This is a genomic window from Pseudomonas sp. KH_046_1, from assembly GCF_057839025.1.
In genome coordinates, this window is the sequence record NZ_CM174481.1 from 4,637,187 (window position 1) to 4,694,857 (window position 57,671).

At 55.9% G+C, this 57,671-nt stretch carries 52 protein-coding genes (2 of these 52 cut by a window edge); 11 read left to right on the forward strand and 41 right to left on the reverse strand.

Features of this window, described 5'->3' with window-relative positions; translation table 11 throughout:
• From AC3IT9_RS21195 to AC3IT9_RS21205, 3 genes are all read right to left on the reverse strand, one after another.
• On the reverse strand, positions 1-29 hold the beginning of the coding sequence (locus AC3IT9_RS21195; RefSeq protein WP_008001428.1) for a hypothetical protein. It extends 280 nt beyond the left edge of the window; only the first 29 of its 309 coding nucleotides appear in the window; the start codon lies at positions 27-29; its stop codon lies beyond the left edge, outside the window.
• A gap of 247 nt (positions 30-276) precedes the next feature.
• Complete coding sequence (locus tag AC3IT9_RS21200; RefSeq protein WP_150726277.1) at positions 277-711, reverse strand: DoxX family protein; 435 nt, start codon at positions 709-711, stop codon at positions 277-279.
• A 103-nt stretch (positions 712-814) separates the two neighbouring features.
• A complete protein-coding gene (locus tag AC3IT9_RS21205; protein ID WP_489270946.1) occupies positions 815-2,236 on the reverse strand; it encodes an MltF family protein in 1,422 nt (473 codons plus the stop codon).
• Between the two features lie 237 nt (positions 2,237-2,473).
• On the opposite strand from AC3IT9_RS21205, the gene AC3IT9_RS21210 reads away from it, so the two are divergent.
• From AC3IT9_RS21210 to AC3IT9_RS21220, 3 genes are all read left to right on the forward strand, one after another.
• A complete protein-coding gene (locus tag AC3IT9_RS21210; RefSeq protein ID WP_151214628.1) occupies positions 2,474-3,283 on the forward strand; it encodes a TatD family hydrolase in 810 nt (269 codons plus the stop codon).
• A gap of 207 nt (positions 3,284-3,490) precedes the next feature.
• Positions 3,491-4,972, forward strand: coding sequence for a methyl-accepting chemotaxis protein (locus AC3IT9_RS21215; protein WP_489270947.1), 1,482 nt, complete (start codon positions 3,491-3,493; stop codon positions 4,970-4,972).
• 227 nt (positions 4,973-5,199) lie between these two features.
• Complete coding sequence (locus AC3IT9_RS21220) at positions 5,200-5,565, forward strand: Mpo1-like protein (protein WP_489270949.1); 366 nt, start codon at positions 5,200-5,202, stop codon at positions 5,563-5,565.
• Here AC3IT9_RS21220 and AC3IT9_RS21225 read toward each other — a convergent pair whose 3' ends face one another.
• From AC3IT9_RS21225 to AC3IT9_RS21235, 3 genes are all read right to left on the reverse strand, one after another.
• Positions 5,566-6,363 (reverse strand): acyl-CoA thioesterase, encoded by a 798-nt coding sequence (locus AC3IT9_RS21225; RefSeq protein ID WP_489270950.1) that lies wholly within the window; start codon positions 6,361-6,363, stop codon positions 5,566-5,568.
• 232 nt (positions 6,364-6,595) lie between these two features.
• Positions 6,596-7,354, reverse strand: coding sequence for a CHAD domain-containing protein (locus tag AC3IT9_RS21230; RefSeq protein WP_150726271.1), 759 nt, complete (start codon positions 7,352-7,354; stop codon positions 6,596-6,598).
• A 100-nt stretch (positions 7,355-7,454) separates the two neighbouring features.
• Positions 7,455-7,733 (reverse strand): hypothetical protein, encoded by a 279-nt coding sequence (locus AC3IT9_RS21235; protein WP_034150181.1) that lies wholly within the window; start codon positions 7,731-7,733, stop codon positions 7,455-7,457.
• Positions 7,734-7,954: 221 nt separating this feature from the next.
• On the opposite strand from AC3IT9_RS21235, the gene AC3IT9_RS21240 reads away from it, so the two are divergent.
• The gene (locus AC3IT9_RS21240) at positions 7,955-8,995 is read left to right on the forward strand and encodes a patatin-like phospholipase family protein (protein WP_489270952.1); all 1,041 of its coding nucleotides are present in this window, start codon (positions 7,955-7,957) and stop codon (positions 8,993-8,995) included.
• A 141-nt stretch (positions 8,996-9,136) separates the two neighbouring features.
• Here AC3IT9_RS21240 and AC3IT9_RS21245 read toward each other — a convergent pair whose 3' ends face one another.
• From AC3IT9_RS21245 to kdpF, 6 genes are all read right to left on the reverse strand, one after another.
• The gene (locus tag AC3IT9_RS21245; protein ID WP_489270953.1) at positions 9,137-9,835 is read right to left on the reverse strand and encodes a response regulator; all 699 of its coding nucleotides are present in this window, start codon (positions 9,833-9,835) and stop codon (positions 9,137-9,139) included.
• Positions 9,836-9,883: 48 nt separating this feature from the next.
• The gene (locus AC3IT9_RS21250; protein ID WP_489270954.1) at positions 9,884-12,535 is read right to left on the reverse strand and encodes a DUF4118 domain-containing protein; all 2,652 of its coding nucleotides are present in this window, start codon (positions 12,533-12,535) and stop codon (positions 9,884-9,886) included.
• A 131-nt stretch (positions 12,536-12,666) separates the two neighbouring features.
• Positions 12,667-13,212 (reverse strand): potassium-transporting ATPase subunit KdpC, encoded by a 546-nt coding sequence (kdpC, locus tag AC3IT9_RS21255; RefSeq protein ID WP_150726267.1) that lies wholly within the window; start codon positions 13,210-13,212, stop codon positions 12,667-12,669.
• Positions 13,213-13,347: 135 nt separating this feature from the next.
• Positions 13,348-15,405 carry a potassium-transporting ATPase subunit KdpB gene (gene kdpB / locus AC3IT9_RS21260; protein WP_489270956.1) on the reverse strand — a complete coding sequence of 686 codons (2,058 nt, stop codon included), beginning with the start codon at positions 15,403-15,405 and terminating at the stop codon, positions 13,348-13,350.
• A gap of 26 nt (positions 15,406-15,431) precedes the next feature.
• The gene (kdpA, locus tag AC3IT9_RS21265; protein WP_150726265.1) at positions 15,432-17,126 is read right to left on the reverse strand and encodes a potassium-transporting ATPase subunit KdpA; all 1,695 of its coding nucleotides are present in this window, start codon (positions 17,124-17,126) and stop codon (positions 15,432-15,434) included.
• A gap of 8 nt (positions 17,127-17,134) precedes the next feature.
• A complete protein-coding gene (kdpF, locus tag AC3IT9_RS21270) occupies positions 17,135-17,224 on the reverse strand; it encodes a K(+)-transporting ATPase subunit F (protein WP_007899818.1) in 90 nt (29 codons plus the stop codon).
• A 343-nt stretch (positions 17,225-17,567) separates the two neighbouring features.
• Between kdpF and rfbB the strand changes: the two genes are divergently transcribed.
• From rfbB to AC3IT9_RS21300, 6 genes are all read left to right on the forward strand, one after another.
• Positions 17,568-18,650, forward strand: coding sequence for a dTDP-glucose 4,6-dehydratase (rfbB, locus tag AC3IT9_RS21275; protein WP_150726264.1), 1,083 nt, complete (start codon positions 17,568-17,570; stop codon positions 18,648-18,650).
• Positions 18,647-19,522 (forward strand): glucose-1-phosphate thymidylyltransferase RfbA, encoded by an 876-nt coding sequence (gene rfbA, locus AC3IT9_RS21280; protein WP_150726263.1) that lies wholly within the window; start codon positions 18,647-18,649, stop codon positions 19,520-19,522. Before rfbB ends, rfbA begins: the two co-directional genes overlap by 4 nt.
• A gap of 46 nt (positions 19,523-19,568) precedes the next feature.
• Positions 19,569-20,438: a dTDP-4-dehydrorhamnose reductase gene (rfbD, locus tag AC3IT9_RS21285; protein ID WP_489270957.1), complete on the forward strand. Its 870-nt coding sequence runs from the start codon at positions 19,569-19,571 to the stop codon at positions 20,436-20,438.
• Between the two features lie 259 nt (positions 20,439-20,697).
• On the forward strand, positions 20,698-22,062 hold the full coding sequence (eat, locus tag AC3IT9_RS21290) for an ethanolamine permease (protein WP_489270958.1): 1,365 nt from the start codon (positions 20,698-20,700) through the stop codon (positions 22,060-22,062).
• 124 nt (positions 22,063-22,186) lie between these two features.
• Positions 22,187-22,354 (forward strand): DUF2897 family protein, encoded by a 168-nt coding sequence (locus AC3IT9_RS21295; RefSeq protein ID WP_079246726.1) that lies wholly within the window; start codon positions 22,187-22,189, stop codon positions 22,352-22,354.
• A gap of 166 nt (positions 22,355-22,520) precedes the next feature.
• On the forward strand, positions 22,521-23,078 hold the full coding sequence (locus AC3IT9_RS21300) for a TetR/AcrR family transcriptional regulator (protein WP_489270959.1): 558 nt from the start codon (positions 22,521-22,523) through the stop codon (positions 23,076-23,078).
• Here AC3IT9_RS21300 and fabF read toward each other — a convergent pair.
• The gene (gene fabF / locus AC3IT9_RS21305) at positions 23,075-24,349 is read right to left on the reverse strand and encodes a beta-ketoacyl-ACP synthase II (RefSeq protein ID WP_489270960.1); all 1,275 of its coding nucleotides are present in this window, start codon (positions 24,347-24,349) and stop codon (positions 23,075-23,077) included. The genes AC3IT9_RS21300 and fabF overlap by 4 nt on opposite strands.
• 30 nt (positions 24,350-24,379) lie before the next feature.
• Complete coding sequence (locus AC3IT9_RS21310; protein WP_150726258.1) at positions 24,380-25,174, reverse strand: SDR family NAD(P)-dependent oxidoreductase; 795 nt, start codon at positions 25,172-25,174, stop codon at positions 24,380-24,382.
• Between the two features lie 396 nt (positions 25,175-25,570).
• Between AC3IT9_RS21310 and AC3IT9_RS21315 the strand changes: the two genes are divergently transcribed.
• On the forward strand, positions 25,571-26,845 hold the full coding sequence (locus tag AC3IT9_RS21315; RefSeq protein WP_489270961.1) for a Wzz/FepE/Etk N-terminal domain-containing protein: 1,275 nt from the start codon (positions 25,571-25,573) through the stop codon (positions 26,843-26,845).
• A gap of 90 nt (positions 26,846-26,935) precedes the next feature.
• Here AC3IT9_RS21315 and AC3IT9_RS21320 read toward each other — a convergent pair whose 3' ends face one another.
• From AC3IT9_RS21320 to serC, 27 genes are all read right to left on the reverse strand, one after another.
• Positions 26,936-27,265 (reverse strand): ComEA family DNA-binding protein, encoded by a 330-nt coding sequence (locus AC3IT9_RS21320; protein WP_150726256.1) that lies wholly within the window; start codon positions 27,263-27,265, stop codon positions 26,936-26,938.
• A 112-nt stretch (positions 27,266-27,377) separates the two neighbouring features.
• Positions 27,378-29,372, reverse strand: coding sequence for a polysaccharide biosynthesis protein (locus AC3IT9_RS21325; RefSeq protein WP_489270962.1), 1,995 nt, complete (start codon positions 29,370-29,372; stop codon positions 27,378-27,380).
• A 90-nt stretch (positions 29,373-29,462) separates the two neighbouring features.
• Positions 29,463-30,494, reverse strand: a complete 1,032-nt coding sequence (locus AC3IT9_RS21330; protein ID WP_489270963.1) for an MraY family glycosyltransferase — start codon at positions 30,492-30,494, stop codon at positions 29,463-29,465.
• Positions 30,495-30,496: 2 nt separating this feature from the next.
• On the reverse strand, positions 30,497-31,456 hold the full coding sequence (locus AC3IT9_RS21335) for a UDP-glucose 4-epimerase family protein (RefSeq protein WP_489270964.1): 960 nt from the start codon (positions 31,454-31,456) through the stop codon (positions 30,497-30,499).
• On the reverse strand, positions 31,456-32,709 hold the full coding sequence (locus AC3IT9_RS21340; RefSeq protein ID WP_489270965.1) for a glycosyltransferase family 4 protein: 1,254 nt from the start codon (positions 32,707-32,709) through the stop codon (positions 31,456-31,458). Before AC3IT9_RS21340 ends, AC3IT9_RS21335 begins: the two co-directional genes overlap by 1 nt.
• 230 nt (positions 32,710-32,939) lie before the next feature.
• A complete protein-coding gene (locus AC3IT9_RS21345; RefSeq protein WP_150726255.1) occupies positions 32,940-34,934 on the reverse strand; it encodes a polysaccharide biosynthesis protein in 1,995 nt (664 codons plus the stop codon).
• Between the two features lie 314 nt (positions 34,935-35,248).
• Entirely contained in the window at positions 35,249-36,427 is a 1,179-nt protein-coding gene (locus AC3IT9_RS21350; protein WP_150726370.1) for a DegT/DnrJ/EryC1/StrS family aminotransferase, read from the reverse strand.
• Between the two features lie 86 nt (positions 36,428-36,513).
• Positions 36,514-37,140 (reverse strand): acetyltransferase, encoded by a 627-nt coding sequence (locus tag AC3IT9_RS21355; protein WP_489270966.1) that lies wholly within the window; start codon positions 37,138-37,140, stop codon positions 36,514-36,516.
• Positions 37,137-37,733 (reverse strand): sugar transferase, encoded by a 597-nt coding sequence (locus tag AC3IT9_RS21360; protein WP_150726253.1) that lies wholly within the window; start codon positions 37,731-37,733, stop codon positions 37,137-37,139. Before AC3IT9_RS21360 ends, AC3IT9_RS21355 begins: the two co-directional genes overlap by 4 nt.
• Before the next feature lie 47 nt (positions 37,734-37,780).
• Positions 37,781-39,001, reverse strand: coding sequence for a glycosyltransferase family 4 protein (locus AC3IT9_RS21365; RefSeq protein ID WP_489270967.1), 1,221 nt, complete (start codon positions 38,999-39,001; stop codon positions 37,781-37,783).
• Between the two features lie 5 nt (positions 39,002-39,006).
• The gene (gene wecB, locus AC3IT9_RS21370) at positions 39,007-40,137 is read right to left on the reverse strand and encodes a non-hydrolyzing UDP-N-acetylglucosamine 2-epimerase (protein WP_150726251.1); all 1,131 of its coding nucleotides are present in this window, start codon (positions 40,135-40,137) and stop codon (positions 39,007-39,009) included.
• A gap of 312 nt (positions 40,138-40,449) precedes the next feature.
• Positions 40,450-41,613, reverse strand: coding sequence for an EpsG family protein (locus tag AC3IT9_RS21375; protein WP_489270968.1), 1,164 nt, complete (start codon positions 41,611-41,613; stop codon positions 40,450-40,452).
• 239 nt (positions 41,614-41,852) lie between these two features.
• Positions 41,853-42,971 carry a UDP-2-acetamido-2,6-beta-L-arabino-hexul-4-ose reductase gene (gene wbjC, locus AC3IT9_RS21380; RefSeq protein WP_489270970.1) on the reverse strand — a complete coding sequence of 373 codons (1,119 nt, stop codon included), beginning with the start codon at positions 42,969-42,971 and terminating at the stop codon, positions 41,853-41,855.
• Positions 42,972-42,975: 4 nt separating this feature from the next.
• Positions 42,976-44,010: a polysaccharide biosynthesis protein gene (locus AC3IT9_RS21385; protein ID WP_150726248.1), complete on the reverse strand. Its 1,035-nt coding sequence runs from the start codon at positions 44,008-44,010 to the stop codon at positions 42,976-42,978.
• A gap of 7 nt (positions 44,011-44,017) precedes the next feature.
• Positions 44,018-44,422, reverse strand: a complete 405-nt coding sequence (locus AC3IT9_RS21390) for a hypothetical protein (RefSeq protein ID WP_489270972.1) — start codon at positions 44,420-44,422, stop codon at positions 44,018-44,020.
• A 24-nt stretch (positions 44,423-44,446) separates the two neighbouring features.
• Positions 44,447-45,652: a glycosyltransferase family 4 protein gene (locus tag AC3IT9_RS21395; protein WP_489270973.1), complete on the reverse strand. Its 1,206-nt coding sequence runs from the start codon at positions 45,650-45,652 to the stop codon at positions 44,447-44,449.
• A complete protein-coding gene (locus AC3IT9_RS21400) occupies positions 45,649-46,902 on the reverse strand; it encodes an O-antigen translocase (protein WP_489270974.1) in 1,254 nt (417 codons plus the stop codon). Before AC3IT9_RS21400 ends, AC3IT9_RS21395 begins: the two co-directional genes overlap by 4 nt.
• 923 nt (positions 46,903-47,825) lie before the next feature.
• Positions 47,826-48,860 carry an LPS O-antigen chain length determinant protein WzzB gene (locus AC3IT9_RS21405; RefSeq protein WP_489270975.1) on the reverse strand — a complete coding sequence of 345 codons (1,035 nt, stop codon included), beginning with the start codon at positions 48,858-48,860 and terminating at the stop codon, positions 47,826-47,828.
• A 79-nt stretch (positions 48,861-48,939) separates the two neighbouring features.
• Positions 48,940-49,164 carry a lipopolysaccharide assembly protein LapA domain-containing protein gene (locus tag AC3IT9_RS21410; protein ID WP_150726242.1) on the reverse strand — a complete coding sequence of 75 codons (225 nt, stop codon included), beginning with the start codon at positions 49,162-49,164 and terminating at the stop codon, positions 48,940-48,942.
• 23 nt (positions 49,165-49,187) lie between these two features.
• The gene (gene ihfB, locus AC3IT9_RS21415) at positions 49,188-49,490 is read right to left on the reverse strand and encodes an integration host factor subunit beta (protein WP_150726241.1); all 303 of its coding nucleotides are present in this window, start codon (positions 49,488-49,490) and stop codon (positions 49,188-49,190) included.
• Between the two features lie 149 nt (positions 49,491-49,639).
• Complete coding sequence (locus tag AC3IT9_RS21420; RefSeq protein ID WP_150726240.1) at positions 49,640-49,924, reverse strand: hypothetical protein; 285 nt, start codon at positions 49,922-49,924, stop codon at positions 49,640-49,642.
• Between the two features lie 210 nt (positions 49,925-50,134).
• Complete coding sequence (gene rpsA / locus AC3IT9_RS21425; protein WP_007973639.1) at positions 50,135-51,826, reverse strand: 30S ribosomal protein S1; 1,692 nt, start codon at positions 51,824-51,826, stop codon at positions 50,135-50,137.
• A 120-nt stretch (positions 51,827-51,946) separates the two neighbouring features.
• Entirely contained in the window at positions 51,947-52,636 is a 690-nt protein-coding gene (cmk, locus tag AC3IT9_RS21430; RefSeq protein ID WP_007973641.1) for a (d)CMP kinase, read from the reverse strand.
• A complete protein-coding gene (locus tag AC3IT9_RS21435; protein WP_489273534.1) occupies positions 52,633-54,840 on the reverse strand; it encodes a bifunctional prephenate dehydrogenase/3-phosphoshikimate 1-carboxyvinyltransferase in 2,208 nt (735 codons plus the stop codon). The genes cmk and AC3IT9_RS21435 overlap by 4 nt, the downstream gene beginning before the upstream one ends.
• 28 nt (positions 54,841-54,868) lie before the next feature.
• Positions 54,869-55,981: a histidinol-phosphate transaminase gene (hisC, locus tag AC3IT9_RS21440; protein ID WP_489270976.1), complete on the reverse strand. Its 1,113-nt coding sequence runs from the start codon at positions 55,979-55,981 to the stop codon at positions 54,869-54,871.
• Positions 55,982-55,994: 13 nt separating this feature from the next.
• Positions 55,995-57,089, reverse strand: coding sequence for a prephenate dehydratase (gene pheA / locus AC3IT9_RS21445; RefSeq protein WP_102700283.1), 1,095 nt, complete (start codon positions 57,087-57,089; stop codon positions 55,995-55,997).
• A protein-coding gene (serC, locus tag AC3IT9_RS21450; protein WP_150726237.1) for a 3-phosphoserine/phosphohydroxythreonine transaminase crosses the window boundary here: on the reverse strand, positions 57,089-57,671 show its 3' portion. The gene runs 503 nt beyond the window's last position; only the last 583 of its 1,086 coding nucleotides appear in the window; the start codon falls outside the window, past its right edge — the gene reads right to left on this strand; the stop codon is at positions 57,089-57,091. The genes pheA and serC overlap by 1 nt, the downstream gene beginning before the upstream one ends.

The window sequence follows — 57,671 nt, forward strand, 5'->3', positions numbered from 1 at the left end:
GGACGTACAACGGGGTTTAGTGCATTCATTGTGTCGTGTCTCTGCCTCAAAAGTCTGCATGGCAGGTGAGAGGCAACACCGAACCAGCGCTTTAGCGGTATTTCGAAGCCTGTTCTGGCTTCTATCGGCAACTGGATGAGTCACCTGGCGCCCCGCAAGTAGCTGTTTAAATCGGCGCATGAGCAACATCCTAGAGAAGCTGACTGGACAGTGTCAAGAATGACGCTCAACAAAAAAGGCCCGCACAATGCGGGCCTTTTCGTTGAGCCAGAGCGGTCAGCCGGCGATGACACGGTCCGCCGAGAGTTTGCCCGCACCTTCGATCAATACCGCGATACTGCCACCAAGCAAGGCCAGGGCGAATTCATAACCGTTGTTGGCCATGAACAGTCCGTTGCTGATGTGCACCGAGAAAATTGCGACCAGCGACAGGAAGATCAGGCCCAGTGCGGCCGGGCGAACCAGCAAGCCGATGATCAGGGCCAGGCCGGCGAAGAATTCGGTGCCGCCCGCCAGTGCCGCCATCAGGTAACCCGGCGTCAGTCCGAGGCTTTCCATGTACTGCGCGGTTCCAGCCAGACCATAGCCGCCGAATGCCCCGAAGAGTTTCTGCGAGCCGTGAGCGGCGAAAACAATGCCGACCACGATGCGCAGAACGGTCAGGCCGTAGCCAGCGCGGGTAGACAGTACCTTGTTGATCAGAGTGCTCATGCTGTTTCATTCCTTGTCAGTGTGTGTTGGTTGGTCGCCATATTAATCAGTAAATCGCATGGTAAAAGCGCAAAAAACCCACCATTACAATCAGATTAGTCGATCATTTGCGCGAGACAACCTTTTGTCCCTGGGGCTCCAACGACTCCCGCTCCCGGTCGAACGCCAAGTAGTACTTGTTCACGCTATTAACATAGCTGACCGGCCCCATACCCACTTGCTCCATGGCAATGCGTTCGACCTGGAAGAACCACTGGTTGGGATTCAAACCTCGCCGCCGGGCTTCGGCGCGCATGCCTTGCACCCGCTCCGGCCCGATGTTGTAGGCCGCCAGCACGAAGGCCATGCGTTCGCGCTCGTTGAGTTTCGGGCTGGCAAAGAATTTGCGCCGGATCATCGCCAGGTACTTGGCCCCGGCCTGAACATTGCCATCAAGGTCCTGAATATTGTTGACCCCCACCCGCTGCGCCGCAGAAGGGGTGATCTGCATCAGACCGGTCGGACCACCGCCACTGCGGGCGGCAGGTTGCAGGGCTGACTCCTTGAAGGCCAGCGCCGCCAGGTTCAGCCAGTCCATGCCTTGGGCATCGGCGTGTTTCTGCAGCACCGGGCGAAGTTTCTCCAGACGCTGCCGGTCCGCCTTGGCCAGTGGATAGTGCACTTGATAGAGACGACGATAGATCCGCAGGAACGCGGCATCCTGATCCGATGGTTTTTTGTAGACAGTGAGGAAGCGATCAATGCTGGCCCGCAGCATCGAGGCATCACGGCGCACGAACCAGAACTCTTCTCCCGGCTCGCTGATGAGTACCTGCTTGTCGAAACGCAACTTGGGCAGGATCTTGCCCCAGCGCTCGGCGATCGGCTGCTCGACGATGGTCAGGTGGAAGATCCCGCCCTGGACCATTTCCAGCACGTCCTCGACGGCAAGGCTCGGATCGACCCATTCGATTGTGACCGGTGGCAGTTTGTGCAAGGCGAGCTTTTGATTGATCTGGCTGACGGCATCTCCGGCGGCGCTGCCGGCAGGTAACGCCAGGGTCTTGCCGGAAAGCTGTTCAAGTTTGGTGTAGCGGCGTTCGCCCTTGATGCCCACCAGGACCAACGGGATGTTGCTGGCAATCGGCTCACTGGTGCTGACGGCAAAACCCGGTTGCAGATCGAGCAACTCGCCTGGCGCCACCAGATCGCCCTCGCCGCGCTGCAATGCGCCGAGCAGTTGATCCTTGGCCTTGGGGATGATCTTGAGGGTGATTTCCTGACCGTCACGGGCGTGGCCGTTGAGGTATTGCTCGAACGCTCTCAGGCGATGGTATTCGACCCCGATCGCCTGCCCCTGGACTTCGCCGGAACTGTTGCGGCTCTGGTTGACCAACACCCGCAGCACACGACTGCTGCGAATTTCGGCAAGGTCACGCACCTTGCTGACCGGTACGGCTTGCAGCGGCCCGGGCAGACGCGCGACCGCCGACATCGGCAATAGCAGCGAACAACACAGCAGTAGCAAAACCGAGGGACGAATCATCCACTCTCCGGAAAGAATATGAGGCCCGCTTCAATGACGAAAACCATCAAGCGCGGCGACAAAAACAGAGCGCCCAAGGCGCTGGCAAAGTGCGAAAGACTGGCACAATGATGGCAAAACTACCAACCCGGCCTGGTCCGCGGCTCAAGAGACAGCGTTAACCCGTTGTAGTTCTTGGTTTTTCTTATAAATCCACGGCTCTGATATGCTTTCCGGCCTTTGGGCCGAGGTAGCACCATGCAACTCATCGATATCGGCGTCAACCTGACCAACGCCAGTTTTGCCGACAAACACCAGGCCGTACTCGACCGCGCCTACGCTGCTGGTGTGTGCCAACTGGTGCTGACCGGCACCAGTGTCGAGGGCAGTGAACAGGCCCTTGAGCTGTGCCAGCAACTGGACGAAAGCGCCCAGCGCCTGTTCGCCACCGCCGGTATTCACCCTCACTGCGCCAGCGACTGGAACGCCGACAGCGCCCGCCGTTTGCGCAGCTTGCTCAACGAGCCGAATGTGGTGGCCGTGGGTGAATGCGGGCTGGACTTCAACCGTGATTTCTCGCCGCGCCCGCAGCAGGAAAAGGTCCTCGAAGAACATCTGGCCATGGCCGTCGAATTGCAGCTGCCGGTTTTTCTGCACGAACGCGACGCCAGCCAGCGTTTGCTGGAAATCCTGCGCGACTTCCGCGACCGACTACCGGCCGCCGTGGTGCACTGCTTCACCGGCGAACAGAAGGCACTGTTCAGCTACCTCGACCTGGACTTGCACATCGGCATTACCGGCTGGATCTGCGACGAGCGCCGGGGCACGCATTTGCATCCGCTGGTCAAGGAGATCAAGCGCGGACGCCTGATGCTCGAAAGCGATGCGCCGTACCTGCTGCCGCGCAGCCTGCGCCCCAAGCCGAAAAACGGGCGCAACGAGCCGGCGTACCTGACCGAAGTACTGCGCGAAGTGGCACTGCATCGCGGGGAAAGCCAGGAAGATCTGGCAGCGCACACCACCGCGTGCGCACGGGCGTTCTACGGCTTGCCATCAATCCCCCAGTAACCACAAATCCCCTGTGGGAGCGAGCCTGCTCGCGAAGGCGTCGTGTCTGCCAGCATCAAGTTGAATGACAGACCGCTATCGCGAGCAGGCTCGCTCCCACACTGGAATGCTGAGGGGCCGTTGATCTGCATCAAAAATCAGCCACCTGAGTAGCGGCACAATGATGGCACCTTGCCAAAACTGTTTCCGCTATCAGAGAAGACCTCCATGGGTGCCTGGCTTAGCAATATCTCGCTGAAATACAAATTCTGGGCGGTCAACGCCGTCGCTTTCGTCACCACCCTGTTGCTGGTGCTGTACGCAGTGCAGCTCGAACAGCAGGCCCGCAGTCACGCCGCCCAGGCTTCGGCCCAGGCCCAGGCGCGATTGCTCAAAGCCTGGCCCGCAGGGCAACCGCTGCCCCACGCCGACAACCTGCTGACGTTCAATCGCGGACAGACGCCGTCGATGAATGAACAACCCATTGCGCCACTCATCAATGCAAACGGCTGGGTCGAGATCAACGCGATGCCGCTGTTCGGTGACAATCCGTTGACGGGTGCCGAAGTGTTCTCGCGTGCCGATGGCCAGCAGGTCGCCGTGATTGCCCACGGCCCAAGCCTGAGCCAGGTGTTCAACGAGCGTTTAGCCAGCTACGCGTCGGCCGTGTTCATCCTGATGCTGGCAATGCTCGGTGCATCGCAGTTATTGATCCGCTTCCTGCTCAGCCAGCTCAACACCTTGAAAGACGTCATGTTGCACGTGGAGAAAACCGGCGATCTGTCGGCCCGCGTGCCGTTGGCTTGCAGCGACGAAGTCGGGCAAATGGCCAACGCCTTCAACGCCATGCAGGCCGGTTATCAACGGGTGGTCAACACCGTTGCCAGCACCGCCCGGCAGCTGGACGTCGGCGCCGCGCGGCTGGCGGCCAGCATGAATGAAGTGCGCCACGGCATGCTCGGTCAGCAAAGCGAAACCGATCAGGCCGCCACGGCGATCAATGAAATGACCGCCACGGTCTATCACATCGCCCAACACGCGGGTGCCACCCGTGACCTTTCGCAATCGGCCAATACCCTGGCCGGCAGCGGGCAGGAGGTCGTGACACGGGTGCAGCGGTCGATTGCCGGACTGTCCACCGGCGTCCAGCAGACCGCCGAGATGATTCAACGCCTGGCCAAGGACAGCCAGAAGATCAACGGCGTGGTCAACGTGATTCACAGCATCGCCGAGCAGACCAACCTGTTGGCGCTGAACGCCGCGATCGAAGCGGCCCGGGCCGGCGAGATGGGTCGCGGCTTCGCGGTGGTTGCCGATGAAGTACGCAGCCTCGCCAAACGCGTGCAGGCCTCCACGGATGAAATCACCCTCATGGTCTCGGCGTTGCAGGCCGGCACGCGGGACGCCGTGGATTTCATGCAAGAGAGCTCGTTCAAGGCCGATGATTGCGTACAACAGGCGCAAGAGGCCGGCGCGGCATTAGCCGAGATCACCGGCGCGGTGGCGCAAATGCGTGAGAGCAATACACAGATCGCGGTGGCGGCCGAGCAGCAGAGCCAGGTGGCGGAAGAGATGAACCGGGCGGTGGTGAGCATCCGTGACGTGACCGAGAACACGGTGCAGCAGACGGTGACATCGGCGACCACCAGCAATGAACTGGCGGCATTGGCCGGGGAGTTGAGCAAGGCTATCGGTCAACTGAAACTTTGAGGGCCCTTTCGCGAGCAGGCTCGCTCCCACAAGGGATCTATGTATGTCCAGAGTCTGATGGTCACCAAAGATCAATGTGGGAGCGAGCCTGCTCGCGATAGTCAGTACCGGCAACATCAATCCAGACCATGACACCTATCAAGCCAATAGCCAGCCTTGATTCGCCGCCAGCATTGACCGGGCCTATTCTTCCTACATGTGTTCAACATGGATCGAGGATCAGCATCATGGGCAAACGTCACCCCAACCTTCCCGCCTGGCAATGGCGAGCGTACCCGAACAATCACCAGCACCCGACCAATCTGGTGCTGCACCTGATCGCGGTGCCGCTGTTCATCGTGGCGTTTCTGCTGATTGTGACCGGGGTGTTCAGCCTGAGCCTGGCAAACATCGCCATCGGCGTGATCGGTGTGATTGCGGCGCTGGCCTTGCAACGCCACGGCCACAGCCTGGAGAACCAAGCCTCCGAACCCTTCAGCGATCGCAAGGATGCGGTATCGCGCCTGTTGGTCGAGCAGTTCCTGACGTTTCCGCGGTTCTTCCTCAGCGGCGGCTGGTGGCGCGCCTGGCGTGAGCGCCACCGCCGTCACTGATCAGGCAAACACGGTCACCGTCTGCCGGCTCATGGCGATCAACCGGCCATCCGCGCTCCACATTTTTGCGGCGGCATGCCCGTAGCCGTCGGCGGCGTATTCGGTTTCGACGAGGTACTTGCACCAGTCCAGGGTGCTCAGTTCCAGCAGCGGCTGCACGAATTCGATGGTCCAGGTCAGCGTGCTACCCATCGCCGGCTTCTTCAAGAACGGCATCAGGGCCGGCGGCCAGGCGTCCACCAGCGCCAGGATATGCGCCTCGCCGATAGCCTCTTCCTTTACGTCGCCGCGCAAGCGTACCCAGCCGCCCATATACCGGGATGTACTACCGCTGAACGGCAGCCCGCCGATACTCCAGCGCATCGCCAGATGGCGCATGAACTCGGGGATGACACCTTCGACGAAAGGTAATTCCTGGCACTCGTCCCAGTGCTTCATTTCCGGTGCCGGTTCAGCGGCCACCGCCACTTCCGAGGGGCGCGAGGCACCAAAGCTGCCCTGGATCAACGTCACAACCTGGCCCTTCTGCATCACCCGGCCCAGCACTTGGCTGACAGCCTTGCCTTCACGCAGTACGTCTACTTCAAAACTGACCGGTACCTCGGGCTCAACCGGGCCGACGAAGGTGATTGCCAACGAACGCACCGGACGATCCGCCGGAACCCGGGCACGCATGGCTTCGTACTGCAAAGCGACCACCAGGCCACCGAAACTGGCTCGCCCCTGGGCCCATGAGGCCGGAATAGACAGCTCCAGCGGCTGGCTGCGGACAGCGTCGAGCAGTTCGGAAAAACGCATGAAAACCTCAGGGATCGGAAAAAGATGAAGGGATCTTAACCATCTGGCGTGGTTGATACATCGCCCATTCCGGCCAAATTGACTGACAGATGAGCCCAACAAGGCTCGTGTCGAACACATAATCCTGTAGGAGCGAGCCTGCTCACGATAGCGCACGGACAGCCAACATCAATGTTGAATGTCACGGCCTCATCGCGAGCAGGCTCGCTCCTACAATGGATCTGGGGAGGTCTCAGGATTTGAAACAGGCCTTGCTGAGTTTTTCCAGCACCCGGTCCGCACGGCTTTCAGCCTCGGCCATGTTGGTTTGCCACTCTGCAACACAGGGTTGCAAATCCGCTTCCCGTTCAGCCATGGCCAGCCATTGCACGCAATCGTGCCAGTCACCCAGCGCGCCCTGGGCCGATTTCAATCGGGGCATGGCTGCTTTTGGCAAACGGTCCAGCTCGGGGTAAGCGTCGATGCCATAGCGCACGCGCTTGATCAGCAGGCGCAGCCGATGACGGTCGTGGGTCGGATCGTGCAGTGCCTCGTCGAGTTTTTTCCACTGCTTGCCCAGGCGTTTTTCGATGCGCTTGCGCAGGCCCTTGAGCAATCCCTGGCGCTGGGCGGCACGCAGAAAACGCGGAAACGCATCGAGGACGATCAACATTTGCGCGAGTTCGGGGCTGGCCGCCACGGCCGGATAGGCCTCGGCCATTTGCGCCATGCGCCACTGTGCGGCTTGGGGTTGATGGTGCTGGAGCAGGTACGCCGCCAGCACTTCGCGATCACGTAATGGCGTGGTCAGATCGCCCACCCGAGAAGCTGCCGCTTCCAGTTGTTCGACGCCAGGCAGCCCGCGCAAGGGTCGCAACAGGCTGCGTAACCGACGCATGGTTGTGCGCAGATCGTGTAACGCTTCAGGGTCAGTACGCTCTTTCAGGCGGGCCTGACAGGCCAGCAGACGAACTTCCAGGCCCAGAACCTGAGCCACCAACCGATCGATCATGGGGGTTTACTCCGTAAACAGCGCCAGGTTGCAAGCTCCAGGCTGCAAGCTCAATGGGTCTTGCAGATTGCAGCTTAGAGCTTGTAACCGCTTTTCGCTTTTAACGCCCCGCGCGCGACTCACGAATATAGAAACGAGCCTTCTCGGCTTTTTTGGTGCAGCCTTCGAACCCCTCGAATTGCTGCTGGGTCTTGGCCGCGGTCAACAGCGACAGGGCCTTGGAGTAGCTGACGGTCCCGGCGAAACCTTCGGCTTTGGCCAGATCCAGTTCATGCCATGCCGCATCCAGGTTACTACCGCAACTGTCGCGATAAGCGGTTTTGCCGGCACAACCGGCGAGCGCCAAGGCAATCAATGGCACGCAGATCCAGGCTTTCATCATTCACTCCTCAAGAATAGGTCAATAGTCATGCAGGTAAGACGGTGTGGCACCTGAAAAGTGCCGTTGGTCCGCTGTGCAAACTATAGCGCTGACGAGAATAACCATGTGCCGCCATGGAGTGTCGAAAATACGACGCTCTTGTCCCCCCGAACGACCATGGCGATTGAAGCATGGCCCTCGATGGGTGCATTGTTGAACCATTGAAACGAGGGCGATCCATGAAAAAGCGTGTCGCACTGGTATTGGGCTCGGGTGGAGCCCGGGGTTATGCACATATTGGGGTCATTGAAGAGATCGAACGGCGCGGCTATGACATTGCCTGTATCGCCGGTTGCTCCATGGGCGCGGTGGTGGGTGGGATCTACGCCGCCGGCAAACTCAATGATTACCGCGACTGGATCGAGAGCCTGGATTATCTCGACGTGTTGCGCCTGGTGGACGTCAGTTTTCGCCTGGGGGCGATTCGTGGCGAGAAAGTCTTCGGGCAGATCCGCAAGATCGTCGGCGAGGTCAACATCGAAGATTTGCGTATCCCCTACACCGCGGTTGCCACCGACCTGACCAACCAGCAGGAAATCTGGTTCCAGGAAGGTTGCCTGCATCAGGCCATGCGCGCCTCGGCAGCGATTCCCAGCCTGTTTACCCCGGTGATGCAGGGCAACCGCATGCTGGTCGATGGCGGCATTCTCAACCCGCTGCCGATCGTGCCGGTGGTGTCGAGCCATTGCGACTTGATCATCGCGGTCAACCTCAACTCCACCAACCAGCGCCACTATCAATTGCCGATCATCCAGCGTCCCGCCGCCTTCAAGACCCGCTTCGACAGCCTGATCAACTCCGTCGGCTCGAAGTTGCCGTTCCGGCGCAAACAGGCCGAGCAATTGTTGATTCTGGAACAGGAAGCCTTGAAGGCCGAAGGTGCGGAGCTCAACCCGTGGATCGAATCCGCCGAGCCAGAAGCGCAGCAACCCGCGGCCGCTCCGCAAGCCAGTGGCGCACCCCGCTCCGCCACCGGTTCGTTCATCATCGACAACGTCGGGCCGGCGTCCTTGCTGGATTTGATCAACCAGAGTTTCGAGGTGATGCAGACGTCGCTGGCGCAGTACAAGATTGCCGGGTATCCGCCGGACATCCTGATCAACGTGCCCAAACGCGTGTGTCGGTTTTTCGAGTTCTACAAGGCGCCGGAGTTGATCGCATTGGGACGGGAGATTGCGCGGGATACGCTGGATAGATACGAGAACGAGCGGGATTCCTGAAGTTCTCGAGTGAATTTGAGGACCTCTTCGCGGGCAAGCCCGCTCCCACAGGGTCTCGGGTGTTCATAAATAATGTGTTCACCATCGATCCACTGTGGGAGCGGGCTTGCCCGCGATGGGGTCAGATCAGGCAACGAAGATCTAAAGGCTGCCCTCACTCAACAACCGATACCCCACCCCAGCCTCAGTGACGATGAACCTGGGTTGGGTCGGGTCATCCGCGAGTTTCTGGCGCAAGTGCCCGACCACGATACGCAAGTAGTGAGTGTCTTCGGTGTGGGTCGGTCCCCAGATGTCCTTGAGCAATTGCTGCTGGGTGATCACCCGCCCCGGATGCCGCGCCAGTTGCGCCAGCACCGCGTATTCCTTGCGGGTCAGCGCGACTTCGACACCGTCGAGCAACACCCGGCGATACGCCAGGTCGACCATCAACGGACCGAAGCTCAGTGCTGCTTGTTGCATCTCGCCTGCGGGCGCCTGGCGCAATAACGCCCGAATCCGCGCGAGGAACTCCTGAATGCCGAACGGCTTGGTCACGTAGTCATTGGCGCCGCCATCCAGGGCTTCGACTTTCTGCCCTTCACTGGCGCGCACGGAGAGCACCAGCACCGGCACCGTCGACCACTCGCGAAAATCGCGCAATACCTGTTGGCCGTCCATGTCCGGCAAGCCGAGGTCGAGCACCAGCAAGTCCGGCTTGTTCAACGCGGCTTGCGCCAATCCTTCACTGCCGGTACCCGCCTCCAGCACTTTGTAGCCTTGGGAAGCGAGGCTGATGCGCAGGAATTTGCGGATCTGCGGTTCGTCGTCAATGACCAAAATGGTCGAGGTCTGGCTCATGAATTCACATCAACACAAAGAAGTGGCAAGAGAGTAGCGCAAGCGCGATCAGGCTTCACTTTCGTATCCCGGTTGAGCCTGTAGCGGCAGGTGCAACGTGATACAGGTGCCGCGCCCCTCGATGCCGTCGGCGACGCTGATGCGCCCGCCATGGGCACCGACCATGCCCTGACAAATCGCCAGCCCCAGCCCGGTGCCCTGCCCGCCACGATCACCTCGCGCCGCGGTGTAGAACATGTCGAAAATCTTCGCCCGTTCCTCTTCCGGTATCCCCGGGCCCTCATCGCAGACCGAGAAAAACAGCTCAGTGTCATCGGCCCCGGCGCGCAATTGCAAACGCCCGTGGGGCGGCGAAAACCGCGCGGCGTTTTCCATCACGTTGACCAGTGCCTGTTCGATCAGCGCGGCATGCACATACAGCAGCGGTAGCTCGGCCGGCACGTCGGTGCTGACCTGCAACGGCGCAAGGACTGCCCGCAGGCGATTGCGCGCACTGCCGACGATGTCTGCCGGTGACACCCAGTCCCGCGCCAGCTTCAAGGCACCGTGGCCGAGACGGGTCATGTCGAGCAGGTTTTGAATGTAGCGGTCCAGGCGCTCGGCTTCATCGCGGGTGCCTTCGAGCAGTTCACGTCGATCCTCCAGCGGGATCGCTTCCCCCAGGGCCAGCAGGCTGTCGATACTGCCGCGCATGGACGTCAGCGGTGTACGCAAATCATGGGACACCGACGCCAGCAAGGCGCTGCGCAGTTGCTCGGTTTCGCCGTGCAGCCGCGCCGCTTCCAGATCATCGGCCAGTTGCGCCCGGGCCAGCGCCTGGGCCAGCGGCTGGCTCAGCGCGGTCAACAAGCGTCGGCGCTGGCCGCTCAAGGTCTGGCCTTCCCTGGCGCACACGCCAAGCAACGCGAGCGGGCCGTCCTCCACCGACAATGGCCACCACCACCAGCGGCCGAACGGCAAGGTGCCGGTGCCGGCACCCGCGGGTTGATCGTGCTGCCAGGCCCAATCGGCGGCGGCGCGCTCGGCTTCGCTGAACTCCAGGGGGCCACCGGTTTCGACTTTCCAGCCGCTTTGCCCGTCGCGATTGAGCAGGCACAGTTGCACATCGCTCCAACCATTGAGGTGCTGGGCAGCCGCGCTGACCACGGCCTGGCGGTCGGTGGCGGCGGTGAGTTTGCGTGATAGGTCGAGCAATTCGGTGGTCTCTTCCTGGGTATCGCGCAGTGCCTGCAATTGCCTGCGCTGGCGCGCTGCGAGATTGCCGGTGAGGGCCGCCATCAGCAGGAAGAACAGCAAGGTCAGTACGTCTTCTTCGCGCTGGATGCTGAAAGAGAAATTCGGTGGAATGAACAGGAAGTCATAGGTCAGGAACGACAGCGCCGCACAAGCCAGCGCCGGTCCGAGGCTGCTGCGCACCGCCACCAGCAACACCGCTGCAAGGAACACCAGGGAGATGTTCGGCAGTGGCAGCACGCTCGCCACGGCCCAGGCCAGGGCGCTGGCCAGAACCGTCGCGACAACGGCCAATGCGTAGTCGAACCAGACCAGTGAATGCATCGACCTCTGATGGGGTTGAAGCTGTTGATGATCGCTGTCGAGAACGTTGATTTCCAGTCCGCGTGCATTACGCAGCAATCGCGCCGCAAGCCCGCCACCGAACAGACGTCGGCGCAACCGCGGCCGGGACTGACCGACCAGCACCAGGCTGGCGCGGCGTTCGGCGGCATGCTGGATCAGGGTTTTCGCCACTTCACCGGCGCGCAGCAACACCACTTCGCCGCCCAGGCGCTCGGCCAGTTGCTGGGCGCTCTGCAGACGCAGGCGGGACTGTTCGTCACGCACGCGGCCGTTGTCCACGTGCACCAGGCTCCAGGGCAGGTGCCGCCGCTGGGCCACGCGACTGGCATGGCGCACCAGGCGCTCGGCCTGGGCATCGCCATCGACCCCTACCAGCAAACGCCCGCGCACGGCCGGCGCCGCTTGCCCCAACTGGCGATACCCTTGGGCCAGATCGTTATCGACCTGAGCCGCCGCGGTTTGCATCGCCAGTTCGCGCAGGGCCGTGAGGTTGGTCTGGGAAAAGAACGCGTCAATGGCCGCCCGCGCCTGCTCCGGCACATAGACCTTGCCATCGCGCAGGCGCTCCAGTAGTTCCCGCGGCGGCAAGTCGATCAGCAGCAGTTCATAGGCTTCCTGCAACACCCAGTCCGGCAGAGTCTCGCGGACCTGCACGCCGGTGATGCCGCGCACCTGGTCGTTGAGGCTTTCCAGGTGCTGGACGTTGACCGTGGTGTACACGTCAATGCCGGCGGCGAGCAGTTCCTGAATGTCCTGCCAGCGTTTTTCGTGACGGCTGCCGGGTGCGTTGGTGTGCGCCAGTTCGTCGACCAGCACCAGCTTCGGTTTGGCGAGGAGCAGACCGTCGAGGTCCATTTCTTCAAGCAACACGCCACGGTACTCGGAACGTACCAACGGCTGCTGCGACAAGCCGCCGAGCAGTGCTTCGGTTTCGGCCCGGCCGTGGGTTTCGACGACGCCGGCGATCACTTTCACCCCTTGGCGCAACTGGGTGTGGGCCGCTTGCAGCATGGCGTAGGTCTTGCCGACACCCGGCGCGGCGCCGAGAAATACCTTGAGCCGGCCACGGCCATCGCGGGGCAGGTCTGCTAACAGCGCGTCGGCGCGGCCGGAGTTGCTCATGCTTGGGAATCTCTTTTTTCAGATGTTGTTGTGGTGATTGTGAGGCCGTCATCGCGAGCAGGCTCGCTCCCACAATTGGAATGCATACTCCTGTGGGAGCGAGCCTGCTCGCGAATGGCTGCGCCGCCGATCTACAGGTTTTCCAGCGCCCGATTCAACTCAAGCACATTCACCACCGGCGGGCCTACCAATGGCTGCTCGACGTGAGCATCCAGCAGTTGTTGCAGTGTCGCGACCGGCAAGTTGCGCGCCGTCGCGACACGCGCCAGTTGATAGGCAATCGCCGCCGGTGGCAAGTGCGGATCGAGACCGCTGCCGGAGGTAGTGACCAGCGCCAAGGGCACCGGCCCCTGGCCTGGCACCAGCAGTTTGCTGGCATCGTCAATCACCCGTGTCGCCAGCGCCGGGTTGCTCGGCGACAGGTTGCTGGCACTACTCGACACGGTGGCAAAGGCACCGGCCGAAGGACGCGGGTGGAACCAGGCGTCGCCGACGAAATCCTGGGCGATCAGCGAGGAGCCGCGGATCTTGCCCTCGGCATCCCGCACCAGGCTGCCGTTGGCCTGATCCGGGAACGCGACCTGGGCCACGCCGGTGACCACCAGTGGATAGGCGACGCCGGTGATCAGCGTCATCAGGACCAGCAGGCTCAGGGCCGGACGTATCAATGTGGACATTTCAAAATCCTCGAATTCACAAGTCAGGTACACCGTGGCGCATCCATCGCGAGCAAGCTCGCTCCCACAGGGTATGAGGTGCTTTTGTGGGAGCGAGCTTGCTCGCGATGGCGGCTTATCTGGCACACCACGCAGTCAAACCAGATGCAACGCCGTCAACAGCATGTCGATCGCCTTGATGCCCACGAACGGCACCAGAATCCCGCCCAGGCCATAGATCAGCAGATTGCGCCGCAGCAACGCCGCCGCACTCGCCGCTTGAACCCGCACACCGCGCAGCGCCAGCGGAATCAGCACCACAATGATCAAGGCGTTGAACACGATCGCCGAGAGAATCGCGCTCTGCGGACTGCTCAGGTGCATCACGTTGAGCACGCCCAGTTGCGGATAGATCGCGGCGAACAGTGCCGGCAGAATCGCGAAGTACTTGGCCACGTCGTTGGCGATGGAAAAGGTCGTCAGCGCACCGCGGGTGACCAGCAACTCCTTGCCGATCTGCACCACGTCCAGCAGCTTGGTCGGGTCGCTGTCGAGGTCGACCATGTTGGCCGCTTCACGGGCCGCTTGCGTGCCGTCGTTCATCGCCATGCCGACGTCCGCCTGGGCCAGGGCCGGTGCGTCGTTGGCGCCGTCACCGCACATGGCGACCAGACGACCGTCGTCTTGCTCGTGACGTATGCGCGCCAGTTTTTTCTCCGGCGTGGCTTCCGCCAGCACATCGTCCACACCCGCTTCAGCGGCGATGGCAGCGGCGGTCAACGGGTTGTCGCCGGTGACCATGACGGTGCGGATCCCCAGCTTGCGCAACTCGGCGAAACGCTCGCGGATACCGGGCTTGACCACGTCCTTGAGGTGGATCGCACCGAGCAACTTGCCGTCGGCACACACCAGCAACGGGGTGCCGCCGCTTTGGGCGATCTTGTCGATTTCACGGGACAACGGTACAGCCAGATCAGCGCGCTTGAGGCCCACGAACGCCAGCAACGAATCCACCGCGCCTTTGCGGTACACACGCCCTTGATAGTCGACACCGGACAAGCGGGTTTCGGCACTGAATGGCACAGCTGTCAGCACCTCAGCGGACGGTTCCGGTTGCGGATGAGTGCCACGCAGGTACTCGACGATCGACTTGCCTTCCGCAGTGTCGTCGGCCAGCGAAGCCAGCAATGCGCCCTCGGCCAGTTCTCCGGCTGTCACGCCAGGCGCGGCATACACCGCCGAGCAACGACGGTTACCGAAGGTGATGGTGCCGGTCTTGTCCAGCAGCAGAACGTGCACGTCCCCCGCCGCTTCCACCGCACGACCGGATTTGGCGATCACGTTCAGGCGCACCAGGCGATCCATCCCGGCGATACCGATGGCCGACAGCAAACCGCCGATGGTAGTCGGAATCAACGTGACCAACAGCGCCACAAGGAACACCAGCGGCAGGCTGCCATTGGCGAAGTGGGCGAATGGTTGCAGGGTCACCACGACCAGCAGAAAGATCAGGGTCAGGCCGATCAGCAGGATGTCCAGCGCCACTTCGTTTGGGGTTTTCTGGCGTTTGGCGCCTTCGACCAGGGCGATCATGCGGTCCAGCGTCGACTCGCCGGGGTTGGCGGTGATCTTCACCAGCAGCCAGTCGGACACCAGCCGTGTGTTGCCGGTGACGGCCGAGCGGTCGCCGCCGGACTCGCGGATCACGGGGGCCGATTCACCGGTAATCGCTGCTTCGTTGACCGCCGCGATGCCTTCGATCACCTCACCGTCACCGGGGATCATCTCCCCCGCTTCGACGCGCACCACATCGCCTTTGCGCAGGTTGGCGGCGGGCACCACCTGAAAGCTGCCGTTGCCGGTTTTGCGCCGGGCGCTGAGGCCTTCGCTGCCGGCCTTGAGGCTGTCGGCGCGGGCCTTGCCACGACCTTCGGCCAAGGCTTCGGCGAAGTTGGCAAACAGCACGGTGAACCACAGCCACACCGCGATTTGCGCGGCGACGAAAGTCGGCACCGCCGTGTCGGGAATGAAGCACAACACGGTGGTCAGGATCGCCGTCAGTTCGACCACCAGCATCACCGGAGCACGCTGCAATTGCCGTGGGTCGAGCTTGACGAAGGCTTGCACCAGCGCCGGACGCCACAGGGCCGAGATCGCGGTTTTCGGTTGTTCCGGCGCCTTGGCGAGGACCGGTTTTGTTACGGGCATATTCATCATTTGCTCCTCAGAAGAGAACCGGCTCAGAAGCCCATGCTCAAATGTTCTGCGATCGGGCCCAGTGCCAAAGTCGGCAGGAAGGTCAAACCACCCACCAGCAAAATGGTCACGGTCAGCAGGGTCACGAATAGCGGGCCGTGGGTCGGGAAGCTGTTTTGTCCAATCGGCGCGGTTTTCTTCATCGCCAGGCTGCCGGCCAGGGCCAGTACCGGGAGGATGTAGCCGAAGCGACCGATCAACATGCCCAGGCCCAGCATCAGGTTGTGGAAGGGGGTGTTGGCGCCGAAACCACCAAACGCCGAGCCGTTGTTGGCACTGGCCGAGGTGTAGGCGTAGAGCAACTGGCTGAAACCGTGTGGACCGGGGTTACTCACAGCAGCGACCGGGCCTGGCAGGCTGGCGGCGATCGCGCTGAGCACCAGTACGCCAATCGGCATGACCATCAGGGTCACCACCAGCAATTGCACCTCCCTGGCCTGCAGTTTCTTGCCGAGGTATTCCGGAGTACGGCCGATCATCAGGCCGGCAAGGAACACCGCGATCAACACGTTGAGCAACATGCCGTAGAGCCCGGCACCAACGCCGCCGAAGATCACTTCGCCAACCATCATGTTGACCAGGGCCACCATGCCGCTCAGCGGGTTGAGGCTGTCGTGCATGCCGTTCACCGAACCGTTGGACGCGGCCGTGGTGGTCACCGACCACAACACAGTGGCGGTAGTGCCCAAGCGCGCTTCCTTGCCTTCCAGCGGTGCGGTCTGTTCGACGGCGACGTTGTTCAGGGCCGGGTTCGGCTGGTATTCAGCCCACAGCGAGGTTGCGCCGCCGATCAGGAACAGCGCCAGCATGCAGGCGATGATCGCGCGGCTCTGACGCAGGTCCTTCACGTAATGGCCGAAGGTGAACACCAGCGCGACGGGGATCAGAATGATCGAGGCCATTTCGAACAGGTTGCTCCACGCCGTCGGGTTCTCGAACGGATGCGTCGAGTTCACGCCGAAGAAACCGCCACCGTTGGTGCCCAATTGCTTGATCGCAATCTGGCTGGCAGCAGGCCCCAGGGGAATGACTTGGTCGACGCCCTGCACCGTCACCGCGTTCACATACTGCGCGAAGGTTTGCGGCACGCCCTGCCAGACCAGATACAGCGCCAGCAGCAGGCACAGCGGCAACAAGCCATAGAGGGTGGCGCGGGTCATGTCGACCCAGAAGTTGCCCAGGGTCCGGGTGGATTTGCGACCGATACCGCGGCACAGCGCGACCAGTACCGCCAGACCGGTAGCGGCGCTGACGAAGTTCTGCACGGTGAGGCCAACCATCTGGCTCAAGTAGCTCAGGGAAGCTTCGCCGCTGTAGGCCTGCCAGTTGGTGTTGGTCATGAAGCTGACGGCAGTGTTGAACGCCAGCGTCCACTCCTGACCCGGCAGGTTCTGCGGGTTCAGCGGCAAGTGGTCCTGGAACAACAGGATCGTGAAAAGCAACAGGAAACCTGCGAGGTTGAAAGCGAGCAAGGCCAGAGCGTATTTCTGCCAGCTCTGCTCAGTTTGCGGGTCAACCCCGGCCAGCCGGTAACAGCCACGTTCGACCGGCCCGAGGACCGGCGACAGCCACGTGCGCTGACCTTCCATTACCTTGTAGAAGAAGCGCCCGAGAAACGGCGCCGGGACCAATACCAGGGCGAAAAAACCGAGGATCAGCCAATAGTCATAACTGTGCATAGCCGCTCCTAGTTCCGGTCCGCGCGCAGCAGCGCAACCAACAGATAAATGAACAGCCCCACTGCGAGCAGCAGCGACACCCCGTCCAGAACGCTCATGGAAGTTCTCCGTGTTACGGCGTATTGCCGCGTGTGGAGTCATTGTCGGCAGGGAGGCTGTAAAGGAACGAGATCGAGGGTGCGCGCCAGGCATAAAGAAAGCGTAAATAGTGGGTTTACGCCGGGTTACAGGGTGCGGGGGAGGAGCTCCGGGGCGGAAAATCCGGGAGTGTCGCAGGTAGAACTCTAAATTGTGCGCGAGAGTAGTGAGTGAAGGCTGCAAGTCATGGATAATCCCGCCCGATTGGCGCGACGCAGCCGAATGGGGTCAAGAACTCTTGCACCTCCCCGCTCGCGCCTGCAAGCTACTGCTATTCGCATTACTGAAGAAGGCTGGCCCAACGTGCGTATCCTTATTACCGGCGGAGCCGGTTTCATAGGCTCGGCCCTTGTCCGCGAGCTGATTCAACACACTGAGCATGATGTGCTCAACCTGGACAAACTGACGTATGCCGGCAATCTCGAATCGCTGACCAGCATTGCCAACGACACTCGCTACGAGTTCGTTCAGGCCGATATTGTCGATCAAGCGACCGTCAGTGCAGTGCTGGCGCGTTTCCAGCCTCACGCGATCATGCATCTGGCAGCGGAGTCCCACGTCGATCGTTCCATCGACGGGCCATCGGAATTCATCCAGACCAACATTGTCGGCACCTACAGCCTGCTCGAAGCCGCCCGTGCTTATTGGCAAGCCCTCCCGGAGCCTGAGAAAAGCGCCTTCCGCTTTCATCACATTTCCACTGACGAGGTTTACGGCGACCTGCACGGTGTCGACGATCTGTTCACGGAAACGACGCCCTACGCGCCGAGCTCGCCCTACTCCGCCAGCAAGGCAGCGTCCGACCACCTGGTCCGTGCCTGGCAGCGAACCTATGGCTTGCCGGTGCTGCTGACCAATTGCTCGAACAATTACGGGCCGTTCCACTTCCCCGAGAAACTGATTCCGCTGGTCATCCTCAATGCCTTGGCCGGCAAGCCGCTGCCGGTGTATGGCAATGGCCTGCAAGTGCGCGACTGGCTGTTCGTCGAAGATCACGCCCGGGCACTGCTCAAAGTGGTGACCACCGGCAGCGTCGGCGAGACCTACAACATCGGCGGGCACAACGAACAAAAGAACATCGACGTGGTGCGTGGCATCTGCGCCCTGCTTGAAGAACTGGCACCGCACAAGCCTGAGGGCGTTGCGCATTACGCCGACCTGATCACGTTCGTCCAGGATCGCCCTGGTCATGACCTGCGCTACGCAATCGACGCCAGCAAGATTGAACGCGAACTGGGCTGGGTACCCGAAGAGACCTTCGAAACCGGCCTGCGCAAAACCGTTCAATGGTACCTGGACAATATGGAATGGTGCCGCCGCGTTCAAGACGGCAGCTATCAGGGCGAACGCCTTGGCGCCATCAACCCCAAGGAGCTGCTCGCATGATGAAAGGCATCGTTTTGGCGGGTGGCTCGGGCACGCGCCTGCACCCGATTACGCTTGGAGTGTCGAAACAGCTGTTGCCGGTCTACGACAAGCCAATGATCTACTATCCGATCTCCGTGCTGATGCTGGCAGGTATCAAGGATATTCTGCTGATCTCCACCCCGCAGGATCTACCCCAGTATCGCAATCTGCTGGGTGACGGCAGCCAGTTCGGGGTGAACTTCAGCTTTGCCGAGCAGCCGTCACCGGACGGTCTGGCCCAGGCTTTTCTGATCGGCGAAGAGTTCATTGGCGATGACCCCGTGTGCCTGATCCTGGGCGACAACATCTTCCATGGTCAGCACTTTGGCGAACAATTGCAGAACGCGGCAAAACGCACTTCCGGCGCCACCGTGTTCGGCTACTGGGTCAAGGACCCCGAGCGCTTCGGCGTAATCGATTTCGACAAAGATGGCCGTGCGCTTTCGATCGAAGAGAAACCGAAAAAGCCGAAATCCAGCTATGCCGTTACCGGCCTGTATTTCTACGATAACGATGTGATCGAGATTGCCAAGGCGGTGAAGCCTTCGCCTCGCGGCGAGCTGGAAATCACCGACGTCAACAATGCCTATCTGCAACGTGGCGATCTGCAGGTCGAGCGTTTTGGTCGAGGATTCGCCTGGCTCGACACCGGCACCCACGATAGCTTGCTCGAAGCCTCTCAGTACGTGCAAACCATCGAACACCGCCAGGGCCTCAAAGTCGCCTGCCTCGAAGAGATAGCCTATGAACATGGCTGGATCGACCGCGAACAGTTGCTGGAGCGTGCCCGGTACTTTGGCAAAACCGGGTATGGCCAGTACCTGGCCAAACTGGCGGGGGAAGAGCAATGAACCTGTGCGAGTCCGGTTTGCCCGGTAACGAGACTGGACTGTTCCCGTGAAAATACTCATCAATGGCCGACACGGTCAGGTTTCACATGAATTGCAACGGCGACTGGGGGCTGTCGGCGAACTGATCGTATTGGGTCGCGATCAGCTCGATCTCGCGCAACCCGATCAGATTCGCCGTCAGGTGCAAAACGTCCGGCCCGATCTGATCATCAACGCCGCGGCCCATACAGCGGTTGATCTGGCAGAAAGCGAGCCGCAATCAGCCTTTGCCATTAACGCGGTAGCTCCCGGCATCCTTGCCGAAGAAGCGCTGGCGCTCGACATTCCGTTGGTACATTACTCCACGGACTATGTATTCGACGGGATGAAAGTCGGGCCTTACAACGAGGACGACACGCCAAATCCGCTCGGGGTGTACGGCAAGAGCAAACTGGCCGGTGAGCAGGCCATCAGGGACGTGCAAGGTAAACATCTGATCCTGCGTACCAGTTGGGTCTATTCAACCCATGGCCGCAACTTTCTGCTGACGATGCAGCGTTTGCTGCAAGAGAAACCGGAGTTACGCGTAGTCGCCGATCAAATCGGCGCACCTACATGGGCCGGTACAATCGCCAACAGCACCCTTGCCCTGATTGAACGCTGGCAGGCGAACGACGTTGCCAACTGGGGTACTTATCACCTGAGCGCTCAAGGTGAAACCTCCTGGTTCGGCTTCGCCCAGGCGATCGGCGAAGCATTGCGACAACAGGGCAAGCCCTGCGCCGACCTGTTGCCGATCCCGTCCAGCGACTACCCGACACCCGCAGCCCGGCCGCTCAACTCGCGCCTGGATTGCAGTCGCTTGCAACGCGATTGGGGTGTCAGTCAACCTGACTGGCAAACGGCGTTGCGCGAGTGCCTCACTCAGCAAGCCTGAGCATCAACCGCTGCCCGCACCTGCATTGAAATACCAAACCTGCGAGTTGCAGCGGTGTTGGGGAGCGGGTATGCGGGCTTGCTCGCGAAAGCCGCATTTGCAACAACTGCGCCCCTGATTGACGCACAAAATTCGTGCATCCAGTGGCGAACATCCCCGATACGACAGCTTTCAGCCCATTACGACGCACAATCGCGATATGGCACGCCCACTGCACTGGCCTCCCCCGAGCTTTCCAAACCACTCAGGGAGCAAACCCATGAATACACAACTCAAACCCACGCTGGGCACCTTACATCTGTGGGGCATTGCGGTCGGGCTGGTGATTTCCGGAGAGTATTTCGGCTGGAGCTATGGCTGGGGCGTGGCCGGGACCTTGGGCTTTCTGGTGACCTCGTTCATGGTCGCCACCATGTACACTTGCTTCATCTTCAGTTTCACCGAACTGACCACTGCCATTCCTCACGCTGGCGGTCCCTTTGCCTACAGTCGTCGCGCCTTTGGCGAGAAAAGCGGTTTGATCGCCGGGCTGGCGACACTGATCGAATTCGTCTTCGCCCCACCGGCGATTGCCCTGGCCATCGGCGCCTACCTCAATGTCCAGTTTCCAGCCCTGGACCCGAAACACGCGGCAGTCGGTGCCTACATCGTGTTCATGGGCCTCAACATCCTCGGCGTGAAACTGGCAGCGACCTTCGAACTGGTGGTCTGCGTATTGGCCGTTGCCGAATTGCTGGTGTTCATGGGCGTGGTCGCCCCGGCATTCAGCTTCAGCCATTTCGCCCTCAATGGCTGGGCCGGTTCCGACGTATTCGGTGCTCCGGCGATTGCCGGGATGTTCGCGGCGATCCCCTTTGCCATCTGGTTCTTCCTCGCCATCGAAGGCGCAGCCATGGCCGCCGAAGAAGCCAAGGACCCGAAACGCACGATTCCCAAGGCTTACATCAGCGGTATTCTGACCCTGGTGCTGCTGGCGATGGGTGTGATGTTCTTCGCCGGTGGCGTCGGGGACTGGCGCACCCTGTCGAACATCAACGACCCGCTGCCACAGGCAATGAAAACCGTGGTCGGCGAAAGCTCGGGCTGGCTGCACATGCTGGTGTGGATCGGCCTGTTCGGTCTGGTGGCGAGTTTTCACGGGATCATCCTCGGCTACTCGCGGCAGTTCTTCGCCCTCGCCCGGGCCGGTTACCTGCCGGTATCCCTGGCCAGACTGTCGCGTTTTCAAACCCCGCACCGGGCGATCATCGCCGGTGGTGTGATCGGCATTGCAGCCATCTACAGCGACGGCTTGATCAACCTCGGCGGCATGACACTGACCGCCGCAATGATCACCATGGCCGTGTTCGGCGCCATCGTGATGTACATCATGAGCATGCTCAGCCTGTTCAAACTGCGTAAAACCGAGCCGAACCTGGAGCGCACCTTCCGCGCCCCCTGCTACCCGTTGGTACCGTTCATTGCACTGATGCTGGCGGTGGTTTGCCTGGTGGCGATGGCCTGGTTCAACACGTTGATCGGCCTGATCTTCCTGGGCTTCATGGCGGCAGGTTTTGTGTACTTCATGCTCACCGCGCAATTGCGTGCCGACGCACCGGCGGATGCGATGCTGACCGGACTTTGAAAGCGTAACAGGCATAGAATGGGGGTGATAGCGATGGAACTGCGATGAAACCCCATCACTCAAAGTGGTATGCACGATCGGTTGGCGAGCCCTCGCCAACCCGCCTGCTTTCAAGGAGAGTCCTATGCCCTGGTATGCCTGGTTGATTCTGGTCGTTGCCATTGGCTCGATCGTTGGTGGTCTGATGATGCTGCGCGACACCGCCAACAAGGTCGAACTGACCGAAGAGCAACGCAAGCGCGTCGCCGAACGCAATGCGGAAATGGACGCCAAGGAAGCGCAGGACCGCTGACTGAAAACCCCGCCTTGAACGGCGGGGTTTGTTTTTGCGTGAAATCTCCTGAAATCACGCCGCTTTGCACCCATATCGAAGCATCTGCATGTTTTTTAGAAGTAGAAGTACAGTCACCATGCAATTTTCATTGGTTAATATGGCCGCATTGATGCGGAGATATCAGATGCGTTACTCGCAGGACCATAAAGCCCAGACCCACCAACGCATAATCAAGGAAGCTTCAGCGCGATTTCGACGCGACGGTATCGGCGCGACCGGACTGCAACCTCTGATGAAGGCACTGGGTTTGACCCACGGTGGCTTTTACTCGCACTTCAAGTCCAAAGACGAACTGGTAGAGAAAGCCTTGCAAGAGGCTGGCGTACAAGTCGACGAGTTGTGCGCACAAATCTTCGCCAGGGAACAGCCACTCGAAGCCTTCATCGACGCTTATCTGTCCGAATGGCATCAAACTTCACCTCAGGAAGGCTGCCCGCTGCTGACTATTTCTTCGGAACTGGGGCTGCGTGGTCAACCGAGTCCGACCAGCGACGTCGTACTCCAGGCGCGACTCGATCAGATCCAGCACACCCTTGACGGAGAGCGCACCGACGAACGCAGCATCGTCATCATGTCTACGCTGGTCGGCGCCTTGCTGTTATCGCGCAGCGTCGCCGACGCCGAGTTTGCCCAACGGATTCTCGACGTCGCACGCGATCACCTCAAGCACTCGCAGGATTAACCCTGCCAACGCTTGAACAGCACACTGGCATTGACCCCGCCAAATCCGAAGCCGTTGGACAACGCGTATTCGATGGCCATCGGCCGCGCGTTGCCATGAACGATGTCGACACCTTCAGTGGCAGGGTCCGGGTTCTCGAAATTGAGGGTCGCCGGCACGATCTGGTCACGGATCGCCAGCAGCGTAAAGATCGCTTCGAGTCCACCCGCTGCACCGAGCAAATGCCCGGTCGCCGACTTGGTCGATGTCACGGCGATGCCGTTTTGTGCACCGAACAACGCCTTGATCGCCGCCAGCTCACCCAGATCCCCCACTGGAGTAGAGGTTGCATGAGCATTCAGATGCTGAACCTGAGCCGGTGAAACACCTGCCTGCGCCAATGCCAACGACATCGCTCGCCGCGCACCGCTGCCGTCTTCGGGGCCGGCGGTCAGGTGATAGGCATCGGCGCTGGTGCCGTAGCCGACCAGCTCCGCCAGCGGGTGGGCACCCCGGGCCAGCGCATGATCCAGAGACTCGATGACCAGCAGCCCGGCCCCTTCTCCCATGACAAATCCATCGCGACCACTGTCGAAAGGTCGCGAAGCGCGCTCAGGCGTTTCGTTGTAAGCGCTGGACAAGGCGCGAGCAGCGGCAAACCCGGCCAGGCTGACCCGATCGATCGCCGCTTCCGCGCCGCCGCAAACTGCGATGTCCGCCTCACCCGCACGAATCAACCGCGCTGCGTCGCCAATCGCCTGAACCCCGGCGGCGCATGCCGTGACCGGCGCGCCCAATGGCCCCTTGAAGCCATGCTGGATCGACACATGACCTGCCGCGAGGTTGACCAGAAATGAAGGGATAGTGAATGGAGACAAACGTTTCGGACCACGGCTATCGGTTGTGCGCACCGCGTCGGCAATCGCGCCGAATCCACCCACACCTGAACCGATGATAGTGGCCGTGCGCTCCTGGGCATTGGCGTCCAATGCTTGCCAGCCGGCTTGCTCCAGTGCCTGACGCGCCGCTTCCATGGCGAACAGGATGAAGCGGTCCATCTTTTTCTGTTCCTTGGGCGGGGTCGCCCGGTCCGGATCGAACCCCGCCTCCGGATCGTCAGCCAGCGCAGGCACTGCGCCGCCAACCTTGGCCGGCAGATCGGCAACCACCTCTTGCGGTAAATTACGCAGCCCGGAGCGTCCGGCCAACAGCCGCGCCCAGACTGCTTCGACACCGCTCCCCAGCGGTGACACCAGGCCCATGCCCGTTACAACCACACGACGATCACTCATACCGCAATACCTCAGTCGATTAGGGGCGTTTCATTTGTAACGCGCAGCGGCTTTGCTTTTGGAAAGATTGGGCGCCATCACATGGCGTGCCGCAACAAAGGCATCCCAGTCGGCGGCATCCGGCAGCGAAGGAATGGTGACCAACTCGCCCTGATCCAGACCCGACAGTGCCGCGTCGACCATCTCGCCCGCTTCCATGACCATCTCGGCCGGAATCTGCGAAGCATCGATACCAGAGCGTTCCCAGATTTCGGTACGTGTGACGCCTGGCAGAACGGCTTGAACCTTGACGCCAGTGCCCTCCAGTTCGGCGTTCAAAGACTGAGTCAAGCTCAGAACATATGCCTTGCTGGCACTGTACGTCGCATTGAAACGCTCAGGGAACAGCGCGACAACTGAAGCAATATTAATGATCGTTCCTCGCCCCGCCTTGGCAAAGCTTGCGGCTGCTGCTGAGGCAAGCCGCGTGACGGTTGTGACGTTCAACTGAATCAAGCGTTCCAGTTGATCCAGATTGGCATTAGCCAATAGTCCATCCGCAGCCACACCCGCGTTATTGAGCAAGAGGCTGATACTTGAATCGCTGCGTAACCGTTGTTCGAGCTTCAGAACGTCCTCGCTTTGGGTCAAATCGGCCTTGAGCACTTCCACCTGAACACCATGCTCGGCGCGCAGCTTGCTGGCGGCGGTTTCTAGGCGATCCTGATCGCGAGCAACCAGCAGCAAATTAAAACCACGCGCAGCCAAACGCTTGGCGTAGATCGCCCCAATGCCGGATGAAGCTCCAGTGACGAGGGCTGTACCTTGGAACTGAGTAGTATTCATGACTATGCTCCTGGGGACACGAGGATGAGAACAAGGTTTTTATTATAAGCATAATTCAAAGGTTTTATTACACACATAATTTTAGTGCGCGGACAAGCGGACAAGCGGACAAGCCAAAAAATATGGCCCCTTCCTGTCCCTTCCTTCAGCACAACGGTAATTCGAACGCTTACAGCAGCGCATCAAAGACCTGGCCGCTGCCCTCCATGGATTCTGCCGGCTCCGCCGAGTAGGAATAGACTGCATAAATAGCAGTTTAACTTGTCAACAGCTTGCCGCCAGAATGTAGATACGGGAGAATGCAAAATATTTCTAAATATTTTTCACCAACACAGTCAGCGAAGACCGATAGAGCATTTCTCAACGCCAGCTGACTTTTTGTGACTTGAGGGTTTCATGAACTTCCCTACAAAAATACGTCCTGACAGTGAGCGTCATGAAATCGATATTACAGAATTTCTTCGCGACTTATGGAACCAAAGAAGGATTATTCTACTCTTCACCGGGCTTTCCACAGCAGCCGCAATAACTTATGTATTAACGGCGCAACCTCAATATAAAGTTCAGAACGAAATCAGGCCTGCAGCGACTGCAGATTTGGATATGTTAAACGAATCCGGTCTTTATAAGATTCAACCAGAGCAAGCCTTAAGACGTATTGGTTCGTCCATGGGTTCTTATACCGAACGTTTAAGTTTCTTCCAGACCAATCCGGATTTACTCGCCTCCATACAAACCGACGGCGAGTCAATCGAAGAGACACTCGAACGTTTCAATACTAATGCGTTTACGATTGAGCAAATCGATCCTAAAAAAACCTCTAATCTTTCAGAGGCAATTCGATTTAGCGTAGAGTATCCATCTGGCGTGAATGGGGTGGCTATTGTTAACAACTTTACCGACTTTGTAGTCAAGCGCGAAAAAGAGAAGGTCGAAGCGGACTTTAAAACTCTTGTTGAGAACCGGATCGCGCAAACAGAAAGAAAGCTGTTATCCAAGAAAGCTGCATACGAAGCCAACAAAGACTCGGAAATTGCAGAACTCCTTGAAAAGGATCAGTTAAAAAAAGAAACTCTACAAGACGAACTCAAAGCCCTACGGCAACAATTGCAAACTCGTCGACAAAATCGTGTGAAACAGTTGGATGAGGCTATATCGATTGCCAAAAAGCTGGGAATTGTTGCGCCTACCACCCCATCTGCCCTTGGAGAGGCTGGACAGACAAGGCAAGGCAACATGATTCGTACAGAAGTAAGCAACCAACAAATACCTCTTTATTTTATGGGTCAGTCGGCACTTGAAGCAGAGCGCACAACACTCATCTCCCGAAACTCTGATGACTTTACTGAACCTCGCGTTGATGAAATCCAGAAAGAGCTCAGCCTCCTCGCCAATAACCGAAAAGTTGCCCTGCTTAAACAGCGTAATAACGAAGAACTGTTCTTAAAAGGCTTAGGCGAGATCCGGGAAGAGCTGACACACCTGAAAAACCTGCATGTCAATTTTGAACAATTTAATCTGGTTAATATCGACAGACCGGCGTCCCCCCCGCAAGGCCCTATCAAACCGAAGAAAGCGTTAATCGTTGGCTTAGGTTTGATATTCGGACTGATGCTCGGAACAATGCTCGCTGCTGCCCGGACAATCATGCTGCCTAAAAAAACCGACTGACAAACGCACTGCAGGCTAAAAGCTGCAAGCTTATTTCCCGCTCCAATAAAAAGGCCGATCAATGATCGGCCTTTTTTCTGACTCTCGCGATTAATTCACTTCAATCTTGTCTCGGTTACTTTCCAGAATTGCCTTACCAATCCCCTTGACCTCAAGGAGTTCATCCACTGACGCAAACGGCCCATTATTGTCACGGTACGCAACAATTGCCTTGGCCTTCGCCTCCCCAACACCGGCCAGCTCACGTTGAAGTGTTGGTGCATCTGCACCATTGAGATCAACTTTATAGGCCTTCGCTCTAGTAGCAGTTTCCGTGACCACGGAAGACTCAACAGCTTTAGCTTCCGGAGCAGCAATAGCTGCAACAGAAGCGCCGCTCAAAAGGGCAAAAACCAAAGAGTAGAAGTAACCTTTACGCATGATGATGCTCCATGACATGAATTGAAAGAAGAAGCTTTTCCTAAGCTGCTCTCTAAACTTAGGCTATGTCATGGGACTGTCAAAAATGTGTACGTTTCAGAATATGAAACAATCAGGGTTCGAGGCGGCGCTGCTGGTAGATCCAGTCGACAATCTCTCCGTCTGGGGCATAGCCGCTGACCGTGTCGCGCAACAGCTGGCGGACGCGCGCATAGTCGTCCTGATCCACCGCAGCGAGCAACTCGGTCAACTTGACCTTCAGCAAATCCCAGGACAGGTGATCCTCGTTGGCCGTCATGATCATCGGGTGCTGAGTGGCCGCCACGTTGTCACCGATCAGCAGCTCTTCGTAGAGCTTCTCGCCCGGACGCAGCCCGGTGAATTCGATAGCGATGTCACCATTCAGGTTTTTTTCCGAGCGGACGCTCAGGCCGGACAAATGGATCATCTTCTCGGCCAGCTCGACGATCCTCACGGGCTCGCCCATGTCCAGGACAAAAACATCACCGCCCTGCCCCATGGAGCCCGCCTGAATCACCAGCTGCGCCGCTTCAGGGATGGTCATGAAGTAACGAGTGATCTTCGGATGGGTAACCGTCAATGGCCCGCCCGACTTGATCTGTTTGTGAAACAACGGAATGACCGAACCAGAAGACCCCAGAACATTGCCAAAACGTACCATGGTGAAGCGCGTCTTGTTTACCCGCGAAACGTTGGTGTCGTCACCGAATAATACGGGGGCAAGTTCTCGACTGAGCGCCTGCAGCATCAACTCGGCCAGCCGCTTGGTGCTGCCCATAACATTGGTCGGGCGCACGGCCTTGTCTGTCGAGATCAGGACGAAGTTGGCAACACCTGACTTCAAGGCAGCCTCGGCCGTATTGAGCGTACCCACCACGTTGTTCAGCACGCCTTCAGCAATGTTGTGCTCAACCATCGGCACGTGTTTATACGCGGCGGCATGGTAGACAGTGTCTACCCGCCACGTTTTCATCACGTCGAACAACTTCTCCGGATTGCGCACGGAACCGAGAATCGGCAATAGACGGACGGACAAAGACTCACGAGCAATCCGCTGTTCAAGTTCGGACAAGATGCTGTAGAGATTGAATTCACTGTGCTCGAACAACAGCAACGTAGTTGGATGCAGGGCAAGAATCTGTCGGCATAACTCTGAACCGATGGAGCCACCGGCCCCGGTGACAAGAACAGACTGTCCCTTGATGCAATGTTCAAGCAGGTCGCCCTGGGCCGGAACCGCATCCCGGCCCAAGAGGTCAGCGATATCCACTTCCTGGATGTCGTCGACCTTTACCCGACCGCTGGCCAGGTCCATGAAACCGGGAACGCTTCGAACGTGAAGCGGGAAACCTTCGAGATAACCAAGAATTTCACGCCGCCGCCCACGGTTTGACGAAGGGATGGCCAGCAGGACTTCCTGGGCCCCGGTGTTATCGATCATCTGCTGGATATGCTTGGGTTTATAGACCTGCAAACCGGAAATAACCCTGTCGGCAATCCCGCTATCGTCATCGATAAACGCCACCGGGCGCATGAGGCGCCCCATCCGCAAGGCAGCGACCAACTGGTTACCGGCTGAGCCCGCACCGTAAATGGCAACTTTCGGCAAGCCATCGTCCCGATTGGTAAACGGGACATGCTGAGCCGCACTGAACCAGTCGCCCAAGAAGTACTGACGCATGCCCAGGCGAAGCCCGCCGATCATGATCAGACTCAACCACCAGTAGTTGAAAATGATTGAGCGTGGAACGACGTTTTGGTGATTGCTATACCAATAAACAACTACGCCAAGAATCAGCGACGACAAGCTGACCGCTTTGATGATCGCAATCAACGCATCGTTGCCGAAGTAGCGCATGACTGCGCGATACATGCCAAATCGGATGAACAACGGGATTGCAACTACCGGGGCACTCAAAAAAAGCCAGGTATGGACGATCAGTGGATTGACCATATCATCAATGCCGAGGCGAACCAGAAAAGCCAACCACAACGCTGCCCACACGAGAACGACGTCGGCCGTAACCTGAATGAGCCGTTTTTGACGGCGTGACAGCTCAAGCAACAGTTTGCGCAATTTATCCATAACCCCGTCGTACACCTCGAACCACTCCCCATGACCTTGCTCGGTCAGTGTACATCTCCAGACGCACTCGTTAACTCAAATAATCATAAATCAGCTATTGAGGGCCTGGTTTTTTTCGACTTCACCCGCATGAAACTTGATCGCCAGAATCACGAGAGGGAGGTAGGCGATTATCAGCCCCAGCACACCATCTACTCCAAAGGAAGTCACGCAAACCGCAACGGGTAGCAACCAGCCGACATTGATTGCTCCGACAGCAAGAGTGACTGGCAAATGCTTGCGATACCGGCGTGATGCAAACTGATAGGCGTGACTACGATGAGCTTCATAAACTTTGTCACCGCGAACCAGACGACGAATCAAGGTAAAGGTTGCGTCTACAACAAACACCCCCAACAGGATCAGCCAGGCCCAGAGCAACTGCGGTGCTATCCAGGCAGCCTGAATCGTGATGACACCGAGCACCATGCCGATGAATCCGCTTCCAGCGTCTCCCATGAAGATGCGTGCAGGGGGAAAATTCCAGAACAGAAATCCTCCAACCGCCATCGCCAACAGTCCAGGAACCCACATCTGGCTTTCGAATCCATTCAGCCAATAAAGCAGACAAGCACCCAGGCACGCCGAAATCGCTTCAACACTGGCTATACCATCGATTCCGTCCATGAAATTGTAAAGATTGAGCATCCAGACAAGATAGACCGCTGCCAGGATGCATCCCAGCCAACCAAGATCCACAGCCAATCCAAACAAGGTAATCGGAGGTAGACCTCCCAGGCAGAACAAGACCCAGGCGGCCGCACAGAAATGGCCTAACAAGCGCCAACGTGCTGCTATATGACCATGATCATCTATGAAGCCGATAATTGCGATCAGGCCACCTGCCCCCCCGATAGCGATCAACAGTGGCATGGTTGCCAACTGCGCCCATGCCAGAAATGGCAGCGCCAACAAAAATGCGACGACGATCGCGACACCGCCGCCCCTGGGAGTGGGTACTGAATGAGAACTTCGAGCATTGGGGACGTCGACAATACTTCGCGCCAGTGCATAACGACGTAATACAGCTGTCAATATTAAGGAAACACTCGCCACTGCAGGAATTAACCACCAATAGATCATTGTTATTTACTTTCTTGAAAATGTTGTGCGGTAGCCTTCAGTGCGTCATCTGCCGAGACCGGAGGTGTCCACCCCAGCAATGAGCGAGTTTTGCTGATGTCTACCTGCAAGGATCCGCATAACCGGTTTGACAGGGCTTTCCTTCCGAGCAATGTGGCGACGCCGCGCAGGACACCGGCAGGTATTGGTACAAGCCGAGCCGTACGCCCAAGGGCAAGCGCTATCTTGCGCAGCAATTGAGTGGTGGAAAGATCCTCACCATCACTGACCAGAAAGGTCTGATTAGCGGCCGCCGGATGACTGATACAGGTAACAATCAAATCCACCAGATTGTCCAATGCTACGAGACTGCGGCTGTTGTGAATCGCTCCAAATGGCAGGGGAATACCTTTATCGAGCCATCGCATCATGCTTTGAAAGTTAGCCTTGACCCCGGGGCCGTAAACCAACACTGGCCTTATGATCACGACCTCCATCCCGGTCTCCACGGCCAATTCACGCAACCGCTCTTCGGCTTCCATCTTGGATATCCCATAGGGATCTGCCGGGGCTGGCGTGTCCTCGGGAGAATACCTGATACCCAAATCGGTACTTTCGCCGTTCACCTTGATGGAACTGATGAATACGAAGCGTCGGACGCCTGCAGACGCAGCCTGGCGCGCGAGATTCACTGTACCTTCAACATTGACTCGCCTGAATGCCGCCAAGGGATCGGTTTCGGTATCATTCATCACATGAACGCGAGCTGCGGCATGTATGACAACGTCTACGCCGGTGAGACCGTTTTCCCAGGATGTAGCACCATCGATACTGTCAACGTGGATCGTCGAGACTTTACTCTGAAGTAATTGCGACCCATTACGCAGCGCGGCAATGACAGTGTAGTTTCCTGCGACCAGACACTTTAGCGTCGCGCCACCAACAAACCCTGTTGCACCGGTTAAAAATACGGTCTTCGACATTATTGGGTGGTCCTTCGCAAAGTAGCAACGCGAAACAACTCTTCCAGACGCCCCATAAGTGCAGGTTTGGAAAAGTGGCTCAAATAGTAGGACCGACCTGCACGCCCCATAATTTCACGTTGAGCAGGGGATGTGGTGGCCAACTGAAGAGTAATCCGCACAAGCCCCTGGATATCACCTGAGGGGCAGGAAAATCCCCCGCCTGACTCTTCGATTACCCGTGCAGCCTCCCCATTGATCATGCCCAGGATCGGCTTGCTCGAAGCCATATACGCCTGGACCTTCCCGGGAATCGTTTTCTCGAATACATCATTGGTTTTCAATGAAACCAGCAACGCATCGGCACAAGCAAACACCCCTGGCATCTCGCTCAGAGGGTGTCGTCCCAGCAGCAATACGTTGCTCAAGTTTCTTGTCGTGACTTGTTCATGCAACCATTTGCTCATACGTCCATCTCCCACGATCACCCAACGCACTGCCACTTTGTCCTTCAATGCTTCTGCGGCCTCCAGGATCGCGGGGAAATCCTGCGCTTCACCTAAATTTCCTGCAAAAACAATGGTGAAGACCGAGTCATCTCGCTCTAGCAAATTTGAAGTGGGAGGAGTGGAGGCCGAAAAGTCATCCTCAGCCCAACTTGGGAAATAAATCAAACGCTCTGGGGTGATTTCCTTGGTGCAATATTGTTTTACGTTGTCGGCAAAACCTTTGGATTGTAAAAGCAAATAATCAGCACGATTGTAGATCGCACTGACCACGCGCCCGACCAAAGCCAACAAGGCAGGCTGACGGAGTACCCCTACAGCCCTCAGAGTTTCCGGCCAAAGATCAAGGACCCAGACAAATACCGGGACCTTTTTTATCCGTCCTAACACAACTGCGGGAATCGCAGCCATAATAGGGGAAACTGCGTATACGAAAACTGCATCAAATTTTTCATTTCGAAGCTTGAAAACGCCGAGTGTGGAAGCGCTGAGAAAAAAAGAAACGTAATTGAAAATGAGGCTGACACTGCGTTTTCCACGCGAAACTAATGGAACTCTAACTATGCGCGCGCCGAAGTAGCTTTTGAAACGCTCAGGACTGGCACTAAACTCCGAATAAACCGAACCCTCAGGGTAATTTGGCCATCCGGTCAACACACTGACCTCATGACCATTTTCCGAGAAGGCACGAACCAGGTCATTGATACGCATATTCTCCGGCCAAAAATACTGTGTAACTATCAGGATCTTTAATTTATTTTCATCCATTCCTGCAGCTCAACTCAGCATTTATCCGTTTATACAATCAAGCTATTGCAAACAATCCCAATTACTTTATCGGCAATATTCGGCATTCGGTACTCAGCGTACCTTAGCCATTACGCATAGTCGGAGCTCCATGACAACGATTTGAGAAAGCAGTTTTTCCCAAGCTACCCCCCAAATTAGACGATGTGTGGAGCCTGTCAAAAAAATGTCTGTTTCGGAATGTGAAACAATCAGGGTTCGAGGCGGCGCTGCTGGTAGATCCAGTCGACAATCTCTCCGTCTGGGGCATAGCCGCTGACCGTGTCGCGCAACAGCTGGCGGACGCGCGCATAGTCGTCCTGATCCACCGCAGCGAGCAACTCGGTCAACTTGACCTTCAGCAAATCCCAGGACAGGTGATCCTCGTTGGCCGTCATGATCATCGGGTGCTGAGTGGCCGCCACGTTGTCACCGATCAGCAGCTCTTCGTAGAGCTTCTCGCCCGGACGCAGCCCGGTGAATTCGATAGCGATGTCACCATTCAGGTTTTTTTCCGAGCGGACGCTCAGGCCGGACAAATGGATCATCTTTTCGGCCAGCTCGACGATCCTCACGGGCTCGCCCATGTCCAGGACAAAAACATCACCGCCCTGCCCCATGGAGCCCGCCTGAATCACCAGCTGCGCCGCTTCAGGGATGGTCATGAAGTAACGAGTGATCTTCGGATGGGTAACCGTCAATGGCCCGCCCGACTTGATCTGTTTGTGAAACAACGGAATGACCGAACCAGAAGACCCCAGAACATTGCCAAAACGTACCATGGTGAAGCGCGTCTTGTTTACCCGCGAAACGTTGGTGTCGTCACCGAATAATACGGGGGCAAGTTCTCGACTGAGCGCCTGCAGCATCAACTCGGCCAGCCGCTTGGTGCTGCCCATAACATTGGTCGGGCGCACGGCCTTGTCTGTCGAGATCAGGACGAAGTTGGCAACACCTGCCTTCAAGGCAGCCTCGGCCGTATTGAGCGTACCCACCACGTTGTTCAGCACGCCTTCAGCAATGTTGTGCTCAACCATCGGCACGTGTTTATACGCGGCGGCATGGTAGACAGTGTCTACACGCCACGTTTTCATCACGTCGAGCAACTTCTCCGGATTGCGCACGGAACCGAGAATCGGCAATAGACGGACGGACAAAGACTCACGAGCAATCCGCTGTTCAAGTTCGGACAAGATGCTGTAGAGATTGAATTCACTGTGCTCGAACAACAGCAACGTAGTTGGATGCAGGGCAAGAATCTGTCGGCATAACTCTGAACCGATGGAGCCACCGGCCCCGGTGACAAGAACAGACTGTCCCTTGATGCAATGTTCAAGCAGGTCGCCCTGGGCCGGAACCGCATCCCGACCCAAGAGGTCAGCGATATCCACTTCCTGGATGTCGTCGACCTTTACCCGACCGCTGGCCAGGTCCATGAAACCGGGAACGCTTCGAACGTGAAGCGGGAAACCTTCGAGATAACCAAGAATTTCACGCCGCCGCCCACGGTTTGACGAAGGGATGGCCAGCAGGACTTCCTGGGCCCCGGTGTTATCGATCATCTGCTGGATATGCTTGGGTTTATAGACCTGCAAACCGGAAATAACCCTGTCGGCAATCCCGCTATCGTCATCGATAAACGCCACCGGGCGCATGAGGCGCCCCATCCGCAAGGCAGCGACCAACTGGTTACCGGCTGAGCCCGCACCGTAAATGGCAACTTTCGGCAAGCCATCGTCCCGATTGGTAAACGGGACATGCTGAGCCGCACTGAACCAGTCGCCCAAGAAGTACTGACGCATGCCCAGGCGAAGCCCGCCGATCATGATCAGACTCAACCACCAGTAGTTGAAAATGATTGAGCGTGGAACGACGTTTTGGTGATTGCTGTACCAATAAACAACTACGACAAGAATCAGCGACGACAAGCTGACCGCCTTGATGATCGCAATCAACGCATCGTTGCCGAAGTAGCGCATGACTGCGCGATACATGCCAAAGCGAATGAAAAGCGGAATAGCAATCACAGGAGCGCTAATAAATAACCAGATGTGCTGAATAAACGGGTTGACCATCTCGTCTGGTCCCAGACGCACAATAAACGCCATCCATAAGGCTACCCACACAAGAACGACATCGGCCACAACCTGAATGAGCCGTTTTTGACGGCGTGGCAGCTCAAGCAACAGTTTGCGCAATTTATCCATAACCCCGTCTTACACCTCGAACCGCTCACCTATTGATCATGCTGACGAGTGTACGTCTGCGACGCTCTCGTAACTTTGAAATAACTTATCTGGTTCAAAACATTGAAACCGGTTGCGCCATAAGGGAGCTAAATCACCATCACGGGGCGTGTGCAAGGAATGCAGGCCTCGACCGATACTACCGGCAAGAACTGAAAACCGTGAGGAGAAGGGGATGAGATATCGCGAATATCAGGCGGTATTTCGCCATCCCCTTTTCCCCACCAGCAAGAGCCGACTCGCACCAAAAGGAAATTGTGAGGCCCCAAACAGGTCTAAGGCTTCACGGCTTGCTGCATAACACTGCGAATCACCTCGCAGGTCTTTTGGATTTCGGCTTCAGTCAACGTCGGGTGTACCAAGAACATCAAGCTTGTCTCACCCAGCTCTTTCGCAATAGCTAGTCGTACATCTGGACGCCAGCCCGTATCGTCGAACGCTTTCTCGAGGTACACCTCAGAGCAAGAACCCGAAAAACATGGAACGCCAAGAGCAGAAATCTCGGACAGAATACGGTCTCGGTTCCAGTCAGCCTTCAACTGCTGCGGCTCTACGAACACATAACATTTATAGGCAGCGTGAGCATAGTTTTCGGAAACCACTGGGGCACGCAAACCTTTAAGCTCACGAGCCTGCGACCAAATACGTTCCGCATAATTGATTCGGCTAGCACGCCACTGCGCCATGCGACGAAGCTGAATCCGGCCTATGACCGCCTGCACTTCGAGCATCCGCCAGTTCGTACCAAAGCTCTCATGCAACCACCGGAAGCCTGGTTGATGGTCTCGTTCGTAAATGGCTTCCCAGCTCTTGCCATGATCCTTGAATGCCCACATTTTCAACCAGAGGGTGCGGTCATTCGTCGTGACCATCCCACCCTCCCCCCCAGTGGTCATGATTTTGTCCTGGCAAAACGACCAGGCGCCTATATGACCAATGGAACCTACGGGGCGCCCCTTATACATCGCACCATGTGCCTGGGCGCAATCTTCGATTACCTTGACATCATGAAGAGCTGCCAACTCCATGATCGGATCCATATCACACGGCCAGCCGGCCAAATGCACACAGATAATACCCCGGGTACGAGGGGTCAAGACGGCCTGGATTGTCTGTGCGGTAATGTTCTGGGTATCGCGGTCGACCTCGGCGAAGACCGGAATCGCACCGGCATTGACAATGCTGGAAACTGAGGCGAGGAAGGTGCGAGGCGTGACGATGACCTCGTCTCCACGCCCAATACCCAGCGCAATCAGTGCAAGGTCAAGTGCTACAGTGCCGTTCGCCAGGGCGACGGCATATTCAGTGCCTGCCCATGTGGCGAACTCTTTCTCAAACTCGCGGCATTCCTGTCCGGTCCAGTAGTTGACCTTATTGGAAAGCACTACGTCGCGAACGGCATCGGCCTCTTCCTCAGTGAACGAAGGCCAAGGAGAAAATGGGGTATTCAACACGGTTTTTACCTGCCACACATAATTAATAAAGAACCATCGATAATCCAGGCCGGCCAATCAGTCACGTGTATCCGATGGTTAAACACTCAGGATCTTACGATCGCTCGAGCGGGCACTCCTGCGACCGTCATGTTATCAGAGATATCGCAGATCACCGCGGCTCCGGCCCCCACCATCACGTTAGAACCTATGCTGAGCACCTGTCTGACGCATGCACCGATACCAATCCAGCTTCCGTCGCCGACGGTTACCGCACCAGCCAACCGCGCACCTGGACTGACATGCACGCACGCCCCAAGAACACAGTCGTGATCAACGCTGCAGCCGGTGTTCAGAATTGCCCCTTCACCAACGATCGCATAGGCATTGACTACTGCTGATGCAAACACGACGGTTCCGGACCCGATATTAGCGTATCGGCTTATGATCGAAGAAGGGTGCATCAAAACAGGAAGTTGTGCGCCTGAGGCTTTCAGTTCGTCCATTTTACGTCGACGGACACTGTTGTTGCCAATAGCAACCAGAACTCCATCAAACTCCCCTACACGGCTGAGCAAGTCGCTAGTGTTTCCAACGACCGGCCAAACCCCGATGGAAGGCACTTGTGGCCATGCGTCATCAAAGAACTCTATGACCTGCCATCCACAACACTCCGCCGTGTCAGCGACAACTTTTCCATGCCCGCTCGCGCCAAGAATTGCCAGCCTCTTCATTTTTTTGACCCGGTGAACTTGGTCATTGTTACTTCACCCTCAGCGCTGATCCCATCCCGGATCAAAACTTTTTTGATGGTGAGAAAAATAATTTTCAGGTCGAGCCACAGCGACTGATTGTCTACATACCAAACATCAAGTTTGAATTTCTCTTCCCAGGACAACGCATTGCGACCATTTATCTGTGCCCACCCGGTAACCCCGGGTCGCGCATCATGCCTGCGAACCTGCACTTCATCGTACAGAGGCAGATACTCCATCAATAGCGGGCGAGGCCCTACCAAACTCATATCCCCCTTGATGACGTTCCACAACTCCGGTAACTCATCCAAGCTGCTGGATCGAAGAAATCTGCCAAAATCTGTCATTCGCTCAGAATCAGGTAACGGATTACCGTTGGCGTCCAACGCATCCCTCATAGTGCGAAACTTAACCATCTCAAAGGGTTTACCACCGAGACCCGGCCTGACTTGTCGAAACAAAATCGGAGACCCCAATCGCTTGCGAATCAGGTATGCGACAATCGCGATCACGGGAGACAAGACAATCAACCCGGCTACGGAAGCCACAATATCGAAGAAGCGTTTTGACATCGAAGGTCCTTGAAAGACAAATTATTGTGGGGAAAAAGCGTTGGAGCTCATTTCGACAAACGCTTGAAGTGCTCACCAAAACGCTTGACACCGACATGCAAGGACAGCTCTCTGTGATAGAACGCCAATCCGTTTTCAGCCATGTCCTTATGCCCTTGTACCGAGACTTCTATCAAGGCCAGGACCGCGTCCGCAAGAGCCTGCGGATTGTCTGACTCGCTGACAACTCCACAACCGGCGTCGCGCACAAGATCGGCAGCATCACCGTCTACCGCCATCAAGATCGGCTTACCGGCCGCCATATACGCCTGGGTTTTAGAAGGAATAGTGATGGTGAACAACGGATCCTTCTTCAAATGTACAAGCAAGGCATCGGCACTGGAAAGATAGGCTCCCACTTCAGGCATCGGAACAGCAGGCAGGAAGAATACATTGTCGAGCTGTCTGCTTTTCGCAAGTGCTTCCAGCCTGGAGGCCTCAACTCCCCCGCCCAGGAAGATAAACGCTACTTGACTGCCCTTTTCCTGCAACAACTGTGCAGCTGCAATGACTGTATCAAGCGACTGCGCCTTGCCCATATTTCCAGCGAACAGAATTCGAAACTTCGAAGTCACTGGAAAATTGGCCGGTGGATTACTCGAAGTGGAACGAACCATATCTTCGGCACACCAGTTGTAGATGACATCGATTTTTTGCGAAGGCACTCCCCGCTCGATCAATAGATGTTTGAAACCAGGAGACAATACGACAATCTGGTCTACGTGACCGTATACCCAATCGCAGACGCGAGAGACAATTTTCAGGAGCTTTTCGTTGGAAAACATCCCTGTGGCCTTGAGCGTGTCAGGCCACATATCCTGAATATCGTATACCACGGGCACACGCCGAAAAAAACGAACCAGCGCAGCCGCAATACCTACCGTCAATGGAGGATGGTAGGCATAAATGACATCCGGTTTTTTCGCTCGAAAAAGGCCATACAGCAAAATACTGGCTGCAAAGCTTATGTAGTTAAAAAGCCGGCCGACACCACTCTGCCCATGGCTTGGGTAGAGTGGTACACGCGTCACATGGACGCCGTCGATGACTTCGCGCTGCAAGGGTTTGATCCTATAGCCAGGATACAATTTACCACCGGGATAGTTTGGAAACCCGGTGACAACCTCGACTTCAAAACCCTGTGCAACTAACTCACGAGCAAAAACAAGCCCTTTGAACGTTGGCTCAGGATCAAACCACTGAGTGAACAGTAAAACACGAATGGTCATTCGTATTAGTACCTTCTCCAAACGGTCCGCATGACATAATCACGATAGCTGTGAATGATTCGAACCACTTTCTCAGCCACGTTAGGCATGCTGTAGTCCGCTACAAGTCGCAGCGTACGCTCTTCGTCACGATCCTGACCTTCCAGCACTTGCAAGCCTTGCATCACCCGCTCGACCTCGAGACCAACCATCATTACCGCGGCCTCTTCCATACCCTCTGGACGCTCATGAGCTTCCCGAATATTCAACGCAGGGAAGTTAAGAATGGAAGATTCTTCGTTGATCGTACCGCTGTCAGAAAGGACTGCCTTGGAATCAAGCTGCAACTTGTTGTAGTCCTTGAACCCCAATGGCTTGAGCAAGCGAACATTTTCATGGAACTTCACACCCATGGCGTCAACCCGCTTCTGGGTACGTGGGTGGGTTGAAACAATAACGGGATAGCCATAATGCTCGGCGACCGTATTCAGAACCTCGACTAGCTTGCCGAAGTTTTTATCGGAATCGATATTCTCTTCGCGGTGTGCGCTAACGACGAAAAACTTACCCTTCTCCAGACCGAGACGAGCAAGGACATCCGACGCTTCAATGCCTTCACGATAATAATTGAGCACTTCAAACATCGGGCTACCGGTCTTGATTACCATGTCAGGCGAAAGACCTTCGCGCAGCAAGTAATCACGAGCGATCGTACTGTAAGTCAGATTGATATCCGCAGTATGATCGACAATACGACGATTGATTTCTTCGGGAACACGCATGTCGAAACAGCGATTACCAGCTTCCATATGGAAGGTCGGGATCTTGCGGCGCTTGGCAGGAATGACTGCCATGCAGCTATTTGTGTCTCCCAAGACCAACAGAGCCTCGGGCTCAATCTCGGCCAGGACGCGGTCCACACTAATAATCACGTTACCGATAGTTTCGGCGCCAGTGGCACCCGCAGCGTTCAGAAAATGATCAGGCTTGCGGATCCCTAAGTCCTGAAAGAAAATTTCATTCAGTTCGTAATCGTAATTCTGCCCGGTATGGACAAGTACGTGATCACAATACTGATCCAGAGCAGCCATTACGCGCGACAGACGAATGATTTCCGGACGGGTTCCCACTACGGTTACGACTTTTAATTTTTTCATGATTTTAAACGTCACATTTCAAAAAGTGATAGATAAGTAATTAACACTAGCCAGCGCTTTCATCATCAGCCAGCACGATAAAAGCGCTTAACTCGTCGGCAACCCTGTCACACATCACTGTGTAACCTTTGCTTTTGTCACAGCTGCTGACCAGGCCTGACTGAGGACTGCGCTCTCACTGGGCTGGCATAATGACACATTTGAGTCCAATTCTTTGAGTATCGTCGGCGCACCATCCAAAGGTGACCATTTTAGCATCACGCCCCGACCTCGACACCAGCACGTCGTCAGTAGACAGCGCCCCTGGCACCATCACTCGCTTACCTTATTCGCAGCGTTGAAGTCTTCGTAATACTGTTGCGTTCGCAGTCGACCATCACCCTCTTCATTGGTCAGCACATATTTTATATATGACTGATAGGGAGTAAATGGCATCGCAGAACCGGCAGAAACAAAAAGCAACAGTGAAGCGAGACTAACAACCGCGACACTTGCAGCTACCATTGCGCGACCAGGCTCCCGCAACTGCCTGAGAATGTCGTATATGATTACCGCCTGAGCAAAACAAGCCAGATATTGAATGCGATTCCATATTAGAGCAAAATCAAACAAAAATGATTGCGCACCGATCAAACATATAAGCGCACCAATTAACACTAACTCTCGACGCGTTATTTCTTTTAGATACAGCTTGGCCAACCCAAGCAATATACAATTCAAAACCAAGTAACCGGCCCCCGCTATTGAGCGCTGGGAAAAACCAAAACCAGCATAGACACTGAGCTTCTCGGAAACGAACGGAATATTTGCGACGGCCCCCAAGCCGAGAGCAACTTGGCCTGAACCGATACCAACACTATAAAAAAGCAAACAGACTGCGATATAGATCCATACATGCGTGATCAGGTAACGAATTCCGCGAAGAAAGAATATGGGCGCATACATAAGCGCCGAGTACTGAAAACCCATAGCAATGAAAAAACCAAAAAAGGCTTTCTTCGACCGTCCAAAAACAAAGCTTTCCATTGACAAAAGCATAATGGAAACAGCAATAGACTGACGTATCGTCCCCATCTCCAATGGAATATACACCCAACAAAAAACAAAAGCCAAACCAAGTGAAACACGCGAATCAAACCGATAAAAAAACCTGCACGCACAATATGTATTGAAAGTACCAACTAAAAACAGAAAAAACTGAAAGTTACCAACCCGAGAAACAAGGTAATTCAACAAATAGAAAAGTGGCTCCATTGAGACCACATCTCGCGGAAAGTCCATAAACACGGAGTTTTCTACGGCATTATAATATTGCTCATAAACCACCCAATCGAAGCCTGTTTCGAATCTAAATGCGCAAATTAACCAAAAGGCGAGTAATGCTACGAAAAAGCTTATGCCAGTCTTCGTCTGAATGAACAGTCCTGGAATTGTTATGACCCAAAGCAAGACACCAATACCAAGATAAAAAAACATGACAATCCTTTCCTTAACACTTGCAGACCAAAGACAGCGACTAACGATCCGAACATTTAAATTTTATTAACCGTTACGTCCATCTTACCGTGATCTAATTAGACCTGCCATCTTAATAGCCCGCATCGCCTGAACGAACATATGCCAGCATGTATCATCAAATTAACACTATAGGGTCACGCGAAAAATGACTCCCTGCCCTGCTCGCTCAGGCGATCAAAGCAGAGAGCATTTCCAACCTAGGCCTCGCTGCCGACCGGACGTGCGTACGTGTCCGGTAGCTCGCGATCAAAAATTTCGTTCGCCCAAAGCATCACAATCATCTCCTCATCCCCGGCATTGGTGATGTCATGAGTCCAACCCGGAACCGTCTCAACGATTTCCGGTTGATCACCGCTGGTGAACAACTCATAAAACTCATCAGATACGATATGCCTAAAGCGAAAACAAGCCCTACCTTTTATTACCAAAAACTTTTCAGTTTTCGAATGGTGGTAGTGACCACCACGTGTAACACCCGGATGAGCGGTGAAGTATGAAAATTGACCACTGTCTCCGGTTTTCAGCATCTCGACAAATACCCCTCTAGGATCACCGTACTTTGGAACCTGGTAGGTGAAACTCTCGGGAGGTAAATAGCTGACATAGGTAGAGTAAAGCGCACGTACCAAGCCAGTACCTACCGGCTCCGTGATCAAGGTGTCACGACTTTCGCGAAACGCCTCCAACTGCTTTGCCAGAGCTCCAACACTGATACAGTATTGAGGCTGGACGTCTACGAATCCATCATCTGACAACTTTCCATCCATCGCTGAAATGAAGTGCTTGATAACATCATCGATATAGACAAGATTAATATTTGCGTGTGGGTCATTGATAGTAACCGGCAGTCCACGTGCAATATTATGGCAAAACGTTGCAACTGCCGAGTTATAATTCGGCCGAGCCCACTTACCAAAGACATTTGGAAGCCTGAACAAGTAAACGGGTGAACCAGACTTTTCCGCGAGCGCTGTCAGCGCCTCTTCAGCACCAAGCTTGCTATGACCGTACGGATTATCCTGCTCAGCCTGAATGGACGAAGTATAAAGTACTGGCACCGGTTTACCGCATGCTGATACCGCTTCACAAAGAGCTTGCGTCAAGTCCGTATTACCAGCCTTGAACTCTTCCGGATCTTGTGGTCGATTCACTCCTGCCAAGTGAAATACAAAATCCACACTGCTTATTAGTGCCGATAACTGATTGACACTATCGTCCCGAGTGAACCGGACGACTTCAATATCAGCGCGCTCGTTCAGATGCGCTATCAAGTTCTTGCCCACAAAACCATTGGAACCGGTGACCAGCACTTTCATGGTTTCACTCCTCCGGCGTCGCGTGTTCACCACGCTGAATAGCGCGCATAAAGTCCAGCTTCAACAGCAGGTTCTTCATACCTTCGATATCCAGTCTTTCGGTATTATGGGAGTTATAATCTTCAGTGCGAGAAATCTTTTCCTCCCCTTGCTCCACAAATTTTGCGTAGTTCAAATCGCGTAGATCAGGCGGCACTCGGAAGTAATCACCACGATCTTCCGCGCAGGCCATTTCTTCACGACTCAACAGCGCTTCATACAGCTTTTCACCATGGCGAGTACCGATCACTTGAATCGGGTGCTCCGGCAGATTGAGCATTTGAGTCAGCGCATTGGCAAGAGTTTCTACTGTAGCTGCTGGCGCTTTCTGCACAAACAGGTCGCCATTGTTGCCGTGCTCAAAAGCATACAACACCAAATCCACCGCATCCGCCAGAGTCATCATAAAGCGAGTCATGCTAGGGTCGGTCAGGGTCAAAGGCTTGCCGTCGCGAATCTGCTGAATGAACAGCGGAATAACCGAACCTCGCGAAGCCATGACGTTGCCGTAGCGCGTTCCGCAAATGACAGTCTTCTCATCATCAGCACTACGCGACTTGGCCACCATCACCTTCTCCATCATCGCCTTGGAGATTCCCATTGCATTGATGGGATAAACGGCCTTGTCAGTACTCAAGCAAACAACGCGCTTGACACCATTTTGAATAGCCGCTTCAAGTACGTTCTCCGTACCCAGGACATTGGTCTTCACAGCCTCCATAGGGTGGAACTCGCAGGATGGAACCTGCTTGAGCGCCGCCGCGTGGAAAATGTAATCGACGCCACGAGTGGCATTCAGGACGCTCTGGTAATCACGAACATCACCAATATAGAACTTCAGCTTGGAGCTCGCGTAATGCTTACGCATGTCATCCTGCTTTTTTTCATCCCGACTAAATATGCGAATCTCGGCAATATCGGTATCAAGAAAGCGCTTCAAGACAGCATTACCAAAGGACCCGGTACCACCGGTGATCAAAAGCGTCTTATTCTGAAACATAATATCCTCACAACATTATTTGTTTCAAACAGCCACAAGAAGACTCATATTTTCTGCCTTTAAAACTGATGACAACAAACATCAGAAATACAATGCAAAAAAACAAATCTGACACGTGTGCCGATTGATTGTTAGCTAGTGTATTTAACACCGACAAATACACAAACAAGCACAGGAGCACCAAGGTTTTAGCACTCATTTTCCACAGTACTGCATTTTTCCAGGCGCCGCGCCAGAAAAACCCCATCACGACTATTGGCAGAGTAACTCCCAGAAAACCTGGGTCGCCAGTTAGCCGCGGAAAGATGGTCACCCACTGCGAGCCATCGTCACTTTCTACAGTCACCAGCAAAGCACAGGCCATGCCCAACATAAGAGGAGGCAGAAGAACCTTACCTAATTCATTGGACATAAATCACACTCCACAAGCACAGAGCTATACGACCAAATCAAGAAGTTGGGACGTAATGTGCTTCACTTCAAACACTTCTTTAAAACGCACCGGCCCCAACTCACTCATTACCCTCATCTTATCAGTATCGCGCAGCAACACCTCGATAGATTCGAGCAACTTATCAGGCTCTCCAGCTTCAACACTGATGCCTACGCCTAATGAGGCTATATAGTCCCCATAATCCGTAGAGGACTCTACCGACGCGATAATAGGCAAACCCACTCTCAAATAATCTATCGTTTTAGATGGAAAGCTTGGGACATCAACATCCCTGACCGTACATACAAGAGCGAGATCACAGGATTTTATCAACCCCACATACTCATCTCGAGGTATACGTGGAATCCAGATAAGATTTCCACAGCATTGCTCGATACTTGCCTCCACAAGTGACTCAAGGGAACCACTCCCGATCACGAGAAACGTTACGGGAGAACCACGCTGCTGCGAAAGCTTAGCGGCCCCTATCAGGTCTTCAAGACCTCGACCGTGAACGAGTTGGCCACCAAAAACAACAAGCGGCCTGTCCTGCGGCAAAGAATACTTTTGGCGAATATCGGCACGATCCACCCCAGGCAATGTTGTTTCTTTCCCCCACACCGGGGTGATGCAAATTTTTTGCTCATCGCGAATAGGGTAATGAGTACGAAGATAAGTTTCGTTCGCAGGCGACATACACGCAATCACATCGAATTGGCGTATCAGCGTCTCTTCAACCTTTCTTGCTACAAAGAAAGAAACACCAGACGAAAATAAACCGATTTGTCGATGATGATGCGGAAAGAAATCCCACTGAATCAATAGCGACGTAAGCTTTTTGTTTCGGGCCAACAACATAATTGGCAAAGCCATGGTAATGGCAGGTGAAAACCCAATCACCGCATCAAATTTGCGTTGCTTGACCAGCTTTCGCGAAATCGAATATGCAGAAAATGACGAGAGGCTCCACTTCAGGATACGAGTAACGAACCCAAATGGGGAACTCACCAACACCGGAGGGATCGAAATCACTTCGACCCCGTTTCCCAGCTTTAGATTCGAACGGGTGCTGCCGGGTTTTGCCGACCAGTCGAGACATAGCACGGTCACCTCATGCCCCAACTCCTGGAAAGAATCGGCCAATTCATTTGTAAGCCAAGGATCATTTTCAGACAATGAAAACTTGGTACACATCATAAGAATCTTCATGACTTCCCTCTCTTAAACCAAAATCCCAGCCCTACGGCCATGAATATGGAAAGCAACCCGTAAGTAATCACGTGCGCATACACTGGAGCCATAGACCCAAAGGTACTCAGCAGCATGAGAAACACGCTAAAAATAAATATACCTTGTGCAAACTCGAATATTATCGACACTCGCACAGCACCTCTAGCCATGAATATCAAAGATATTGCAGACGCGATCGTTCGAAAAATATCTCCAACCATTTGAGGTAAAAAATAGTCAGTCATCGGAAGAAACTCGTCTGAAAAAACCAACTTAACAACAATATTTTTCAGACTATAAAGAGCGATGAAACCTAACATGAGAGCTGACAACAACCACAATAGACTGATTTTAAACTCTTTAATAACCAAGTTAAGATTGGCTGCTGATGCATACCGAGGCAACACATAATTCATCAAAACAACACCAACGAACTGCATATAGACATCAGACAGCTTAATCACACCCTGCCACAGCCCCACCTGCTCCCAGCCAAACCTCTGCGCCATACCATCACGCATCAAAATTTGCGCAACTGGAACGGATGTAGAACCTACCAAGGCCAAAACTGAAAAAGACAACAGGTGACGCATTCTAACCCTATCGACGAGGAATCTCGAAAAATGGAATAGCTCTCTCCGGCCTGAAGCCATAAACAACAATGTGACAATTGCGGTTAATGCCGGCATTAGCATTACCGAGTACGCAGCACCGTCAAAACCAAACGAGTTGACTGCAAGGGCCAACACAAGCGTACCAAGTACCGTTCCTAATATATTGACCTTCGCATAGAAAACGCTCTCACCACGACTGCTTGCCTCTGCCTGAACCAAGCTTGCGTAACCCACAATCGCTTGAACCAACCCAAGGCCTACGAAAAGAGCGGTAAACCCTCCCTGCATCAAACGATTTGAAAGTGCGGTGGAGAAAAGCATCAATAACAGTGCAACAATTGCAGAGATTACGGTCGTTAGTGTAAATGCCGTAGCAAACCAGGCCTTCCCTTCCTTCGATGCAACAGGTGACTCCGCCAGGACCTTGATCAAACCATTGGTTATTCCGCCGCCGGCAAACATGCCCGTAATAGCAACCAGCGTCATGAGCTGACCAAGCAAACCAAAACCATCCGGCCCCAACTTCCAAGCCAGTAGTTTTATTACTATGAGTCCTGCTACGGCCTTCACTAGTATTGAGGAGGCGAAATGGATACCAGCTTTCAACCTTGCCAAACTTCAAACCTCATCGCAGCGCCCTTTTTCTTGCAGCCTGAAATCACGCCAAGAAAGCTACACCCAAGCAGTGGCACCCACTGCTGGGTAATCCATCACTTAAGCACACGTCCCAATACGAATGGAGCAACAAAAGATACGCCCCCTGAATTCCTTTATCCAAGCAACCATCAGTGCCACCATCAAACACACCCTTACGTGCTACCAGACGAGAAATGCTGGCCACACAGCAACGTACGACTGAGAAAAACCCGCAAATTCAACACACTTACCGCTCCAGAGTCAACCCTCACTCATCAGCCAGAACGCCTTGCTCAAGGCACGCTGCCGATACAAACCGGGCGTACGCCTTGAAATGACAAATAGCTCTCAGTAATCGGGCTCGAAAGCAATACCGAAACCCGCCGACCAGGCCATTCAAAGCCCCCATCGGACTGTGTCCGTAAAGCTACAAAAAATTGATTATACCTGTGCACACGTAGCATCGCTGCCACACAATTCGACATTCTCACCATCAAGCACAAATTCACTCCTGTCGAGCCAAATCCGTCGGAATTTATCGGTGGCACGTTCAAGCAACGCAAGACCGAGCAAAAAGCATAGACTCTGATCTCCAGACGAACGGGTGCATGGCAAAACTGTAGGTTTAAATGGGAATTCCCAGAATGAAAAATCAAGGCCGAATCTTCAGAATGCCGACAAATAGCCAGCAACTTCTTCAACTAAATAGCTTGATAGATGTTACGAATGGGGGGGGGGGCAGAAAAAGAGTCAAAAGTGCAGGATATCAACAAAAAACTGAAGAATATGCATTACCCTAATCACTTCGAGTGCGCCCCCCCATTGAGAAGCAACCGCATCATGATACGCGCCAAAAATTGATCAATCCGCCAGTCATTGATATGACAAGGGTTACCGCATCTTTACTGAGAAAAAACCGACTTCTTGGATGAATTCGAAGAAAGGAAATAGAGCACCAAGACAAAGCCCACCCCCAACAACACGCCAAAGAGAAAACTGAGCATAATTATTAAAGATTTTTTAGGTTTTATAGGGTTGAGCGGTGGTTTGGCATCTCCATCCATGCGATAGGCGACAACATCCTGAAGATTTGAAGAAATGGACTTGTAAAACGCCCGCTTTGACTCAAGATCCCGCAGACGCCCAATGAAAGGGTCATTCGCACCTCGCGCCTCCAGGTTTTCAATTTCCGCTTCCAGCGCTTTAGTGCCACGCATGTAAATGAGCTGCCCATCGACGCTGCCAGCGATTTGAACCGCGGGATTGCCAGTAATAATAGGAGGCTTCTCCAATCCAATGGCGTTCGCAACCCGAAGAGCTTCACGCAGTTTTGTGATGGTATCCTCTCGGACTTTTTGAGCATTTTCACGCAAATCGGCAATTTGTCGATCAAGACTGCGAACTTTGACATCCGCCTCATATAAAACGTTTTTTATTATTTCCTGCTCCGCCAACTTACCTGCTCGATGAATATATTCTTGCGCCCATTGCGCAGCTTGGTCGGGGTTACTACTTTGAATAGTAACCACATACTCATCAGGAAGATCTTTTCTTGTCTGAGACACAGCCAAGCGTTTGGAAAGCTCGGAATACAGAAGATTACTGTCAGCCTTGCCCTCGTCTTTACTTGATCCGGGCGCCATTACTTCAGCAATGAATGTTTGACGGAGAGTCTCGCCTCTCAAACTCTGCAAAAAAATCGAGTAAACATCTTTAACGGTAATAGGAACCAGCTCTGTTTCGCTGCCTCGGCCGTAATTTAGATTCGCAATATCATTGTAAGTAGGAGGCATAGCAATTGCACTTGCCTCATAAACTGGGCGAGCCAAAAAAACGTAGGCTACTGTAATCAAGGTTACTACGCTTGTAGTAGCGAAAATCGTCCATTTTTTTTTCCATAGCACGCGAAAAATATCGGAGATATCAATCTCGCCCATGTCATTGGATTCTTTACTATTCAAAATTCTTAATTTCCACTACAGATTGATCACTCAGCTCAGCAAATCATCAGCCCAATCAGGTACGGCTTCGCCTTTGCTTAAAAGCCATCGCCAAAAGCGGACCAAGCAAAATACCACCTAGCAAAAATGTCGCTACGAAAACAGAAACCGGGAGTGGCTGCGTTGTCATCCCCAAAAAAGAAATAGAGGTAAGCTGCTGATTCTCAAGCATAAAAACTAGAATAGCAGCAAAAAGCACTAGCAAACACAGCCCTAGAACAGCCTTTCTGAAACTATTCATTAGAGCCTACTCCGGAAAACGCACTAAAACTCACCAGCATCATCCTCATCCTCATTCACCCGATCCCTAAGCTCTTTCCCCGGCTTGAAATGCGGAACGAACTTGCCGTCGAGACTGACAGACTGGCCGGTTTTCGGATTACGGCCGACCCGTGGTGCACGGTAGTGCAGAGAGAAACTGCCAAACCCCCGGATCTCGATGCGATCCCCGGTAGCCAGACATTGGGACATTTGCTCAAGCATGGTCTTGATGGCCAACTCCACATCCTTGGATGAGAGCAGCCCTTGATGGGTGACAATTCGTTCGATCAACTCCGACTTCGTCATATTTTTCCCTTCTTTTTCAAGCAGCTAGGTCAGCGCTTCAAAGGTTTTAGCACGCCCGAACGCTTTTGAACAGCCTGAGTTTTGCCATCTGCCCCAGCCCTCAAAAATGCTTGATTCCCGGGACGGGAAGACTCTGAGCCATCACCACATCATCGGCAAATCACCAACATAGTGCGCGTCAGGAAACCTGCCGGGTTGAACCCGAAAAGCCCCCCTTCCTCATCCTCCTCCTTCAGATCATCAGACCTTGCCACAACCTGGTAGCCCGCCCCCTTGCATTCCTTGGCCGCACGCTTGTAACACTTCTCCCATTTCGAACCGAGCCCCGAACAATCCACCTCAATACCACTAACCCCACGCACTGCGTGAGTTTTGGCATTGGTGGTACAACCCGCCAGCACCAGCACCGCTACTGCGACAATGAGTTTGTTCATTCACGTCCTTTTGCCAGAAAGCCTATCGGGCGATCATTAGCCTCAGGCTAAAGACTAGCTGCAAATAAGCGTTTGATCCGACTAAACATTCAGACCTTCTTTCGGCGTTTTTGGTTCACACCCCAAGCAACTACATCCGCACGTAATTCACCAAACGCCAGGCACAAAAAAGGGCGACCGAAGTCGCCCTTTTTTACAGAAAGTCAGAACTTAGTTCTGTTTTTCCATTTGTGCACGCAGCAGGTCACCCAGAGTGGTGGCCACAGGAGCATCAGTAGCTACTGGCTTGTCGCGCAGGCTCTGGATTGCTTCTTTCTCGTCTTCAACGTCTTTCGACTTGATCGAGAGCTGAATTACACGGCTCTTGCGGTCAACGCTGATGATCTTGGCTTCTACTTCTTCGCCTTCTTTCAGAACGTTGCGCGCGTCTTCAACGCGGTCACGGCTGATTTCGGAGGCTTTCAGAGTCGCTTCGATATCGTCGGCCAGAGTGATGATGGCGCCTTTAGCGTCAACTTCCTTCACGATGCCTTTAACGATGGCGCCTTTGTCGTTCTCTTGAACGTACTCGGAGAACGGATCGCTTTCCAGTTGCTTGATACCCAGGGAAATGCGCTCGCGCTCTGGGTCAACCGACAGGATAACGGTGTCCAGCTCGTCGCCCTTCTTGAAGCGGCGAACGGCTTCTTCGCCCACTTCGTTCCAGGAGATGTCGGACAGGTGAACCAGACCGTCGATGCCGCCGTCCAGACCAATGAAGATACCGAAATCGGTGATCGACTTGATGGTGCCGGAGATTTTATCGCCCTTGTTGAACTGGCCAGAGAAATCTTCCCATGGGTTAGATTTGCACTGCTTGATGCCCAGGGAGATACGACGACGCTCTTCGTCGATGTCCAGAACCATAACTTCCACTTCGTCGCCGACTTGTACGACTTTCGAAGGGTGGATGTTCTTGTTGGTCCAGTCCATTTCGGAAACGTGTACCAGACCTTCAACGCCTTCTTCCAGCTCAGCGAAGCAGCCGTAGTCGGTCAGGTTGGTTACACGCGCGGTAACGCGAGTGCTTTCTGGGTAACGGGCTTTGATAGCAACCCATGGATCTTCGCCCAGTTGCTTCAGGCCCAGGGAAACACGATTGCGCTCGCGATCGTACTTCAGAACCTTGACATCGATCTCGTCGCCAACGTTGACGATTTCGGAAGGATGCTTGATACGCTTCCAAGCCATGTCGGTAATGTGCAGCAGGCCATCGACGCCACCCAGATCGACGAATGCGCCGTAATCGGTGAGGTTCTTGACGATACCTTTGACTTGTTGGCCTTCCTGCAGGGATTCCAGCAGAGCTTCGCGCTCGGCGGAGTTCTCGGCTTCCAGGACGCTGCGACGGGAAACGACAACGTTGTTGCGCTTCTGGTCCAGCTTGATGACCTTGAATTCCAGCTCTTTGCCTTCCAGGTGCGTGGTGTCGCGCACTGGACGGACGTCAACCAGAGAACCTGGCAGGAACGCACGGATGCCGTTAACGTCGACAGTGAAGCCGCCTTTAACCTTACCGTTGATAACGCCCTTGACCACTTCTTCGGCTGCGAAGGCTGCTTCCAGAACAATCCAGCATTCAGCGCGCTTGGCTTTTTCACGGGACAGCTTGGTCTCACCAAAGCCGTCTTCAACCGAGTCCAGAGCAACGTGAACTTCGTCACCGACGTTGATGTTCAGTTCGCCAGCGTCGTTGTAGAACTGCTCAAGCGGGATGAGTGCTTCAGACTTCAGGCCAGCGTGAACGGTTACCCAGCGAGCCTGGTAATCGATATCAACGATAACACCGGTGATGATGGAGCCTGCCTGAAGGTTCAGGGTTTTTAGGCTTTCTTCAAAGAGTTCCGCAAAGCTTTCGCTCATTTTAATTCCTGTTGATGAGGGCGAAGAATACGCCCATCTCCACACCCCAGACGGTGTGGGTTAGTTTCATTTAAAAGAAGCCACCGCAGGACTATGACTGGTCCCCTGCGGCCTTCTTGGTCACCCGGCGATATCGCGAATGGCGATCTCGCTCATGATGCGTTCAAGCACCTGGTCGATGGATAATTCCGTGGAATCCAGCTGTATGGCGTCAGCCGCCGGTTTGAGCGGGGCTACCGCTCGCTGGGTGTCACGCTCATCGCGCGCACGTATCTCATCTAGCAGACTCGACAGACTAACACCCTCGACCTTGCCCTTCAACTGCAAATATCGACGGCGCGCCCTCTCCTCGGCGCTGGCGGTCAGAAAAATCTTCAGCGGCGCGTCAGGAAAAACCACTGTGCCCATGTCGCGACCATCCGCCACAAGGCCCGGCGCTTCCTGAAAGGCTCGCTGGCGCTGCAGTAGCGCCTCGCGTACAGCCGGCAGTGCAGCCACCTGGGAAGCGCCGGAACCGACGCTTTCGGTGCGAATGACATCGCTGACTTCATCGCCTTCCAGAATGATGCGTTGCAACTGACCGTCCGTCGCAGCGATGAACTGAACATCCAGATGAGCGGCGAGTTTCTTCAGCAGCTCTTCGTTGGTCAGGTCGACACCATGGTTATGCGCAGCGAAGGCCAGCAATCGGTACAACGCACCGGAATCCAGCAGGTTCCAGCCCAGGCGCTTGGCCAGAATCCCGGCTACTGTGCCCTTGCCCGAACCGCTTGGCCCATCGATGGTGATGACCGGTGCAATGTTGTTCACGACTGTGCCTCTTGTGCCACGCGAATACCGACCTGTGCGCACAGCGCCAGGAAATTCGGGAACGACGTCGCGACGTTGGCGCAATCATGAATGCGGATTGGCGCACTGGCGCGCAGCGAAGCAACGCTGAAGGCCATGGCAATCCGGTGATCACCGTGACCGTGCACTTCTCCGCCACCGATCTGGCCGCCATCAATGATGATGCCGTCCGGGGTCGGCTCGCATTTGACGCCCAGCGCCAGCAAACCATCGGCCATGACCTGGATACGATCCGATTCCTTGACCCGCAGCTCTTCAGCGCCGGTCAGCACGGTGCGCCCTTCGGCGCAGGCCGCGGCGACGAACAGCACCGGGAATTCATCGATAGCCAGCGGAACCAACGCTTCGGGAATCTCGATACCTTTGAGTTTAGCTGCACGTACGCGCAGGTCCGCTACTGGTTCGCCACCCACTTCACGCTGGTTTTCCAGGGTGATGTCGGCGCCCATCAGGCGCAGGATGTCGATCACACCGGTACGGGTCGGGTTGATGCCGACGTGTTCCAGCACCAGTTCCGAACCTTCGGCGATCGATGCCGCCACCAGGAAGAACGCCGAGGACGAAATATCACCCGGGACTTCAATGTGGGTCGCAGCCAGCTTATTGCCGGACTCGACCGATGCGGTCGCACCGTTGACCGTTACCGGGTAGCCGAAACCACGGAGCATGCGCTCGGTATGGTCGCGGGTCGGAGCAGGCTCGGTAACCGTGGTCTTGCCTTCGGCGTACAGGCCGGCCAACAGCAGGCAGGACTTAACCTGGGCACTGGCCATCGGCATGGTGTAGGTCAAACCTTTGAGCTTGTTGCCACCACGGATAACCATCGGCGGACGACCTTCGGCGGCGGTTTCGATCACCGCGCCCATTTCACGCAGCGGATTGGCCACGCGATTCATCGGGCGCTTGGACAGCGAAGCGTCGCCGGTCAGGGTGCTGTCGAAGTTCTGAGCAGCCAGCAGGCCGGACAGCAGACGCATCGAAGTACCGGAGTTACCCAGGTAGATCGGGCCCGGTGCCGGCTTCAGGCCATGCAGGCCAACGCCGTGAATGGTCACGCGACCGTGGTGCGGACCTTCGATGACCACGCCCATGTCACGGAATGCCTGCAAGGTCGCCAGGGCATCTTCGCCCTCCAGGAAACCTTCGACTTCGGTGACGCCTTCGGCCAGGGAGCCAAGCATGATCGAACGGTGGGAAATCGATTTGTCACCCGGTACGCGAATCCGACCGGACAGGCGGCCACCAGGTTGAGCCAGGAAAATCAGATCGTTGGAATTCATAGCGTCCACATAGGCCCTGCGGGCCAGGATTTTACTGAAATGCTCGCGGGCAACCCGGGCGCGAGTGAAAACGCCCAACAATTGGTGCCCATCCCCTGCATCGACCGCGTCGCGCAAGGCGTCGAGATCGCTGCGAAATGTATCGAGTGTGCGCAGGACAGCTTCGCGGTTGGCGAGGAAGATGTCGTGCCACATCACCGGGTCGCTTCCGGCGATTCTTGTGAAATCGCGGAAACCGCCCGCAGCGTAACGGAAGATCTCAAGATTTTCATTGCGCTTGGCCAGTGAGTCGACCAAACCGAACGCCAGCAAGTGCGGCAGATGGCTGGTCGCGGCCAGTACTTCGTCGTGACGCTCAACCTGCATGTGCTCGACATCGGCACCCAGTTCGCGCCACAAGCGGTCGACTACCGCCAAGGCTGCCGGATCGGTCTGATCCAGCGGCGTCAGGATCACTTTATGGCGACGGAATAGCTCGGCGTTGGAGGCTTCCACCCCGCTTTGCTCCGAACCGGCAATCGGATGCCCCGGCACGAAGGATGACGGCATCTTGCCAAATGCTTCGGTGGCCGCACGCACCACATTGCCCTTGGCACTGCCGACATCAGTCAGGATCGCCTGCCCCAGATCCATGCCCGCCAGACGCGCGAGCACTTTTTCCATGGCCAGGATCGGCACCGCCAATTGGATGACGTCGGCGCCCTGACAAGCAACGCCCAGGTCCTCCTCGCAGCGATCCACCACACCCAACTCGACCGCGAGCTTGCGCGATTGCGGATCGAGATCGACCCCGACCACTTCGCGGCACAGACCGCTTTCACGCAAACCCTTGGCAAACGAACCGCCAATCAACCCGAGACCGACCACCACCAGGCGACCGATCATAGGTTCAGTAGATTGCAGCGCAGTGACATCAACCACGAGCCAGAACCTTGGTCAGCGCCTCAAGGAAGCGGCTGTTTTCTGCCGGCAGGCCAATGGTGATGCGCAGGTGGTTCGGCATGCCATAGTTGGCCACCGGACGCACGATCACGCCTTCACGCAGCAGGCCCTGGAACACCGGGGCCGCGACCTGACCGAGATCGACACAAATGAAATTGCCCCTGGACGGAATCCAGCTCAGCCCCAGCTCACGGAAACCGGCTTCCAGTTGCTGCATGCCGGATTCGTTCAACTGACGGCTTTGCGCCAGATACTCTTCGTCCTTCAACGCCGCACAGGCCGCGGCCAAGGCCAGGCTGTTGACGTTGAACGGCTGGCGTACACGGTTCAGCACGTCTGCGACCACCGCCGTGGACAAGCCATAACCCACGCGCAGCGCTGCCAGGCCATAGGCCTTGGAGAAGGTACGGGAAACCAGCAGGTTCGGATAAGCCGCCAGGAAGTCCAGGCCGTCCGGCAGATCGCTGCCTTCGGCGTATTCGATGTAAGCCTCGTCCAGCACGACCAGCACATGCTCCGGCACATCCTGCAGGAATTCGTCCAGCGCCTCGGCGTCGAACCAGGTCCCGGTCGGGTTGTTCGGGTTGGCGATGAACACCACACGGGTATTGGCATCGATCGCCGCCAGCATGGCAGGCAGGTCATGCCCCCAATCCTTGGCTGGAACCACCTTGGCCTGTGCGCCGACCGCCTGAGTGGCAATCGGGTAGACCGCGAACGCATGCTCGCTGAACACGGCATTCAGGCCCGGCGCCAGATAAGCACGCGCGACCAGCTCCAGGATGTCGTTGGAACCGTTGCCCAGCGTGACCTGGTCGAGTTCGACGCGGCACTGCTCGGCCAACAGGCTCTTGAGCGCAAAACCGTTGCCGTCCGGATAACGGGTCAGCTCGGGCAGCGCATCGCGGATCGCCGCCAGCGCCTTGGGGCCAGCGCCCAGCGGGTTTTCGTTGCTCGCCAGTTTGACGATGCTGGCTGGATCGAGATCCAGCTCACGCGCCAGTTCGTCCACGGGCTTTCCCGGAACGTAAGGCGAAAGTTGTTGCACGCCCGGCTGTGCCAGAGCGAGGAAATTGCCACTCATTTGCTACCGCCCCTTAGAGAACTGCTTTCGGGTAGGAACCCAGCACCTTGAGTGCCACTGCTTCCTGACTGATCTTTTCCAGCACACCTTTGACCAGCGGGTCACGATGATGGCCGACGAAGTCGATGAAGAACACGTAGGTCCATTTACCGCTGCGCGACGGACGAGTCTCGATTCGCGTCAGGTCGATGCCATTGTCGTGGAACGGCACCAACAACTCGTGAAGCGCACCCGGCTTGTTGCTCATCGAAACGATGATCGAGGTCTTGTCATCGCCAGTCGGCGGCACTTCCTGGTTGCCGATCATGAGGAAGCGCGTGGAGTTATCCGGACGGTCCTCGATTTTTTCGGCCAGACGGGTCAAGCCGTACAGGCCGGCCGCCATATCGCCGGCAATCGCCGCCGAGTTCCACTCACCCTTGACCCGCTTGGCCGCTTCGGCGTTGCTGGACACCGCCACGCGCTCGACGTTCGGGTAATGGGCGTCCAGCCACTTACGGCACTGGGCCAGGGACTGGGCGTGGGAGTAGATGCGGCTGATGCTGTCCGTCTTGGTGTTTTCACCGACCAACAGATGATGGTGGATACGCAGCTCGACTTCGCCGCAGATCACCATGTCATGTTCGAGGAAGCTGTCGAGGGTGTGGTTGACCGCGCCTTCGGTGGAGTTTTCCACCGGCACCACGCCAAAATTCACCGCACCGGCTGCCACTTCACGGAACACTTCGTCGATCGCCGCCATCGGCTTGCTGATCACGGCGTGGCCGAAGTGTTTCATTGCGGCGGCTTGAGTGAACGTACCTTCAGGGCCGAGGTAAGCCACTTTCAGCGGCTGCTCGAGCGCCAGGCACGAAGACATGATTTCGCGGAACAACCGCGCCATTTCTTCGTTGCCCAGCGGCCCCTGGTTACGCTGCATGACACGTTTGAGCACCTGAGCTTCACGCTCAGGACGATAGAACACCGGCACTTCGCCTTCGGCCAGCGAGGCCATCTTTACTCGCGCGACTTCCTGGGCGCAGCGCGCACGCTCACTGATCAGCTCCAGGACCTTTTCGTCCAGGGCATCAATGCGCAGGCGCAGTGCCTTGAGTTCTTGCTCAGACATTAGCCGTGTTCCTTCTCGAACTCTGCCATGTACGAAACCAGCGCATTGACCGCGTTGATGTCGACGGCGTTATAGATGGAGGCGCGCATGCCGCCCACGGAACGGTGCCCCTTGAGGTTCAACAGGCCACGCTCGTCGGCACCGACCAGGAACGGCTTGTCCAGACGATCATCAGCCAGGCGGAACGGCACGTTCATCCACGAGCGATCCGACTTGTTGATCGGGTTGCTGTACAGGCCGCTGGCATCGATGAAGCCATACAGCGTGCGCTGCTTGACTTCGTTGAGCTTGCCAATGGCCTCGACGCCGCCCTGCTCCTTGAGCCACTCGAACACCAGGCCGGACAGGTACCAGGCCAAGGTCGGCGGGGTGTTGTACATCGAACCGTTATCGGCCGCGACCTTGTAGTTGAGCATGGTCGGGCAAATGGAGCGCGCATGACCCAGCAGGTCTTCGCGAACGATGTTGACGACGATGCCGCTCGGACCGATGTTTTTCTGGGCACCGGCGTAGATCATGCCGAAACGCGAAACATCTACCGGGCGCGACAGGATGTCCGAAGACATGTCGGCCACCAGTGGA

What these genes read in the sequence shown, in the direction of transcription:
- AC3IT9_RS21310 (WP_150726258.1), bottom strand. Translation starts at nt 25,174, where the DNA reads ATGAATACTACTCAGTTCCAAGGTACAGCCCTCGTCACTGGAGCTTCA.
- rfbA (WP_150726263.1), top strand. Translation starts at nt 18,647, where the DNA reads ATGATGAAAGGCATCGTTTTGGCGGGTGGCTCGGGCACGCGCCTGCAC.
- AC3IT9_RS21340 (WP_489270965.1), bottom strand. Translation starts at nt 32,709, where the DNA reads ATGGATGAAAATAAATTAAAGATCCTGATAGTTACACAGTATTTTTGG.
- kdpC (WP_150726267.1), bottom strand. Translation starts at nt 13,212, where the DNA reads ATGTCCACATTGATACGTCCGGCCCTGAGCCTGCTGGTCCTGATGACG.
- ihfB (WP_150726241.1), bottom strand. Translation starts at nt 49,490, where the DNA reads ATGACGAAGTCGGAGTTGATCGAACGAATTGTCACCCATCAAGGGCTG.
- AC3IT9_RS21395 (WP_489270973.1), bottom strand. Translation starts at nt 45,652, where the DNA reads ATGAAGATTCTTATGATGTGTACCAAGTTTTCATTGTCTGAAAATGAT.
- AC3IT9_RS21300 (WP_489270959.1), top strand. Translation starts at nt 22,521, where the DNA reads ATGCGTTACTCGCAGGACCATAAAGCCCAGACCCACCAACGCATAATC.
- AC3IT9_RS21235 (WP_034150181.1), bottom strand. Translation starts at nt 7,733, where the DNA reads ATGAAAGCCTGGATCTGCGTGCCATTGATTGCCTTGGCGCTCGCCGGT.
- AC3IT9_RS21240 (WP_489270952.1), top strand. Translation starts at nt 7,955, where the DNA reads ATGAAAAAGCGTGTCGCACTGGTATTGGGCTCGGGTGGAGCCCGGGGT.
- AC3IT9_RS21405 (WP_489270975.1), bottom strand. Translation starts at nt 48,860, where the DNA reads ATGGGCGAGATTGATATCTCCGATATTTTTCGCGTGCTATGGAAAAAA.
- AC3IT9_RS21230 (WP_150726271.1), bottom strand. Translation starts at nt 7,354, where the DNA reads ATGATCGATCGGTTGGTGGCTCAGGTTCTGGGCCTGGAAGTTCGTCTG.
- AC3IT9_RS21295 (WP_079246726.1), top strand. Translation starts at nt 22,187, where the DNA reads ATGCCCTGGTATGCCTGGTTGATTCTGGTCGTTGCCATTGGCTCGATC.
- AC3IT9_RS21420 (WP_150726240.1), bottom strand. Translation starts at nt 49,924, where the DNA reads ATGAACAAACTCATTGTCGCAGTAGCGGTGCTGGTGCTGGCGGGTTGT.
- kdpB (WP_489270956.1), bottom strand. Translation starts at nt 15,405, where the DNA reads ATGAATATGCCCGTAACAAAACCGGTCCTCGCCAAGGCGCCGGAACAA.
- AC3IT9_RS21345 (WP_150726255.1), bottom strand. Translation starts at nt 34,934, where the DNA reads ATGGATAAATTGCGCAAACTGTTGCTTGAGCTGCCACGCCGTCAAAAA.
- AC3IT9_RS21330 (WP_489270963.1), bottom strand. Translation starts at nt 30,494, where the DNA reads ATGATCTATTGGTGGTTAATTCCTGCAGTGGCGAGTGTTTCCTTAATA.
- AC3IT9_RS21325 (WP_489270962.1), bottom strand. Translation starts at nt 29,372, where the DNA reads ATGGATAAATTGCGCAAACTGTTGCTTGAGCTGTCACGCCGTCAAAAA.
- AC3IT9_RS21390 (WP_489270972.1), bottom strand. Translation starts at nt 44,422, where the DNA reads ATGTCCAATGAATTAGGTAAGGTTCTTCTGCCTCCTCTTATGTTGGGC.
- AC3IT9_RS21315 (WP_489270961.1), top strand. Translation starts at nt 25,571, where the DNA reads ATGAACTTCCCTACAAAAATACGTCCTGACAGTGAGCGTCATGAAATC.
- wecB (WP_150726251.1), bottom strand. Translation starts at nt 40,137, where the DNA reads ATGAAAAAATTAAAAGTCGTAACCGTAGTGGGAACCCGTCCGGAAATC.
- hisC (WP_489270976.1), bottom strand. Translation starts at nt 55,981, where the DNA reads ATGAGTGGCAATTTCCTCGCTCTGGCACAGCCGGGCGTGCAACAACTT.
- AC3IT9_RS21220 (WP_489270949.1), top strand. Translation starts at nt 5,200, where the DNA reads ATGGGCAAACGTCACCCCAACCTTCCCGCCTGGCAATGGCGAGCGTAC.
- AC3IT9_RS21250 (WP_489270954.1), bottom strand. Translation starts at nt 12,535, where the DNA reads ATGAGCAACTCCGGCCGCGCCGACGCGCTGTTAGCAGACCTGCCCCGC.
- AC3IT9_RS21225 (WP_489270950.1), bottom strand. Translation starts at nt 6,363, where the DNA reads ATGCGTTTTTCCGAACTGCTCGACGCTGTCCGCAGCCAGCCGCTGGAG.
- AC3IT9_RS21215 (WP_489270947.1), top strand. Translation starts at nt 3,491, where the DNA reads ATGGGTGCCTGGCTTAGCAATATCTCGCTGAAATACAAATTCTGGGCG.
- AC3IT9_RS21320 (WP_150726256.1), bottom strand. Translation starts at nt 27,265, where the DNA reads ATGCGTAAAGGTTACTTCTACTCTTTGGTTTTTGCCCTTTTGAGCGGC.
- rpsA (WP_007973639.1), bottom strand. Translation starts at nt 51,826, where the DNA reads ATGAGCGAAAGCTTTGCGGAACTCTTTGAAGAAAGCCTAAAAACCCTG.
- AC3IT9_RS21385 (WP_150726248.1), bottom strand. Translation starts at nt 44,010, where the DNA reads ATGTTTCAGAATAAGACGCTTTTGATCACCGGTGGTACCGGGTCCTTT.
- AC3IT9_RS21200 (WP_150726277.1), bottom strand. Translation starts at nt 711, where the DNA reads ATGAGCACTCTGATCAACAAGGTACTGTCTACCCGCGCTGGCTACGGC.
- AC3IT9_RS21355 (WP_489270966.1), bottom strand. Translation starts at nt 37,140, where the DNA reads ATGAAGAGGCTGGCAATTCTTGGCGCGAGCGGGCATGGAAAAGTTGTC.
- kdpF (WP_007899818.1), bottom strand. Translation starts at nt 17,224, where the DNA reads ATGAGCGTTCTGGACGGGGTGTCGCTGCTGCTCGCAGTGGGGCTGTTC.
- AC3IT9_RS21210 (WP_151214628.1), top strand. Translation starts at nt 2,474, where the DNA reads ATGCAACTCATCGATATCGGCGTCAACCTGACCAACGCCAGTTTTGCC.
- AC3IT9_RS21245 (WP_489270953.1), bottom strand. Translation starts at nt 9,835, where the DNA reads ATGAGCCAGACCTCGACCATTTTGGTCATTGACGACGAACCGCAGATC.
- wbjC (WP_489270970.1), bottom strand. Translation starts at nt 42,971, where the DNA reads ATGAAAGTGCTGGTCACCGGTTCCAATGGTTTTGTGGGCAAGAACTTG.
- eat (WP_489270958.1), top strand. Translation starts at nt 20,698, where the DNA reads ATGAATACACAACTCAAACCCACGCTGGGCACCTTACATCTGTGGGGC.
- pheA (WP_102700283.1), bottom strand. Translation starts at nt 57,089, where the DNA reads ATGTCTGAGCAAGAACTCAAGGCACTGCGCCTGCGCATTGATGCCCTG.
- fabF (WP_489270960.1), bottom strand. Translation starts at nt 24,349, where the DNA reads ATGAGTGATCGTCGTGTGGTTGTAACGGGCATGGGCCTGGTGTCACCG.
- AC3IT9_RS21205 (WP_489270946.1), bottom strand. Translation starts at nt 2,236, where the DNA reads ATGATTCGTCCCTCGGTTTTGCTACTGCTGTGTTGTTCGCTGCTATTG.
- AC3IT9_RS21375 (WP_489270968.1), bottom strand. Translation starts at nt 41,613, where the DNA reads ATGTTTTTTTATCTTGGTATTGGTGTCTTGCTTTGGGTCATAACAATT.
- AC3IT9_RS21410 (WP_150726242.1), bottom strand. Translation starts at nt 49,164, where the DNA reads ATGAATAGTTTCAGAAAGGCTGTTCTAGGGCTGTGTTTGCTAGTGCTT.
- AC3IT9_RS21435 (WP_489273534.1), bottom strand. Translation starts at nt 54,840, where the DNA reads ATGATCGGTCGCCTGGTGGTGGTCGGTCTCGGGTTGATTGGCGGTTCG.
- kdpA (WP_150726265.1), bottom strand. Translation starts at nt 17,126, where the DNA reads ATGCACAGTTATGACTATTGGCTGATCCTCGGTTTTTTCGCCCTGGTA.
- AC3IT9_RS21335 (WP_489270964.1), bottom strand. Translation starts at nt 31,456, where the DNA reads ATGTCGAAGACCGTATTTTTAACCGGTGCAACAGGGTTTGTTGGTGGC.
- AC3IT9_RS21360 (WP_150726253.1), bottom strand. Translation starts at nt 37,733, where the DNA reads ATGTCAAAACGCTTCTTCGATATTGTGGCTTCCGTAGCCGGGTTGATT.
- AC3IT9_RS21365 (WP_489270967.1), bottom strand. Translation starts at nt 39,001, where the DNA reads ATGACCATTCGTGTTTTACTGTTCACTCAGTGGTTTGATCCTGAGCCA.